The sequence below is a fragment of the Alkalithermobacter paradoxus genome (assembly GCA_002029295.1).
Taxonomy (GTDB): Bacteria; Bacillota; Clostridia; order Peptostreptococcales; family Peptostreptococcaceae; genus Alkalithermobacter; species Alkalithermobacter paradoxus.
Genome location: MZGW01000005.1, coordinates 1 through 57,671 on the forward strand (window position 1 = coordinate 1; position 57,671 = coordinate 57,671).

A 57,671-nucleotide genomic window follows, 5' to 3' on the forward strand; every position below is an offset into this window, starting at 1 on the left:
TCACCCTCTCAGGTCGGCTACCCATCGTCGCCTTGGTAGGCCATTACCCCACCAACTAGCTAATGGGACGCGGGTCCATCCTGTACCGCAAAAGCTTTGATCAAAAGAAGATGCCTTCCTTTGATATTATCTTGTATTAGCACACCTTTCGGTGTGTTATCCAAGTGTACAGGGCAGGTTACCCACGCGTTACTCACCCGTCCGCCGCTGAGGCAATACTTAACACTCAATACTCATCATGTATTATTCATAATTTGCGTGAAGCTCACTTCGTTCGCTTGACGCTGGCTACTTAGTAGCCTCGTAGATAAATACTCAGTGTTAAGCATTGCCTCCGCTCGACTTGCATGTGTTAGGCACGCCGCCAGCGTTCATCCTGAGCCAGGATCAAACTCTCAAAAATAATTTGGCTCATATGAGCTGACTTTATGGTTAATTGAATTACTATTCGTCTGCTGTTTAATTTTCAATGTTCATTTTGCTTGTCTTAGCGACAAGTAATACTATATCAGGTTATTCTACATGAGTCAACACTTTTTTATTTATTTTTTCTTTTACCACTCTAAAAATATAATTTCCTGCTTAATATGTAAATATACTACAAATCAAAAACTGTGCTAGATGAATATTTTTCCTTCCTATTTATCCATTGTAAATGATATAATTTTTATAGGAAATTATAATGTCTTAATTAATAAGGAATGATGCAATAATGTATAACATAGCTATATTAATTTTGTTATCTATAGTATTTATTTTGTATTCTAAAAATAAACGTTTGTCATATTCTATTAAAAAATTAAATCAAATTAAGAACATCATGTATAATGTAAATGATATAATATACAATGCAGATTCTATAGACGATATGTATAAGTCAGTTCTAGAACATTTAATAGATTTAATAGACGATGCATCTAAAGGATCTATACTTGTGTACAATTCAGAGCAAAACTATATGGAATTCAAGTCATGTGTAGGATACGATTTAGATAAGCTAAAAAATATAAATCTACAAGTAGAAGAGCTTTTTTTATACAAAGAAAATGGATTAAAAAAAGCATCAATAATAAGGAATCCTGAAAAATATGATGAGCTTAATATGTCTATTCACAACTACAATAAATTCAAACAAATACGTGCACTAGATATTAAGTCCACAATATCAATACCCCTGTATATAGATTCTTCTTTATTTGGAATTGTAAATATAGATTCTTGTATTTCTTATACATCTTTTTCTGATGAAGATCTAAAGCTATGTGTTCATATCAAAAATGAGCTCGAAATGGCACTAAAAAATATAATTTATATGAATAAGCTTAAAGAGTATGCTAATTTTGATTCTCTTACAGGTATAATGAATAGAAGATATTTTTATGAGAAATTCAAGGATATAGATGAAAAAGTAGTTTATACACTAGTTTACATTGATTTAAATAAATTCAAATATATCAATGATACCTATGGGCACCTTGAGGGTGACGAAATCCTAAAAAAGTTTTGTTTCATTGTAAGTAAAAATATAAGAAGCGATGATTTATTTGCAAGAATAGGTGGAGATGAGTTTGTAATACTATTTAAAAACATGAGTGAAAAGAATGGAAAGTCTAAAATAGACGATATAAGAAAAGAACTAAAACATATAATAGACTTTAGCGTAGGTATAAAAGAGTTTAGATACAATGATAAAATGTCTTTAGATGAACTTTTAAGGATAGTAGATACACAGATGTATATTGAAAAGAAACACAGGGTGCAATAAGCACCCTTGTTTTTTTGAAAAAAAGAGACTTCTATTGGGGGATAGAAGTCTAACGGGGGAGATTGATTAAATATTTGTTTCTTATTTATATAATTCCCACTTTTTCATTTCTTATACATTTATTTTTTTATTTACCACAACATTTTTTGTATTTCTTTCCACTTCCGCATGTGCAAGGGTTATTTCTTCCTATTTTGTCTTCTTTTACTATTGTTTTTGAAGACTTATATTCTTTTTCAATTTCTTTTCTTCTTTCTTTACTTAATATACCTTCCCATCCTGGCAAGTTATATAACCAATGAGCTTCAACCTTAACCATATTATAATATAACTTTTCAAAATCTATTTCTATTTTTATTTCGCTGTTTTCCTCTATTTCTTCTAATTTTATTTCGTGTTTTAAGCTCTCACTTATCCCATCTAAAAATCCCATAAATTCTTCACTGCTTACATTGTGAGAAGAAGCAAGGTCTGATACTTTACCTTCTATTACTTCTATTTTTTTATCTAATAATTCTCTATATATAGCAGTTTCTTTTTTGAAATAATCTTCCCAGAACTTCATCTCCATTTCTTCATTTATATGATTTTCGCAAAGTGCTCTCCAAGATTCAAATAAGCTCATATTAATCCTCCTTTGTTATAGTGACTAATGATATATTATATCAAAGAAAGCCTTTATTTCAAGAAAATATTTCTTTTAGTACAGATATAGCATACTCTTGATTTATAAAAAATGGACTTGTTGCTATAGTTACTAATGACGCTTTATCTATTAGGTCTTTTATTTTATTCATCTTTATATCGTAACTTATATAATCCATATCCCTTGAGAATATATCTAAATCTATGTCTAATACAAATTCTCCATCTATTTCTAAGCTAAAAGCATGAGAACTATCTATTATTATAACCTTAGAGAACATTCCTAAGTTTAAAGCAGGCTTTATAAAGTTTCCCACATTTAGATTGTAATTAGTATACTTAAATACTTCTTCTAGATTATCTATATTTGATATATAATTATCCGGCTCTCTCATGTCTTTATGTTGGTCTATATGAATTAGTTTTATTCCTTTTTTGAATCTATTACATTTCAAACTCTTAGCCCAAAAGTAGAATGCATGATTATGATTGTCAAATATATATACATCTTTTTCATTAAATTTATATTCTATAAAATACTCTAATCCCTTAGCACTTATTTCTTTTCCATTGTCAACTTCACAAAATGCTATATTATTTGATAACTTTACATCATTTAAGTTCCCTTCTTTTAATGGTGGTACATATATGCTTTTTATTTTTCTTTCTTCATAAGAAAATACATTATTTCCTACAGGTTCATCTATAAAAAATCCTTTATAGTATTCCAAATTTATCACTCCAAATTCTTACAACTATTGTATAATTATAATATTAATACTACTATATTTATGTATTTTTATAAAGAATGTATTAAATGATTGTATTGTATCTACAATATATGTTGTAAATAATTTTAAGGAGGAACTTATTTTGAGAGAATTAATAACTTCTTTTTCACTAGTTGCTCTAGCAGAGATGGGAGATAAAACTCAACTTTTAGCCTTAGCTTTTGCATCTAAGTTTCCACCTATGAGTGTTCTTATAGGTATATTTGTAGGGTCTTTTATAAATCACGGTATAGCTATTGCTATAGGAAGTTACATAAGTAGGATTATTCCTATAGATGCTATACAAATTATTGCATCTATTTTATTTATATTCTTTGGACTTTGGTCGTTAAAGATAGATAACGAAGATGAAGAAGATGAAGAAAATACTAAATCTAACTACGGACCTATTGTAACAGTAGCTTTAGCTTTTTTTATTGGAGAACTTGGGGACAAGACTCAACTTACAGCAATGACCCTAGGAGCTAACTCATCTTTTCCTATATTAGTGCTAATAGGAACTGTTTGTGCTATGGTATTTACTGGTGGACTTGGAATAGTTGCAGGAAAAGTGCTCGGCAAGAAAATACCTGAAGTTACAATGAAAATTATAGCTGCATTTGTATTTTTATTTTTCGGTAGCGTAGGACTTTACACTAGACTTCCAAATGAATATATAAATCCTGTAAACATCATATTTTACATAGTAATACTTTCATTTTTAGTTGTTCTTGTTCTTAGATACAACACAATTCAAAGAAATAAATACTACGAAGAAAGACTTAGCGAAATTCTTCTTCAGTGTAAAAACTGTGGACAAGGACATGTTGAACACTGTGATGTAAATATAAAAAGGCGTGAATTTGAAAAAGAATATCTAGGAGAAAATATACCTTATCTAGGAGATGTAATTTCATATCTAGAGAGTTTGAAAGTTAAAGATTTAAAACTTTCTTTAAAAGTATGTGAAACTTATCAATATAAAGCTGACACTAAGAAAGATAAATAGGTTGACCTATTTATCTTTCTTATTTATTTTGTAATTTTTTTGATAATTGAATAATATAAATTAATCAATATCACTTAGTTATTTTATAAATTTTCAGAAAATTTCACTTTGTATTGTTGAAAATTTCTGAAGATTGTGATATCATTTTGAAAAATATATTTTATAAATATATTTTTAAAAATTTTATGGGGGTGAGATTTTATGGCTCAATTAGTAGATGCTCTAAATGGTATCATTTGGAGTGACGCACTTGTTTATCTTTGCTTAGGAGTTGGTCTTTATTTCTCTTTAAAGATGCGCTTCTTCCAAGTACGCCATATAAAAGATATGGTGAAGTTATTATTTGGTGGATCTGATTCTGAAAAAGGTGTATCTTCTTTCCAAGCTTTCGCTCTTTCAGTTTCTGGTCGTGTTGGTACAGGTAACATAGCTGGGGTTGCTACAGCTATAGCTATGGGTGGACCTGGTGCACTTTTCTGGATGTGGGCAATCGCTTTCCTGGGTGCTGGTTCTGCCTATGTTGAATCTGCTTTAGCCCAAGTTTACAAAGTGGAAAAAGATGGAGAATATCGTGGAGGTCCTGCATACTATATCGAAAAAGGATTAGGTATGAAGTGGTACGCTGTTACATTTGCTGTTGCAACTGTAGTTGCTATGGGATTCTTTTTACCAGGAGTTCAATCTAACAGCATCGCAGCTGGTATAAACAACGCATTTGGAATTAGTCCTGTTGTTACAGCTAGTGCACTTGTTGCATTCTTAGGTCTAATAATATTCGGTGGAGTTAAACGTATAAGTAAGGCTGCTGAAATTATAGTTCCTTTCATGGCTATTGGATATATAATAGTTGCACTTATAATAATAATTGTTAATATAACTAGATTACCAGAAGTTATAGGTATGGTATTTAAGAGTGCATTCGCATTCGAACCAGCTTTTGCAGGTATAATAGGTATGGCTATATCTTGGGGAGTAAAACGTGGAATATACTCAAACGAAGCAGGTCAAGGTACAGGGCCTCAAGCTGCTGCTGCTGCTGAAGTTTCTCATCCTGCTAAACAAGGTTTAGTTCAAGCATTCTCTGTATATATAGATACATTATTTGTTTGCTCTGCAACAGGATTTATGATATTAATTACAGGTATGTACAATATAATGGGTCCAAATGGTACATTCTTAGTTGAGAATATGCCTGGCGTTTCTGTAGGGCCAGCTTATACTCAAAAAGCTGTTGAAACTTTATTCCCATCATTTGGTGGGGCATTCGTTGCTATAGCATTGTTCTTCTTTGCATTTACTACTTTAATGGCTTACTACTATATAGCTGAGACAAATGTTGCTTACCTAATTAAGAAAGCTAACAGCAAAGTTTTAATAAATGTATTAAGAGTTGCTTTACTAATTTCTACTTTCTATGGAGCTGTTAGAACTGCTGAACTTGCTTGGGGATTAGGGGATATAGGTGTTGGTTTAATGGCATGGTTAAACATAATAGCTATAATCCTTCTTAGAAAACCAGCCTTTGCTACTCTTAAAGATTATGAAGAGCAAAGAGCTGCTGGTAAAGACCCAGTATTTGATCCAGTTAAACTTGGAATTAAAAACGCTGACTTCTGGTCAAAATATAATGTAAAGAAAACTAACTAATTAAAGCAGGCACTTGCCTGCTTTTTTATTTTTCCCATCTTCCATATATCCCACATGGTAAAACAAGATTAGTCTTTGTAACTGGAAGTCCTATCTCTCCTGAGTATATTTTTCCCTTGTATTTTTTTCCAACTGATAACTTTAATATATTCTCTATTACACTAGGTGAAAATCCTGATGTGTATGAATTTACAAGAACGAATAATGGATCATCAGATAAAACATCCATGCAAAGTTCTATAAATTTATATAATTCATCTTCTATCTTCCATACTTCTCCACTTGGTCCTCTCCCATAAGAAGGTGGATCCATTATTATAGCATCGTATTTTCTTCCCCTTCTTATTTCTCTATTAACGAATTTTATAACATCATCTACTATAAATCTAACTTTCTTATGTGAAAGATTAGATAATTCTATATTTTCTTTAGCCCAAGTTACCATTCCTTTAGAAGCATCTACGTGACACACTTCTTCTGCTCCACCATAAGCTGATGCTACTGTAGCTCCTCCTGTATATGCAAACAAGTTAAGTACTTTTATTGGTCTATTCGCTTTTTGTATTTTTTCAATTATCCAATCCCAGTTGGCTGCTTGTTCTGGAAAAAGTCCTGTATGCTTAAATCCAGTGGGTTTTATATAAAACGATAGGTCCTTATACTTTATAGTCCATTTTTGTGGCATTTTCTTTTTGTTTTCCCAATGTCCACCACCTTCACTACTTCTATGATAGTGTGCATGAGGGTTTTTCCATAAAGACCATTCATTAAGAAGTGGCCATATAGCCTGAGGATCTGGTCTTCTAAGGGTGTAATCTCCCCATCTTTCTAACTTTTCTCCATTCCCAGTATCTATAAGTTCATAATCTTTCCACTTATCAGCAATTAACATATGTATTTTCCTCCAAACTTTTAATTAATCAAGTCATTATATACCATATATTATACCCTTTTCAAGGTATTAAAATTAAAACTAGAATATTTTGAAAAATATTGACAGTTATTTTTGTATGTGATAATGTCTATTTAATAATATAACATAATATCCTTCAGGGCAGGGTGAAATTCCCTACCGGCGGTATAGCCCGCGAGCTACTAATGTGTAGCAGACTTGGTGTAATTCCAAGGCCGACAGTATAGTCTGGATGAAAGAAGGAGTAAATATTTTTTATATTTATTTATATCTGTGAACCTAAGCCCTGAGAATACGTATTCTCAGGGCTATTTTTGTTAATACTTTACATGAGGTGATACGGTGGATATTAAGTATATGAAAAGAGCTTTAGATATTGCTAGATTAGGTGAAGGTCATGTAAACCCAAACCCCCTAGTTGGTGCAGTTATAGTTAAAAATGACAAAATAATAGGTGAAGGTTATCACGAGTACTACGGAGGACATCATGCAGAGATAAATGCTTTCAAAAATGCTATTTGTGATGTTTCTGGAGCTACTATGTATGTAACTCTTGAACCTTGTTCACACTTTGGAAAAACTCCACCATGTGCTAATGAAATCGTGAGAAAAGGAATATCTAAGGTTGTAATTGCTACGCTTGATCCAAACCCTTTAGTTTCAGGAAATGGAGTTAAAGTGCTTAAAGATAATAATATTAAAGTCGTTACAGGAGTTCTCGAAAATGAGGCTAGAAAGCTTAACGAAGTATTTATTAAATACATAACTACAAATCTTCCATTTTGTATTCTAAAAACTGCTATGACATTAGATGGAAAGATAGCTACAAGAATTGGAGATTCTAAGTGGATAACTAATGAATTTTCTAGAAACTATGTTCATCATATAAGAAATAAAGTATCTTCTATTATGGTTGGAGTTGGTACTGTACTTGCTGATAACCCACATCTTACAACAAGGCTTGATATCCCAAATCCTAAAAGCCCAATTAGAATAATAGTAGATACTTATGCTAAAACACCACTTGATAGCAATGTTTTATCTTGCGACTCTAAAACTATAATAGCTACAACAAGCTTAGCTTGTGATGAAAAGTTAAATAAACTTAGAAATAAAGGTGCACAAATTATAGTAACCCCTACTAAAGATGATAAAGTTGACCTTACTTTTCTTATGAAAGAGCTTGGAAGAATGAATATAGATAGCGTTCTTTTAGAGGGGGGTTCTACACTAAACTATACTGCAATAAATGAAAATTTAGTAGATAAAGTAATATCATTTGTATCTCCTAAAATAATAGGAGGATATAATGCCAAAACACCAGTAGGTGGATATGGTAAGGACTATATTAAAGATGCAGTAAAGCTTAACAATATAGATGTCCTAAGATTTGGCGATGATATCATGATAGAAGGCTACGTTAGAAAGGACGATTAATATATGTTTACAGGCTTAGTAGAAGAAGTAGGAAGTATACATTCTATAACAAAGCTTCAAAACTCTTCAAGGATAGTTATAAATTGCAGTAAGGTTCTTCAAGATCTAAGACTTGGCGACAGTATTAGTACAAATGGAGTTTGTCTTACTGTAACAAAGTTTGATGATAGTAGTTTTACTGCTGATGTTATGACTGAAACTATGAGAAAAACTAATTTAAAAGATTTATCCGTAAAGGATAAAGTTAATCTTGAGAGAGCATTAAGAGTTGGAGATAGATTAGGAGGCCATTTAGTAAGCGGACATATAGATGGAGTTGGAACTATAGAAGGCTTCAAAAAAGAAGATATTGCTGTATGGATATCGATAAAGGCTCCACAAGATATACTAAAGTACATAGTTTATAAAGGCTCTGTAGCTATAGATGGAGTTAGTCTAACTGTAGCGTATGTAGATGAAAGTATATTCAAGGTATCTATAATTCCTCATACAAAAGACTTGACTACCCTTCTTGATAAAAATGTAGGAGATAGTGTAAATCTTGAATGCGATATGATAGGAAAATACGTTGAAAAGCTTATGAACTTTAATAGTTCATACAAACCTAAACAAGATATAAGTGTAGATTTTCTAAAAGAGAATGGATTTTTGTAGGAGGTGATTTTGTGTATAAGTTTAATACTATTGAAGAAGCTATAGAGGATATAAGAAATGGAAAGATGATAGTAGTTGTTGACGATGAAGATAGAGAAAATGAGGGAGACCTTGTTATGGCAGCAGAAAAAGTAACTCCAGAAAGTATAAACTTTATGACAAAATATGGAAGAGGTCTTATATGTATGCCTCTTAAAGAAGATACTTTAAATAGACTCAATCTTCCTCAGATGGTTATAGATAATACAGATCTTCATAAGACTGCGTTCACAGTTTCAATAGATGCTGTAGATACAACAACTGGAATATCAGCTCATGAAAGAGCCTTGACAATACTAAAGGCAATAGATTCAAATTCTAAACCTGAAGATTTCAAAAGACCTGGTCATATCTTCCCTCTTAGATCTATCGAAGGAGGAGTTTTAAAAAGAGCTGGTCATACTGAAGCTTCTGTTGATCTTGCTCAAATGGCCGGTCTTTATCCTGCTGGAGTTATATGCGAGATAATGAACGAAGACGGAACTATGGCAAGAGTTCCAGATCTTATGGAATATGTTAAAGATCACAACCTAAAAATAATTACTATAGCTGATTTGATAGCATATAGAAGAAAAAATGAATCATTAATAGAAAGAGTAACAGTTGCAGATATGCCTACAAAACATGGTCATTTCAAGGCTTTTGGATACATAAATAAGCTAAATGGTGAGCATCATATAGCTTTAGTTAAAGGAGATGTTTGTACTGACGAACCTGTTCTCGTTAGAGTTCACTCTGAATGTCTAACAGGCGATGCTTTTGGATCTTTAAGGTGTGACTGTGGTGATCAGTTCGCCTCTGCTATGAACAAAATAGAAAGTGAAGGTAAAGGAATTCTCCTTTATATGAGACAAGAAGGTCGAGGTATAGGTCTTATAAACAAGTTAAAAGCCTACTCTCTTCAAGATAAAGGAATGGATACAGTTGAAGCTAATCTAGCTCTAGGATTTCCGGAGGATATGCGCGACTATGGTATAGGAGCTCAAATACTTCTTGATCTTGGAGTAAAAAGAATAAAGCTTATGACTAATAATCCAAAGAAATTGTTTGGTCTTTCTGGATATGGACTAGAAATAGTTGATAGAGTTCCTATTCAAATGAATCACAATGAAAAAAATGCTTACTATCTTAGAACTAAAAAGAAAAAATTAGGGCATATGCTAGAAATTTAAGGAGGACTAAAGATGAAGATTTATGAGGGAAATTTAGTTTCAAAAGGATTAAAGTTCGGTATTATAGTTGGAAGATTTAATGAGTTTATAGGAGGAAAGTTGTTATCTGGAGCTATAGACGGATTAAAGCGTCACGGTGCTAATGAAGAAGATATTGAAGTAACTTGGGTTCCTGGAGCATTCGAAATTCCTTTAATAGCTAAAAAAATGGCAAAATCTAAAAAATACGATGCTATAATTTGTCTTGGTGCCGTTATAAGAGGAGCTACTCCTCACTTTGATTATGTATCTAGTGAAGTTTCTAAGGGGGTTGCTTCTGTATCTTTAGAAACAGATGTACCTGTTATATTTGGGGTTTTAACTACTGATACAATAGAACAAGCTATAGAAAGAGCTGGAACTAAAGCTGGAAACAAAGGATACGAAGCAGCTGTTACAGCAATAGAAATGGCAAATTTGATAAATGTATTATAATATTAAAAGATTAAAGCTTCATTTATCGGGTATATTATATTCGTGAGATAATATATTAATATGCGTTATTAAAAAGGAGGCTATTACTATGGCGAGTGAAAAAATGATTAAAGCTTTAAATGAGCAACTTTTCAAAGAACTTCATTCTGAATATTTTTATATTTCTATGGAAGCTTATTTCTCATCACAAAACTTAGATGGATTTGCTAACTTCTTCAATGTTCAGGCTCAAGAAGAAAAGGCTCACGCATACAAAATATTTAACTATATACACAGAATAGGTGGAAAAGTAGAGCTTCAGGCTATACCTCAACCAAAAATTAATTTTGAAAGTCCACAAGAAGTTATACAGCTTGCACTAGAGCATGAAAAGTTTATAACTAAGTCAATTCATGATATACTTGCTCTTGCTATAGATGAAAGAGATTATACAACTAGTGCTTTTCTTCAGTGGTATATAAACGAGCAAGCTGAAGAAGAAGAGAGCATGGACAAAATACTAAATAAAATAAAGATCCTAAAGGGAGATCCTGCAGGAATGTTAATGCTAGATGCAGAGCTTGCTAAGAGAGTATTCGTTCCTATCCCAGCAGAATAGATTTTTAAAGGCTATGAACATCATAGCCTTTTTATTTTTATACAAGTTAATCACAAATAGTCCACAATTTGTATAAGATATATTGAACAACAAATAAAGGAGGTAACCATTAATGAATTGTCAACCTTACCCAAGACCTATTAATATGGGTCTTTATGGAAAAAAACTTGCTAGGGCTTATGTTCCTAATCAACCTTATGTTGGTATGGTTCCATTAGATGAGGCTTTAAGAAGAGGTAGTCTTTTCCCTAATCTATATCAACCATATACTAAAAAAGGAGTGAAAAAAAAATAGGAGGATTGAGCTATGAAGAATATATGTAAAGAAGATTTATTAAGAAAAATTCAAGAGCTTGAATTTGCAGCAGTAGATCTTAACTTATATTTAGATACTCATCCATGTAATCAGATGGCTCTTAGAGATTATAATTGTATAACTCAAGAACTTATGAATATGAAAAGATTGTATGAAATGAATTTTGGACCTCTTAGCAACTTTGGAACTGCTTTCAATCAATATCCTTTCTCTTGGGTAAATGACCCATGGCCATGGGAAACTGAATAGGGAGGTAAGTTTATGTGGATATACGAAAAAAAACTACAATATCCAGTTAAAATAAAAAATAAAGATTTGAAGATGGCAAAATATATAATCACTCAATTCGGAGGTCCTGATGGAGAATTGGGAGCTGCTATAAGATATTTAAGTCAAAGATACACTATGCCAACTAGAAAAAGTGCTGCACTATTAACAGATATCGGTACAGAAGAACTTGCACATCTTGAAATGATAAATGTGATGTTTTATCAGTTAATAAAAGATGCTACTCCTCAGGAACTTGAAAGAGCTGGTTTAGGGGGACAATATGTTCAACATGGTCATGCAGTTTATCCACAAGATGCTAATGGAATACCTTGGACCGCAGCTTATCTTCAATCAACTTCAGACCCTATAACAGATTTGCACGAGGACATGGCAGCTGAACAAAAAGCTAGAGCAACTTACGAAAATCTTATAAACTTAACTGACGATGTCGATTTAATAGACGCTCTTAATTTCTTAAGACAAAGAGAAGTTATCCATTATCAGAGATTTGGAGAAGCACTAAGAGATGCTTATGAATATCTAGACTCTAAGAAGATTTATTAAAAATAAGGCATAGGATTTTCATCCTATGCTTTATTGTATTAGATTAAGTATGATATTATACCACTTTTGTAGTCCAATCCTCTACATTCCAAACATCTGTTATCCATCCTTCATAGAATTCTGGTTCATGTGAAACTAAAACAACTGTCCCTTTGAATTCTTTCAGTGCTTTCTTTAATTCTTCTTTAGCGTCTACGTCTAAGTGGTTTGTAGGCTCATCAAGTACTATCCAGTTTATATCTTTTATCATAAGCTTACAAAGTCTTACTTTAGCATTTTCTCCACCACTTAGTACCATCATTTGACTTGTTATATGTTCATTAGTAAGTCCACATTTTGCTAGAGCTTGTCTTACTTCATAGTTGCTAAGTCCAGGGAACTCTTCCCATATTTCTTCCATAGCTGTATTTCTATTATCTCTGCTACTCTCCTGTTCAAAATATCCAGGAATTACATTCTCTCCTAATGTAACCTGACCACTAACCGGCTTTAGTATTCCTAGTAGTGTCTTTAAGAGTGTAGATTTACCAAGACCATTTACACCTTTTATAGCTACCTTCTTTCCTCTTTCTAATCTTACATTAAGAGGCTGAGTTAAAGGTTCGTTGTATCCTATAACAAGATCTTTAGCCTCAAATATAACCTTACCTGGTGTTTTTGCTTCATTAAATTTGAATGTAGGTTTTATCTTTTCTTTAGGTTTTTCTATTTTTTCCATTTTATCTAATTGCTTTTGTCTACTCTTTGCTCTTCCAGTGGTTGAAATTCTAGCTTTGTTTCTAGCAATAAAGTCTTCAAGCTTTTCTATTTCCTTTTGTTGTCTTTCATAAGCTTGTTCATGCTGTCTCTTTTTTAGTTCATATAATCTAAGGAAATCATCATAGTTTCCTGCATATCTAGAAAGTGCTCCATTTTCAACATGATATATTACATTAACAACATCATTCAAAAATGGTATATCATGCGAAACTAATATAAAACTGTTCTCATAATTTTGAAGATATCTTTTTAGCCAGTTTATATGATCTTCATCTAGGTAGTTTGTAGGCTCATCAAGTATTAATATAGTTGGGTTTTCTAAAAGAAGTTTAGTTAATAAAACCTTAGTTCTTTGTCCTCCACTTAAATCAGCCACATCTCTATCAAGACCGATATCTCCAAGCCCTAGTCCATTAGCTACCTCTTCTATTTTAGAATCTATTATATAAAATCCACTAGCCTCTAATATATTCTGTATTTCTCCTACATCTTCCATCATCTTAGAAACTTCATCATCACTCGCTTGGGCCATTTTTTCATATATATTTAGCATTTCACTTTCAAGTTCGAACATATTTTTGAAAGCTTCTCTTAATACATCTCTTATACTTTTTCCTTTTGTCAATACCGTATGTTGATCTAAATATCCAACTGTAACTCTATTTGACCACTCTACCTTTCCTTCATCAGGCATTAGACTTCCAGTTATAATGTTTAAAAATGTAGATTTTCCTTCTCCATTAGCTCCTATAAGACCAACGTGCTCTCCCTTTAATAACCTAAATGAAACGTCTTCTAGTATAGTTCTAGATCCAAATCCATGGCTTACATTTTCTACATTTAATACGCTCATCTTTATCTCCTTTTCTAATTCATCTTTAATTCTAATAATAATTTTATCTTCTCAAAACATAAAAGTCAAAGTAAACAAATTCCTAATATAGACATAAAAGTTTTTTTTATGTTATCATAACAGAAATACATATTTTAAAAAGGAGATTACATTATGGAAAATTTGGTTTTGGCTAAAGTGGGAAATAAAGAGATTACTAAATCTGATCTTGAATTCTTCAAGAAAGGCCTTAATCCTCAAGTATTAATGCAATTCAACTCTGAAGAAGGTCAGAAAAGACTACTTCAAGAACTTATCAATCAAGAAATGTTCTACTTAGATGCTATCGAAAGTGGACTTGATAAAGATGAAGAATACGTTCGTGAAGTTGAAAGAATAAAAGCTGGTTTCTTAAAGCAATATGCTATAAACAAAGTTTTAATGAACATAGAAATAACTGATGAAGAGTTACTAAATTACTACAACGAAAATAAAGATTTATTTAAATCTCCAGAAATGACAAAAGCAAGCCATATACTTGTAGATAGCGAAGATAAAGCTAAACAGGTAATAGATGAGATAAATAATGGACTTTCATTTGAAGAAGCTGCTCAAAAATACTCAAGCTGTCCTTCAAATGCTCAAGGTGGAGATCTTGGAGTATTCCCAAGAGGAAGAATGGTTCCTGAATTTGAAGAAGCTGCATTTGCTATGAATGTAGGAGAAATAAGCACTCCTGTTCAAACTCAATTCGGATACCACATAATAAAAGTACTTGATAAAAAAGAAGCTGGCACTAAGTCTTTTGACGAAGTAAAAGATCAAATAGCTCAACAATTAACAGCTCAAAAACAAGAAGAAGCTTACTTAGGTAAAATTAACGACCTTAAAGGAAAATATGAAATAAGCATAAATGAGTAATAAAAAAGATGTGCCCTTGGCACATCTTTTTAGTACATCTTTGTTACATTCGCAGCCTGAGGTCCTTTAACGCCTTTTACTACGTCGTAAGATACATTTTGACCTTCTTCTAAATCTTTCTTTTCTCCTTTTTCTTTTATTGCAGATACATGTACAAATATATCTTCTCCTTCATCTGATGTTATAAATCCAAATCCTTTCTCTGGATTGAACCATTTAACTACACCTGTTTTCATATATAATCCTCCAAATCATCGTTTTGTAATTATTATTTGCTATATTAAAATTTTTATAAAATCCATATATTTCATATTTCACTACCTTGCGTTTTTTTGTTTTTTATTATTGAAATTATAAGTAGTATTATAGGTATTATTATTTGAAAAGGCATTGCATAATAAAGATGAATCTCTGCAGCAATAGTTGTTAGTTCAGTATAACTTGTATACAGCCAACTAGCTAAAGATATCACCATTAATGATATAGGTAAAACTAAAATTTTATAATCACTTAAATTAAATACTTGAGCTATTCCAGTTACTACAGCGTACATACATATTATAATAGCACCTCCACCACCAAATAATAAGTTAATAGAAATTATTGGTTCAAGCACAACCCTTGGAATTAAGCTAGAGCTAGTATGTGGAGGAAAGATATGTATCCCAAGGACATCAGGACCTAAAACCATAAGATCCCTAAGCATTATAGCTAACATTACTAAACTAACTATAAATATTCCTGAGTACGTTGATTTAAATATACTTTCTTTTTTATTTAGACTTGGAAATATCATAAGAAATACTATAGCTTCTCCAAACGGAAATGTCACGCTTGAATAAAATGTGTTAATAACAGGCTGTATTCCATCTCCTAGAATTGGCTGAAGATTTTTTATATCAAATTCTACTATAAGTAGTCCAATTGTTAATATAACAAGTGTTATAAGTGTTGGGACGAATATTTGACTAGCTCTTGCTATAACTTCTATCCCTTTTCTTAATCCGTATGCAAGTACTAATATAAATAAAATATTTATAAAACTAATTGGTGTTTCTGGATAATTAACTGTTACCATATATTCTGAAGCTGTTCTAGTTATAAGTGCTGCTAAATGCATAAAATACCATATGTAACATAACCCTATAATGCTTCCTATTACTTTTCCAAAGTGTTCTTTTAGAATTTCTATAAGAGTCTTTCCTGGATTGAGTACAGATATATATAAATATATTGTTATTAAAATAGTCCCAACTATAGCTGCAATAATAAAAGATATCCACATATCTTGTCCTGCAGCTCTAGATGGCATTACGATTGTGTAATCTCCAAATAAAAAAGCAATAACCAAAAACATCAATTGACTAGGTGAGAGTTTTGTATCTCTTATCACATTATACCTCCCATTATACTCCTTACCATGTTTTCTATAAGTATAGATGGACTAGTAGGAGCTTTTCCTATAATCTGCAAATAACTAATCGTAAATCCTATTATAACTAAAGAAAAATAAATGGAAATTACTTTCATTTTTTCTTTAGATTTTAGTAAATCAGATATATCTATCAATATAATTACCAAATAAGCTACAACTAACCCTATAACCATACTTACCTCCTAAAGAGATTCTATAGTTTTTCCTATAAGACCTGTTCTTCTTATATTAACATTTACTCTTATCTTAACAGGTACGTTACTAAACTCTTCTTCCCATTGCAATCTATGCTCCTCTGCTAATTTTGGATATTTTCTTCTCAGTGCTTTATAAAATCCAACTACATCACTTTGATATTCTTTCTGAACTTTATACATCATACTTCTTATATAATTTTCTATTGCTTTCTCCGCTTCTTTTTCTAGTATTTCTGAATTTTCTCTTGTTGTTAAATCTCCTCTTCCATGTTGTTCTGCTAGATTTACATCAGTTTTTATATCTATAAAAAATATATGCCTATAACCATTACTTTCTACATCTATATTAGTTTTGGACCTTAGAACTTCTAGTGCTACTTTTTCACTTTTATCAATTGGATTTTCAATCTCTATTATCATGCTTTTTATTTTATCCTTAACAAATAAAAGCCCTTTAGTTTCCTGCTCATTCAGGTAACCTGTTAATTTATCTTCTTTGAACACAGCAGCTCCACCTATTTCCATATCCTCTATATACTCAACTTTTCCTGTATTAGATTCTATAAGACCTATAGAAGGACTATTCTCTGGATAATTAAGTTCTTTTATTACATCTCCTAGTGTCATAGTTTTTATCTTTGCTACATTTTCGTAGTTTTCCATTATACCCTTTATATATATAGCTGGTATATTTTCAAATGCACTTTTACTTTCAAGGACTTTTCTTGCAGTAATACCCTTACTTACAAGTACATATGGCTTAAGCCCTGGCTCGTGATCTCTTGCAAAGAAATCCAAATAATCTTCTATTCCCTCTTTGGCTAATTCCTCTCCAATAACTATTATTTGATAATGTCCATAATAAGGCTTTTTATCTATCATCTTTAGGGCATTTCTTGCAGCTTCAAATACTGTATTTCCTTTAAACGAAACTACCTTAACAGCATTCTGAACAGTTGGTTGATTAGCTTTAAGTAAACCTGGCTTTGCAATTTGTAGTGTAAGTTCTATTTCTCCATCATAGCCTTTATCAAGTCCTACCCCTATTACTATAGACCTTTCTCTTAAACTATTATTACTCCAGCAACCCGTCAAATTTATGGAAACTAATATAATAATTATTATAAGTAGTATTTTTTTTATCATATTAATCCTCTTTCTTCATTGCTTTTATTTTCATTCTTTGTACGTTTTTGTGATTAAATATAAGTGGTCTACTTATCATCATCCACAAAGGAGCTCTTATTATTGCGTCTTTCATATCCATTATATTAAGTGGAGAAAATGGATACAAATAAGGAACACCAAATGACCTTAAAGAAACTAAATGCAAAACTACTACCATTAATACAAAAAATACTCCCAAAAGCCCCAATATATTTGCAGCTATTAAGCATACTATTCTAAGTAGTGTTACAACCTCATTCATAGAAGGAACAACAAAGCTTGATATAGCAGTTAAAGATACTATAATAACCATAGAGCTACTAACAAGCCCTGCTGCAACTGCAGATTCTCCTATAACTAATGCTCCGACAATACTAACAGCTTGTCCTACAGGTCTTGGCATTCTTATTCCAGCCTCTCTTAATATTTCAAATACTACCATCATAGCTATTGATTCAATGAATGGTGAAAATGGTATACCTTCAGCTGCTGATGCCATAGAAAGAAGTAGCTCAAGTGGAATTATATTTACATGAAAACTACTTACAGCTACATATAATGCTGGAAGTAATGTGGTTGTGAGCAGAGCTAAAAATCTAATTGCCCTAGTATAAGACATAAAATAAGGCTTTGAATAATAATCTTCGCTTACATGTATAGATTCTATAAATAAATAAGGAACAGTAACAACAAATGGGCTTCCATCACAAATTATAGCAACTCTTCCTTCTAATAATCTAGAAGCTACTCTATCAGGTCTTTCGCTACTTCCAACTGTTGGAAATATAGAACTTGGTCCATCTTCTATTAACTGTTCTATCATTCCAGAGTCTAATACAGCATCTACATCTATATTACTTAGTCTTCTTCTCAAAGTACTTATAATGTCTTCATCAGCTATACCCTCTATATATGCTATACATACATCAGTTTTACTTTCTCTTCCTATTTTCATAGATTCAAACTTTAATTTTGTGCTTTTTATTCTTCTTCTTATAAGTGCTACATTTGTACTCAATGTTTCTGTAAAAGCATCTCTAGGTCCTCTTATTACAGATTCAGTATCAGGCTGTTGAACACTCCTTGCTTCCCATCCCCTTGCATCACACTTTATTGCACTGTCTTGTCCATCTACATATATAATAGTATCCCCAGACAATATAGAATCTAGTGTATTATTAAAATCATTTACTTCTTTTGCCTGACATATGTTAAGTATGCTTTCTTTTATAAATTTTATAGAGCACTTATCTTCTCCCTTGTACAGTATTAAGGGCCTTATTATACTTTCATTTACATTTTGATTATTGACAAGTCCATCTATAAAAGCTACGATAATCCTTACATCTTTATCTAAAGCTATTTCTCTTAAAACAAAGTCACTGCAATTTTCAAATGCTTTGTTTAGCTTTTCTTTTACTTCTACTATTTTATTTGGTATAAGTTCACTTCCTAAATGCTCATTACTTTTCTTTGAGCCTAGGTGATTGTAAATTTTTTTAAATTTTTTTATCAATTTATCACCTCTTTTCAAATTAGTTCAATTAGCAGTATTGACATATTTATTTAAACTAAAACAAAAAGCTTTGGGATTTTTCCCAAAGCTTTTAAGTTGCTAAGCTATTCTTTTGTGAATTTAACCATTCATTCATTTCTTCTTCTGGCATAGGTCTACTAAAGTAATATCCTTGAGCAAAGTCAGCCTCCATCTTATACATATTTGCTAATATATCTTCATTTTCTACTCCTTCAACTACAACCTTCATATCAAGATCATGAGAAAGAGTAATTATATGTTCTATTATTTTTGTCTTCTTTACATTTCTCAAAGATTCTTTTGCAAATTTATGATCTACTTTTATATAGTCTACAGGAAGTAAATTAAGATAATTCAGTGATGAATATCCTGTTCCAAAGTCATCTATAGCTACCTTTATACCTTTGCTTCTTACATTGTTCAAGAAACTAAGAGCAGTATCAAAATCTTTTATTACAGCACTTTCTGTTATTTCTATCTGAAAATTATCTATATCTATATCATATTTTTTAAGAAGGTTTTCTATATGTAAAATTATTGAGTCATCTTCCATATTGTTTGAAGATATATTTACAGCTATACTTTTATCTATACCTTCACATTTCCATATAGATAATTTTTTAAATGCTTCTTCTATTACAAATTTTGTTAGGTCTTGTATTAGTGTTGTGTTTTCAATTAGAGGTATAAATACCATAGGAGATATATATCCTTTTTCTGGATGTTTCCATCTCGTCAAAGCTTCAAATCCTTCGCATTCTGATGTTTTGAGATTAATCTTTGGTTGATAATGTATTTGTAACTCTTTTCTTTCTAGAGCTTTCTGAAAGTCCCATAATATCTTGAAATTTTCCTTATGGAATGTGTCTTGGTTATTACTATATATAATATAGTCTTTTCCCTTTTCCATGGCCTTTTCAGATGCTATAGTAGCTTTTCTTGATATATCAAGGGCATCTTCATCATCTAAATGATATGCAATTCCTATATGAGGATGAAATGATATAGGTATATCCTCTATTACAATTGCAGCTTTTAGATTACATATTAATGTGTTTATTATAGATATTATAATTTCTTCATCTACAGTTTCACACAGCATATAAAATCTATTTGAATAAAATCTATATACATGAACATTTTCTGGTGTATTTCTTTTCATAACAATTGCAGCTTGATTTATGAATTCATTGCTTTTTTCAAAGCCAAACGTTAGTGCGACTGAAGTATGATTATGTAGCGTTACAGACATAACTGTAAAGTGCTTTTTTTTATGGCTTAGTTCTTTTATTTTATCGGACATAGAATTGAAGTTTAAAAGACCTGTTATGTCATCTTTGTACGATACATTTCTTAGCTTGTCTATGTAATTATTAACCACGCTTGAATATAAACCTATTATTCCTCCGAATAAAATAAACGATATTTTTATAATAATTTCAGAGGTCTTGATATTTATATCTAAAGGAATAACTAAATTAATTATTATTGATGCTACTACAGAAGTTATTATTCCACCTAGATGTCCAAATTTAAGAGCTGATATCATTATTGGAAAATACATTAAATACACATATACTTGAGATTTTTCCCTTGTGTAATAAATAACCAATGAATTCACAAGCAGTAATATAAATACTCCTACAATAACTTTAATTTTATCTTTTGAATTATTACTTTTGCTTACTAGAGTTGATATTAATGTATTTCTTAATATGAATTCTCTCATCAACCCTCCTCCTCAATTTTCCGTCAATTTTTAATTCTATAAATATATTTTAGCATCAATTATTATATATATAAACCACTAATATTTCTACCAAATTATTTATATTAACGCAGAATTTACAAAAGAGAACTTTCCTTTTAGAAAGTTCTCTTTTTTCCTGAGTCTGACATACTTATAAGTTCCTTCGGATATGGATTAAAAAATGTTTGACTAGCTTCTAAATCCCTGTTATATGAAAGCATGTAGCCTTTTAGTATGTATAATGGTACGCTAAGTGGTACTTCATTATTTTTATAACTTTCTATAACAGAATAAAAAAACTTCTTTCTTTAGATGTAATATCTTTGAGTATATATTCTATACTATACTTGAGCGTGTTTATATTTGATGCTTTAGTCCTACTTCTTTCAAAGAGTTTATATAGTGTATTCTTGTACTTATCAAAAATTTTATCCTTAGGTATATCTCTTGAGTAAATTATTTTATCTAGATCGCTAAATCTTGATTGATCTATAGATAAAAATAAAAGATGATTATTTCTATGATATTCTATAAGACTTTCTAAGGATTTGGATTTATATATATTCTTAAAATTCGATAGTCCAAATAACTTTGTTAGAAAATTTTCTCTTATGCTAAAGTTTTTTAGTCTTCCTTCATCTTCTAGTGGAAGGTGAGGGTATTTATTTATAACCTGGCTTGCAAACATACCTATTCCCTTTGATGCTAGTGATGATTCTTCACTGTATATCTTTACATCTTTTATTCCACAAGAAGGTGATTTGCTTTTGAATATGAACCCATCTGCTTCACTTATCTCATTAATATAATTCTGTGAAAATCCATTCATTTTTTCTGTTAAGTCTATATTAGTTGATGGTTGTATTAGTCTTACGTTTTCTTTAGATTTGACTATTCTTATAGGACTTCTAGGTGTTGATAGTCCTATCTCAACCTCTGGGCATACAGGAATAAAGTTTACATGGTTACTTAACTTATTTATGAAGTTATCTTGTATCTTTTGGCCATTATATCTGCAGTTATCAAAGCCTAGGCATTTACTTACAACTACATTTGGTTTGTTATTTATCATTATTTCATCAATCCTTTTTTATTTCATTTTTTAATTTGTTATTCAATATTTATAGTTCCCCAAGATTTAAAACATATTACCTGCATACACTTTCCAAAGACAAATCATTCAAAAAGTGCTATAATATTTCTTTGAGAAGTGAGGTGATAAGCATGAGTAATATTGCTGGAAGTGGTTGCGATATACTAATTCCTTTTAATGAAAGAAAACCACTTAAAGAAATAGAAAAGAGTCTAATTAAACGTTATAGAAAAGAATTATGGTCAAGATTTGTTAAGGCAATAAAGGATTTTGAATTAGTAAAAAACGGGGATAAAATAGCACTTGGTATATCTGGTGGAAAAGACAGTCTTGTTATGGCCAAGCTATTTCAGGAATTAAAAAGACATGGTCAAATAAACTTTGAGCTTGAATTTTTGGCTATGGATCCTGGCTATCATCCAAATATAAAAGAATTGCTGATAGATAACTGTAATCATTTAAATATACCTATTCACCTTTTTGATTCAGGTATATTCGAAATAATAGATAATATAGCTAGTGATTATCCTTGTTATATGTGTGCCAAAATGCGTAGAGGTGCGTTATACTCTAAGGCTCAGGAGCTAGGCTGCAACAAATTAGCTTTAGGTCATCACTTCAATGATGTTATAGAAACTACTATGCTTAATATGCTTTATGCTGGAAGTTTCAAAACTATGCTACCAAAGCTAAAGTCTTCAAACTTTGATGGACTTGAGCTTATAAGACCTCTTTATTATGTTCGCGAACAAGATATTGAGCGTTTCACGCAAAACAGTGGTATTTGGCCTCTTAACTGTGCTTGTATGGTTGCTGCTAAAAAGACTGGAAGTAAGCGTCATGAAATAAAACAAATGATAAAAGATTTAAAGAAAAACTTCAGCGAAGTTGATAAATCTATATTTAAGGCATCTCAGAATGTAAATATGGATGCGATTTTGGGTTGGGAAAAAGATGGACAGAAGTATTCTTATTTAGATTTTTACGATGAAGATTAAGCCTTGGTGTAAGCCAAGGTTTTTTTAAGGGGGAATTTGCGTGGATCTTATTATTTCAATGGTTATTTCATTTCTTTCATTAATTTTTAGTATATATAGAGGAATTTTTATAGGATATCCTCTGATTTTAGTTTTTCTTATTTTCGCTTTTATGTCGTATAGGAGAGGTTTTTCCATTAAGGAAATAGTTACTATGTCGTATAGCGGTGGAAAGAAGGCTTTGATTGTTGTAAGAATATTTGTTTTGATAGGGGCTATAACTTCTATATGGATGGCATCAGGAACTGTTCCTTCTGTTGTATATTATGGAATAAAGCTTTTGAATCCTAATTTATTCATTTTGTATTCTTTCTTAATAAGCTGCCTTGTATCTTTTCTTCTTGGAACTTCATTTGGAACTGTAAGTACAGTAGGTATTTCTCTTATGATTATGGCTAGAAGTGGAAATATAAATGTAAATATTGTGGCTGGTGCTATAATGGCAGGTTCATACTTTGGAGATAGATGTTCTCCTATGTCATCAAGTGCTAATTTAGTTGCTCATATAACAGATACAAATCTTTATACAAATATAAAGAATATGTTTAGAACAGCTAGTATTCCATTTTTTATATCTGTTATTTTGTATTCTATAATTTCTATCAGAATGCCCCTTGATTTATCAAATAATAATACAAGTAGTGATATACTTAGTGTATTTAATATAAGCTTTATAACTTTGCTTCCTGCTACTATAATACTTTTGCTGTCTTTATTTAAAGTAGATGTTAAGCTATCTATGCTTATAAGTATATTAACGGCTTCTATTATAGCTATATTTGTTCAAGGTTACGATTTTGGTAGTGTTTTAAGGTATATTGTGTTTGGATACAAAATTGATATTGATACTCCACTTAGAGATATTATAAAAGGTGGGGGAGTTCTTTCTATGTGGAAAGTTATGCTAGTTGTATTTGTATCTTCGTGTATGGCAGGTATATTTGAAAAAACAGGTATTCTAAAAAATGTAGAAGATATATTAATGAAAACTAAGTCTAGAGCTAATATGTTTATCTTTACTGTAATAACTAGCATATTAACTGCAGGCTTTGGATGTAATCAAGCTATTGCAATAATTCTAACAAATCAACTTGTAAAGAAAGCCTATAGTGATAAGTATGAATTGTCAGTAGATATAGAAAATAGTGGTGTTGTAATAGCTCCCCTAATTCCTTGGAATATAGCTGGTTTAGTTCCTACTACTACTCTTATGGTTAGTAGCTTTGAATTCATACCGTATGCATTTTATTTATATCTAATTCCTATAGTAAATATAGTATATCTTAAATTTACTGAAACTCAAAAAAGGATTAAGCTAGCTTAATCCTTTTTTTATATTCTTTGCTATATCATTGGCAGCTTTCATACCAGTACTTAATGCCCCTTGCATCCAGCCGTGATTAGGAGATATATGTTCTCCTGCAAAAAATACTCTGTCATTGTACTCAGAAGATGCTGCGCTATAAGAGAATATTCTTTTTTGCTCAGGTGTAAATCTACAAAATGCACCTCTGAACCAAGGTTCTGTATCCCACTGTATAGTCTTGTAATCTTCAACTATATCATCTAAATATCCTCGTCTTTTTCCATTAACTTTTTCAACTTGCCTTTTTATTTCTTCAAATCGTATATTATCCTCTAAACTTCCTAATCTTGTTGACTCTAAATTGAAATTGTATGAAGCTAATAAAACTCCACGATCTTTATTAAAGTCTGAAGGATACCATATAGATGCTATAGGTAAATCAGTATATGACCCTCCTCCTTTTATGCCGTCTTCTTCCCAAAACCTTCTATTACAAAGAAATAGTGTCTTTTGGGAGTTTGAGTAATTAAGCTCTCTTATAGCCTGCATTTTTCTATTAGTAAATGAAGGATATATCTCTACAGCTCTGAGTGCAGAAAATGGAATAGCACATACTACATAATCAAATTCTTCTTGAAACTCTGATGATGTTTTGTCTTTGAACTTTAATATAACTTTATTGTGTTTATTTGATCTATAAATTCCGCTTACATAATTGCCGAGTTTGAATTTTACTTTTCCTATATTTTTAATAGAGTTATCATATTCCTTTGGATTTTGAGAACTTAAAGATTTATAAAAAGCATTAGGAAGATGTGAAAAACCTCCTATTATCTCATAAAGGTAGCTAAAGTATAGTGGATATTCCTCTTCTAGAACTTCCATATAATTAATATAATAAAATGATCCTGCCAAAGGCATAAGTCTTCCTAAAAGATCTATTGCTTCTTGACTTAGTCCCGATAATTCAAGGACTTGACGTATATTTAATTTATCCCAATATAAAATTTGAGGATTGTATTTTTCTCTTATCCTCAATATATCTTTTCTGTTTTGAGGATATATGCTATATAATGGCTTTACAAGACCATGCTCTGCAAGCTCCATCCAAGGAGTATTTCTTTCCCACTCTCTAAGATTAAATTGAGGATATATTTTTTCCATTACATTTTTACCTTTAGGGTCATTTTTTACTCTAGTATCTCTTACATATATATATGCATTTTCATTGTATTGTATAAACGGGCGTGTATTAAGATTAAATAAATTTATATAATGCCATGTAACATCATGACTTATAGGAATACGCATAGGGCCTAATTCTCCATAGTATTTTTTATCTTTATCAAAATAGTGAGTATATACCCTTCCCCCTACTCTATCTTCTATTGGATCAAATATAGTTATATCACATCCTAATTTTCTAAGCTCAAACGCAGAGGAAAGGCCAGCAAGACCTGCCCCTATTATTCCTATTTTTATATCCTTAAACTCACCTTCTTTTGCTATACTTGTAATGTCTTCAGGCACTCCTAATAATTTTATGATATTCTCATAATCTTCTAATCTATCCACTTCTTTAAGTGAGTTTCTGAGTAATTTATGCCTCTCATCTTTTGTTGGATTTAATGGTTGTAAATATTGTCTCATTATTTTCCAACTCCTCAATATTATCTTCAAATAATATATAATGCTTTCATGTTTTTTCTTTTCATAACTACCACCCCTCACGGTAACATGAAAAAAAATACACTTTTTTTAGTATACGCATGAAAAAGTGTATTTGTGAAATCACTTATTAAATTTTTACCAGCTACAACATATACCTATTCCTTTAGGTCCAAATTGCGCCCCTAGAACTGGCCCTACTTCATCTATGTTTATCACTGCGTTTGAAAATTTTTCTTTTAGTACTTCTTTTATTCTAAATGCTTCTTCAAAGCTAAGTATGTGACACACACTTATCTTCTTTACATTATCAGGTATATTATTTATCATAAATTCTATAGCTTTTTTCTTTCCTCTTGCTTTTCCTATTGGGAGTATATATCCATTTTCTACTCCTATAATAGGTTTTATATTCAATATAGAACCTATTACTACTTTAGACGGAGATAATCTTCCACCTTTTTTGAGATATTCTAAGGTTTCGAACGTCATTTGAACGCTCATATTCTTTTTTTCTTTATTTATTATATCTACTATATCTTTTCTACATTTTCCTAAATTTGATAGCTCTTTTGCTCTTTCTACTAATATTCTAAGATTTGGACCTGAAGTTTGAGAATCTATTACAGATATCTTGTCTTTATCAACCATACCAGCAGCAAGTATTGCATTATTATAAGTTCCACTTGCTTTTTCCGATACTACTATAGTTATTATTTCTTTTCCTTCTTTTATAGCTTTTTCAAAAGCATTAACAAAAGCTCCTGTTGAAGGTTGAGATGTCTTTGGAAATTCAGTTGACTCTTTGAGTTTTTTAAAGAAATCTTCAAACTCCCCTGGATATCCTTCTTCCATAACTTCATTATTAAACGATACCGTAAGTTGAACTACATCTATATCATGCTCTTTAGCGTACTCTTTTGGTATATAAGCTGTACTATCAGTTATTATTTTAATGGCCATACTAAGACCTCCTTCCTATATAATCTCATAGTAACAGAACGCTTCATCTCTTACAAGATTTTTGTCGTGTTTCATAAAAATACCTTTTAAAATGTCGAAGAATTATTGCTACTAATATTTAAGTATATTTCAATTAAGGTAAAGTATTCTAAAAAAGCTATAGAAATCTAGATTTCTATAGCTTAGGTAAATTGATTAAATATAGGTATTATATACGGTTTTCCAGTTGATGGATTTTTTATCATACTAACTTTCATGTTATATACGCTCTTTATATTCTCCTCAGTTAATACTTTTTCTGGAGTTCCTTTTGATACTATCTTTCCTTTGTTGAGTAATAATATTTCATCACTATAAGCACTAGCAAGATTAAGATCGTGAAGTATTGCTACAACTGTTAAATCATTTTCTTTATTTAATCTCTTTATTGTATCTAGTATTTCTACTTGATTGTGTATATCAAGATTAGAAATTGGTTCATCTAAAAGTATTATATCCGTACTTTGAGCTATAGCTCTTGCTATTATAGCCCTTTGCCTTTCTCCACCACTTATTTGATTTATCTTTTTATCTTTAAGATGCCATGTATTAGTCATTTCCATAGCTTTCTTAGCTATTTGTATATCTCCATTTGTTTCATCTTGAAATCTCCTAAGGTACGGAGTTCTTCCCATTAATACTACATCCATAACAGAAAAATCAAATTCAACTATTGTATTTTGAGGAACGCAAGATATTCTTTTAGATATATCTTTGCTGCTTAGCTTTGATATATCTTTATTTTCTATAAATATCGAATTTCTTGGAACTTCTAAAGCCTTTGATATATTTCTAAATAGTGTTGTCTTTCCCGATCCATTAGGCCCTATTATACTATAGAATTTTCCTTTTTCTATTTGTATATCTATGTTGTCTAATATTTTTTCATTTCCGAAACTCCAATTCAGGTTATTTACTTTTATTTTTGTAAGCATTTATATCACCTGCTTTTTACTTTTTATGAGAAGATATATAAAGTATGGTGCTCCAAATAAAGATGTTATTGCTCCTACAGGTATTTCTGTAGGTGGTATTAATGTTCTTGCTAGTGTGTCAGATATTATCATAAATATTGCTCCACCTAATGCACTAAAAGGTATTAACACTCTATGGTCTGGACCTAATAATAATCTTATTGTATGAGGTATTATAAGTCCAACAAATCCTATTACGCCACTAACAGACACTGTTGCTGCTACTATTATTGATGTTAAAAAAAGTAACGTCTTTTTTAATTTCTCAACTTCAACTCCTAAGCTTCTAGCACTTTCATCACCCATAAGGAATATATTCAAATCTCTAGCAAAGAACGCTATAATAAATGATCCTATTGTTACAAATGGAAACACAGTTATAACATGATTCCAACTAGCTGCCGATATACTTCCCATTATCCAAAATACTATTTTATCTACTTGCTGTCTATTAAATATCATTATTATAGATATTATAGATGAAAGCAAAAAGCTCAAGGTTACACCAGCAAGAAGTAATGTAACTACAGGTACTTTATTTCCTACTCTGGCTATGTTATAAACTATAAATCCTGCTGTAATAGCCCCTACAAATGCCATAATAGTTACGCCGCTAAGTCCTAATAATGAAGATTGTATCCCTAGTACTATAGCAATTGTTGCACCTAGTGCAGCTCCTGACGATATCCCAAGTACATATGGGTCTGCCATAGGGTTTTTGAACATTCCTTGAAATGCAGCTCCTGATACAGAAAGTCCTATACCTACTAGTGATGATAATATTATTCTAGGTAGCCTTATATTAAATATTATTGTTACATGATTACTTCTTATATTTTCTAGAGAAATAAAGTTCTCTATTATAGGTAATCTACTTCCCAGTATAGAAATAGCCTGCTTTAAAGATATATCTGCTACCCCTAGTGTGCTAGATGCTATTATTAAAAATAAAAGTATTGCTAGGCATATAGTGAATAATATTTTGTAGTATTTTTTTTTCTGTATGTAAGCCATATAATTTCCTCTTTTCTCTGAAAAAAGGAATCCTTAAGGATTCCTCTTATTTAAAATAAGTCTGGGTGAATAATTTTAGCTAGTTTATAAAGTCCATCTGCAAGTCTTGGTCCTTGTCTATCAAGTAAATTATTGTCTATTTCAAATAATCTATCTTCTTTAACTGCTGTAAGCTCTTTGTATCCGTTAGCTTCTTGTATTCCTTTTTTAGTATCAAAATGCTCTGAACATATTAACATATCTGGATCATGTTCTAAAAGCCTCTCTATACTATATTGCCATCCTTCAACGTCATTTGCAACATTTTCTCCACCAGCCATTTCTATTATCTGGCTTATAAACGTTCCTTTGCCAGCTGTATAATCTCCGTATTCTCCAAATCCTACTACATAATATACTCTTGGTTTTTCCTTATCTTTAACTTTATTTACTACATAATCAACAGTTTCTTTCATTGAATTTATTACTTCATTTGCTTTATCTTCTTTATTTAAAACAGTTCCTAATTTTGTTATAACTTCATATACTCCTTCAAAACTCTCTGGTCCATATAAAACTAAAACTTTAATATCAGCTTCTTCAAGCTTTTCTAAAACCTCTTTCTTAAAGTGAGTAGATGCTATAACTAAATCTGGATTTAGTTCTACTATTTTTTCTATGTTTGGCTCTGTAAGGCTTCCTATAGATTCTATATTACTTACATTCTCTGGATAATCACAAAAATCTGTTCTTCCTATCAACTTATCTTGTGCTTCAAGTGCAAATATAGTTTCTGTTATGCTTGGTGCTATAGATATTATAGTATTGGGCTCTGATTCTAATATAACTTCTCTTTCATATGAATCTACTATTGTCATTGGATATTTTGAAGATGATTCTTCTTTATTTTCATTTTTATCTTCTACTTGAGAACATCCCACTAACGCAAATATTATTAATATCGATAATATGCTACTTATAATTTTTTTCATTCTTTCTCCTCCTATCATTTGTGCATAAAAAAAATCACACCGAGAGTGTGAAAATGTAATGTTCCTTTATATTTTCTCATCCTCCCTCCGAAGATTTAAAGTTAATATACATATGGCAGGTTTCCTGACTTATGGATCATCTTACTCTCCAGCCTTCTCGGTTTCCCAATGGCTTTATTGGATTTCATTCCCATTTACAGTAGCGGGGGCTGTAGTGGATTCTAACCACTTTCCCTTTTAACCCTTTAGGGCACCACATGCTATACTATTAAATTTTTGAATGTTGTCAATTTTTATTATATCAGACTTTTATTTTTTTACCATATATTTTTAAATATTCGTTAAATTTTTGAGTATAATCTTTGTTTTTTCTTTCAATTTTTCATATTCATCATTATCTGGATTTTTTGTTCCGTACCTTATTTCTTCGTACAAGTTTGTAATCCATTTTATATCATTCATATTATCTGGAACTAACATATTAAGTGTTTCTTCTATCTTTTTAGTAGTGTAATTATCCTTTAATAACTCTTTCTTAGATAGTATTTTTATTATCTTAGAGTATTCATATCTAGATTTTTCTTTAGTACTTGCAGTAATAGGTATAAATATTTTATTTAATTTATGTTTTAAGTTATCTTTTACAGAGTTTATGTTTGAATTAACCTTTTCTTTTATATTTTCAATATCAAAACAAAGCTCCCTACTTTCTACAAACTCTACTTCTTCATCTTTGTATATATTCTGAATAAATTTCATTATATAATAAAAAATTACTAAAGCTAATATTATCAAAACTACGATAATTATGATGTTTAATATTAGCGTCCCCATTTGTGACTTTTCATAAATTATTATATTTTCACTATTATATATCTCCTGTGGTTCACTTCTCTGTATATCTGCTCTAAATTCTAGAAAGAAAAATATCTTCTCAGAGATGTATATTATTGCATCCATAAATAAATATTTAAGATATCCTAAAATAATCCTAAATATACCTACAAATAGATTGTATATTGATTTAAGCCCTTGACTTAGAGCTGATCTACTATAAAATGAAAGGATTATAACTGTAGATACAAATAATGCATCTATAATTTGATTATTTTTATTTGTTTTATATTTTCTATGTTTAAGTATACTTAATAAAATCAGCCCAGATACTATATATAACATACTTATATAATTTAAGTTATATACATTGCCTTTTCCAAACATATTTATAAAAATATTTATAATTATCAAAGCCACTGTGTGGGCATTTAATTTTGTAATTGAGTATATATGATCTATCTCAGTATAAAAGCTTTTAACAGATAAAAACCAAAGTATATAAAGTATAAAGGATAAAACTGTTCTTTGAGTTAAACTTGCTTCTACAAAGAAGAAACTAATAAATGCACTTAACATAAGTCCTATCAGAGGATTTATATATTTATTTTTATTGTTAATTTTTAATGTCCATATACTTACAAATGCCACAATAAAAAAATATATTATACCTACACGCTCTAAATTCATATTTAAAAATACATTTATAAATATAAATATTATGTAATAGATTAAGGTTTGATTAATAATAGACAAAGCTCTAGTAAATTTATCTGATTTCAATTTATTCATCCTCACCCCTGTACCAAAATAATTTAACATTATTAGGTATGTATTCAATTTCTTCTTTACCTACAGATATAATAGAGAATTGTAGATTATCAAATTGTAAAATATTATTTAACATACCTTCGCTTACTTTATTCGTTACTATTAATATTTCATACATAACATTCCCACTTTGTTTAACTCTTTCTAATATATCATTCAAAGGGTATTTCTTATATTCGCTTATCTTTGCACATTGTGTAAGTATCTGTGAAATTTGATTTTGACTTGCACTTGGCTCTACAAATGTGTATTCTTCATTGCCTTTGCAAAGTGCATTAGTAGTAAATCCAACTGGTATTCCTTCATTTATTAGATCTACACATATTGATGCTGCTAATTCTATTCCACTTTCAATATTTTTTATATCTTCATCAGTTATTAAGTACTCGTGAATGTCTAAATTATATATAAGCATTATTTTCTTGTCACATGTGTATTCATACGTATTAACTTTTAACTCTTGAGTTTTAGCTGTTGCTTTCCAATTTATCCTTTTTAGAGAGTCAGTATTAGTATAATCTCTTATTCCAGATATCATCATAGGATCATCTATTATCCATCTTTTAACTACACTATCCCCTTGAAGTGTATTAAGAGAAGCTATTTTATTTTTTATATCTATTATTTTAGGGTATACAGTTAATTTACCATGTGAATTTATCGTACTTGTATATTCTTCAGATCCAAATAAATCACTAGATGTTAATTTTACTCCTTGTGATAATTCGTAGTAACCCCTTTTAACAGATTGTATAGTATATTTTCTTTTTACATTTTCAAAAGGCATGATGGAAAATATATTTTCAAACTCTATATTCTCAAACAGTTTTTCTTCGCTTTTGATATATGTAATAGGAAGAATCTTATTATTTTTTATGCTAAATTCATACGTAACACATTCTCCCGCAAATACGGCATATTCTTTAAATTTCCTATCTATATGTACATTTTTGAATATATATTTCGAGTAGAGGTGTTTTTGTAGATATACAAATACGAATATAGCTATAACAAACCATATTTCAATCATTGTTATCACCTTAAATTCTTTCTAAGGGTATTTGTATTTTACTAACTATTTCTTGTATCAAAGAAAATGAATCTAGTCCCTTATACCTTACTGATGACTTTAGAGATATTCTATGAGAAAGAACGTATGGAGATAAATATATGATATCATCAGGAGTTACATACGTTCGCCCATTTATATATGCGTATGCTTTAGCACCCTTATACAAAGATATGCTTCCTCTAGGACTTACTCCTAAATCTATATATTCATTGTTTCTTGTAGAGTTTACTATATCTAAAATATAATTACTTACATCATCACTTAAAAATACATCTTCGTATTCAGATTGCATTTTTATTATTTCATCTTTAGTACATATAGGGTTTGTATTCTTATTTGATTTATTTCTAGATAGTTCTAAAATCTTAAATTCTTCATTTTTTTGTGGATATCCCATTCTTATTTTCATAAAAAATCTGTCCAGCTGTGCTTCTGGTAAAGGAAATGTTCCATGCGTTTCTATTGGATTTTGGGTTGCTATAACCATAAATAGCTTATCAAGATTATATGTATGTCCATCAACAGTAACTTGCTTTTCTTCCATACATTCTAAAAGACTTGATTGAGTCCTTGGTGTTGCTCTATTAAGTTCATCTGCTAATAATATATTAGTAAATACAGGTCCTTTTCTAAATTCAAAGTCGGATATTTTCTGATTATAGAAATTTATACCCGTCAGATCAGTTGGCAAAAGATCAGGAGTGAACTGTATTCTCTTAAAAGTACAATCTATTGAGTTGGATAGTGCTTTTGCTAAGCTTGTTTTTCCAACTCCAGGAACATCCTCAAGAAGAACATGTCCTCCATTTATTAAAGAAACTAATAATAGGTCAATTATTTCTTCTTTTCCTACTATTACTTCATTTATGCTACTTTTTATAGAATCTATTATTTCTTTGCTACTTTTCATAAATACTCCCCCTTAAATGATATACAATTTTATTATAATATTAAATTTCAGAAAATTGGTATATTTTTTAATTTATCTTACTTTCAATTAAATCTATATATTTTTTTGTTTCATCATTAATAGGGACATTACTATACCAATTTTTATCATGATTTACATTATTGAAGTATTTAGACTTTATTATAAGTTCTGGTCTATATTCAAAGTGAAGTATATCAAAATATCCCCATTTTCCTCCCCATATAAAGTTGTTTTTCTCAAATATCCTAACTATTTCTCTTGAATACGTATCTAGCCTACTTTGTCCTTGTTCTCTAGTAGCCCATTTCCAATAATCCCTATTATCTCTTGCAAGATCTATAGCTATTCCAAATGAGTGAGGACTTAATCTATTAGTTCCTGCTATATATCTATAATTGAATGTTCCACTTATAGGATATAGACAGGCTCTTACATTCTGAACATTTTGTGCAAGCAAAGAGGCTTCTTTCATAGCAGATTCTAGTGATTGTGCAGCTTTATTTTTGCTATTGAATGGATACGCTTTATATCCTGCTTTTGCATTTACAATATTTGATTCTATTTCAGCTTTAGAAGCTCCATATACTTCCTTTAATAAAGGATATACTCTTATTCTTCCTGGATTAACATTTTGAGGTAGCAACTGCTTTATATCAGAAAGCGGATAAATCTCCTCCATCATATCTTGAATGTCTGGGTTATTCAGCTTTTCTGACTCTCCTTTTTGTCTTTTATCATCATATATTATCTTGTTTCCGGATTTCATAACTAGATATACATTACCGTCCTTTACTTCTATATCTGTTACATACTCTGGATATGCCATCATTACTGAAAAAATATCTTGTTTCATGATAGTAGTGTACTTTTCATTATCTATAATATTATTCATAGTTTCTCTGGCAAAACACCCTGTAAATAAAAATAAGCAAATTATAAAAATACTGATTTTTTTCATATTTTCTCTCCTTTACTTATTCATGATTTGTTTTAGTTTTGCCACCCAAATAAGATTATATATTTTAAAAATATTGGAATTTTAATTATATGAAAGAATATACATTTATTAATAAATTTATGAAATGGGGGATTTTAAAGATGCTTTACTATTGTATGGATTGTAAAAGGGTATTTAATAACTCTAGTGAATGTACATACTGCAGTTGTAATAATGTTAAAAAATTAAATCAAAATGCTCCAGTGAATGTTATAGGAAGCAAAATCAAGGGAAGAATTTTGAAAGCTAAAAGCGATAATGTTAGACTTATTTATGTAGATTCACATAAAAACACAATTATCAAAGACTTTGATGTAGATAAAATCAGAAAAATATTATAAGCCATAGAAATTCTATGGCTTTACTTAAAGTATAAAAATTCATTTTCTTCTAGATATATTTTTCTAGAGTTTATTCCGTATGAACTTTTTATGTTTGATTGATTTATTATATCTTTTGATAATCCTTTAGATACCGAGCCATTTATAAACATTAAAGTTTCATCAGAATAGGATAGTGCTAAATTTGGATCATGCAAAGTCATTATGCACGTCTTATTTAGTGTCTTTTGCAAATTCTTTATGATTTTCATAACTATTATTTGATTTTTTATATCTAAATAAGATGTAGGTTCATCTAATACTATTATATCTGTCTCTTGACATAATGCTCTTGCTATAAATACTAATTGTCTTTGTCCTCCACTTATCTGAGTATAAGGAATATCCTCTAAATGAGAAATTCCAACTAATTCGATATATTTTTTTGAAATTTTATAATCTTCTTTGCTTGGGATATTGTTTATATGAGCTGTTCTTCCTCCTACAACTATATCTTTAACAGTGTATGGAAAAGATAAACTGTATATCTGTGGAACGAAAGCTATAATTTTTGCTAATTCTCTTATTTTGTACTTTCTTATATCTACTCCATTTATCAGTATTTGTCCTTTTATATCTACATTTCCTTGTAAAGACGATAGTAATGTTGTTTTTCCACATCCATTCGGTCCTAAAATAGACGTTATTTTTCCTCTTTCAATACAAAAATTTAGGTCTTTTAGTATCTCCTTTTTTCCGTAAGATAATTTTACATCTTTGAAAGTAATCATTGCCATCCACCTAGCTTTGTTTTTCTTAAAAGATATATAAAAAATGGTACCCCTATAAGGGTAGTAAATATTCCTACAGGTATTTCATATGATGCTATATTTCTAGATATTGTATCTACTAATACTAAAAATGCTCCTCCAAATGATATAACTGACGGAATAAGAAATCTATTATCAGGCCCAATTATCATTCTTACTATATGAGGTATCATAAGTCCAACTAGTCCTATTATACCACTTACAGATACTGCTGAAGATGCGAGCATTGTAGCTCCGATTATAACTATTAACTTTTCTTTTTGTGGATTTAGTCCGAGACTTTTACATTCTTTATCTCCAAGTGATAGTATATTTAGCTTCCATCTTTTGTTTAATAATATAGTTATCCCAATAATCATAAAAGGCAAAGATGAATATATTTTATCCCAGGTAGCTGTATGAAGACTTCCCATCATCCAATATACTATACTTTGTAATTTAAGTGGATCTGCAAAAATCTGAAGGACTGATAACATAGATGTAAAAAGAGCTGAAATCATTATTCCTGATAATATAAGAGATATATGAGATACTTCATTATCTTTATATGCTATAAAGTAGGCAGATCCAACTGCTATAAGTCCGAATATAAAGGCTGCTATTTGTGATGATATTGGAAGATAAATAAGAGCTAAAGCAGCCCCAAAGGCTGCTCCTGATCCTAATCCAAGTACATAAGAATCGACTAATGGATTATGGAATATAGCCTGAAAAGCTGCTCCAGAAGTTGAAAATGCCATTCCTGATAAAAATGCCAGTAAAATTCTAGGTAGTCTAACTTGAAACAAAATTATATGCCCCTGTATTTGAGTATCTGCTATATTATTAGTTATTTTAGACCAAAATAAATGAGTTATTTGATTAAATGTCAAAGAGTACGCCCCTAGCATAAGAGCTATTAGTATTATTGGAATCGGAGATATAATCAACAATAAATACTTAAATCTAGAAAATTTCAATTTATATCCTCCATCTAAAAATCAAAATTATAAAGTTTATTTAGCATTGTATCTTTTTCTACATCAAGATCTATATCTTTAAATAGATTTGGATATAGCCATTTTGCAGTAGCTTTAACTGAATATTGATATTTTACAGTCCAAAGATCACAGTAATAAAAGTTCGGTAGCATAAATACTCTATTATCCTTTACAGCATTTATAGACTTTAACTGAGGAGAATTTATTAAATCATCTGTAGATAAATTTTTAGAATACCACATTATTATACTATCTGGGTTCCAAGATATTAACTCTTCCATATTTGCTATTGGATGCTCTGCATTTATATCTTTTGCAACGTTTATTCCACCAGCTGAAACTATAATATCATTACCTGTGCTATCTCCTCCTGCTATATCTAAAACGGTAGGACCCCATACAAATAATCCAGTTTGCTTATCTTCTTCTTTTATATCTTTAACTATATTCTCTATCTCTTGTAATTCACTTCTAGTGTAATCTATAATTTCTTTTGCTCTTTCATCTTTTCCTGTAATTTTCCCTAGATCCTCAACCATCTTGAAAGTTTGATCAAATGAATTTATTTGAACTCCGTACACCTTTATACCAGCTTGCTCAAGTGGTTTTATATCTTCATGTTCTGCCCATATTATAACTATATCTGGGTTTAGAGAAATAATTTTTTCTATATTTCCAGTAACTGCTGGAACTTCTTCACTTTCAAATCTTGTATCTATTTTCTTTGTATATTCAAATCCTGGACTATCGTATGTCCATTTATCTACTGCTATAACTTCATCTTTAACTCCTAGCATATGTAATGTAGTAAGACCACTATCTAACATTGCAGCAATTCTTTGTGCAGGTTTTTCTAGCACTATTTCTTTTCCTCTAAAGTCTACAACCTTTATTTGATTTTCTGTATGTTCATCAGATTTAGATACTTGATTTTGGCAACCTGAAATGATAAGAATGCTCAATATGAGCATTAAAGCTATTATTCTCTTCATAGCATTTTCCTCCTATTTTCTCATTAGAATCATACCTATAACACTTAGTACAATTCCTATAATATTTTTTATAGATATACTTTCTTTAAATATAGTTATACCTATGAAAGTAAGTATTACAGCAGATATAATATTAGCAAATAACGCTGCGGTATTTATATTCCATCCACTTCTATAAACAAACAAAAAACCTATCTCCAATGTAAAAATTACAATTCCTAGTGTATAACTTGCCCAATTTAACTCTTTGAAAGAAGTTATAGCACTTTCTTTGCCAAATATAAATAGTGAAACAAGTGAAAAAAGTAGTGCAATTGCGTATGTTACGCTCATAGATGCCATTGGAATCACATTGGGATTTATTAACTTCTGTGAAACGTGATATAACACTGTTCCTAATATAACAACCAGCATGGATGTATAAAACATGTACTCCTCCTTGTTATGATTTAATTTTGTGAATACTATAATATTATAATATAAGTTTATATTATGTGTATATTAGAAAAAGCTCTATCCATAATGGATAGAGCCTTTTCTCCTGGCAAAATCTACAAATTTAAACTTATCAGGTCTATGTCTTGATTCACTATACTGAAATAAACTTGTATCATCTAAGTATGTGTAGCTCTTAACTACAGCTACCATACTATAATCTTTTAAATCTAAATATTTCTTGTCCTCATCTGTTGCTGCTTCTACTGTAATTTCTTTCTTTGCGAAACTTATCTTCAAATTTAGTTCATTTTCTATATATTCATATATAGATTTTTCACATATTTCTTTTGTTAGACATGGAACGAAATTATGAACTATATAGTCTTTGTCTAATATAATTCTTTTATTTCCTATTTTCCTTGATCTAACTACTTTCCATACTTTATCTTTTTTTGTTATATTCAATTGCTTACTTATAAACGCATCTGGCTGTATCAATTCTAATTCATTTACAATTGTTTCAGATTTTAAATTCATCCTTTGAGATAATTCCTTAAAGCTTATTATACCACTTATAGGGAAATCAAATTTATTTATATCCAGTACAAAAGATCCCTTTCCTTTTATTTTCTGAATATATCCATCTTGTTCTAGCAAATTTAGTGCTTTTCTTATTGTATCTCTAGATACATTGTACTCTTTCATATATTCATTTTCAGAAAGTAGTTTTGAATCTCGAGATAATTCACCATTTTCTATTTTTCTTACTATTTCATTATAAATACTTAAGTATTTTGAATTCATTCTTTATCACCTTAGAATATTTTAGCAACTAAAATATTATTTTTCAAGGTAATAAACTATAGATTCATAAGGTCTTAATTTTATTTTATCAAACTTAGCTGGTGAGTCAGTGTAATTTGATATTAAAATAGATGATTTATATTCATTTAGTTTTATCGTATTTGGAAGATTAAAGTCCACTTCTTCTCCATAAAAGTTATTTATAACTAGTAACTTTTCGTGGTTATATTCTCTTACATAAGCGAATATATTTTCATCTTCCTCAAGTATCATCTTAAAACTTCCATAAGCTATAATATCGTATTCTTTTCTAAGGTTGATAAGCTTTTTATAATGGTAAAAAATAGAATTTTTATCTTTAATTGCATCCTGTGCATTGATTGATTTATAGTTTTTGCATACTGATATCCAAGGTTTTCCTTGTGTAAATCCTCCATTTATTTCATCACTCCACTGCATAGGGGTTCTCGAGTTATCTCTAGACTTATCATTAAGTATCTTAAGTATTTCTTCTTCAGGTACATTATTTTCTTTTAATATATTGTAATAGTTTATTGATTCTACGTCTTTATATTTGTCTATTGTATCATAGTATGCATTCGTCATTCCAAATTCTTCACCTTGATAAATATAAGGTGTTCCCCTTAACATGTGTATGCATGTTGCAAGCATCTTTGCAGATTCTTTATGGTATTTCTTATCATCTCCAAAGCGAGATACAACTCTAGGTTGATCATGATTGCACCAAAATACTGCACTCCACCCATTCCCTTTCTCTATTTCAGTCTGCCAGTAACTAAAAATCTCCTTTAATTTCTTAAAATCAAAATTCATAAGGCTCCATTTATCACCATCTTTATAGTCTACTTTCAAGTGGTGGAAATTAAATACCATAGATAATTCTTTTTCATTTGGATTTGAATACTTTATGCAGTTATCTACAGTAGTTGATGACATTTCTCCAACAGTTATTATATCTTCATACTTTCCAAAAGTTTCTTTATTTAGCTTCTTTAAGTATTCATGAATACGAGGTCCGTCTGTATAAAATCTTCTTCCATCTCCATCATTGTCATCTTCATAAACATCTGGTTTAGATATTAAATTTATAACATCTAATCTGAATCCCTTAACTCCTTTTCCTATCCAGAAATTTACTATATCGTATATTTCCTTTCTTACACTTTCATTCTCCCAATTAAGATCAGCCTGTGTCTTATCAAATAAGTGTAGATAATATTCATCAAACTTCTCTACATACTGCCAAGCTGAACCTCCAAACTTTGAAATCCAGTTGGTTGGTTCTTTTCCATCCTTAGATTTTTTGAATATATAGTAGTTTTTATATTTTTCATCTTCATTTAATGCTTTTTTGAACCATTCATGCTCTGTAGATGTATGGTTAAATACCATATCTAGCATTACGTCAATTCCCAGTTTATTAGCTTTATTAACCATTTCTTCAAAATCTTCCATAGTTCCAAAACTAGGATCTATATTATAATAATCAGCAACATCATATCCATTATCTTTCTGAGGTGAAACATAAAATGGAGTAAGCCATATATAGTCTACTCCTAACTCTTTTATATATTCTAATTTTTGAGTTACACCTTTCAAATCTCCTAATCCATCTCCATTAGAATCATTAAATGATTTTGGATATATTTGATATACTACACTTTTCTTAAAGTCCTTCATAATATCTACTCCTTTTACTAAGATGTCAAAACTTAAATAAAGGAGATTAAAATCTCCTTTATTTAAATCATTTATGATAATGCCTTATTGTTTTCTTTTACACCTATTTTTTTCTTAGAAAATGCTATAGTAAGTATAAATGGTACAACTATAGCTATTGCCATAGCAACTCCAAACATCAACATATGCTGTGGCTGAATAGATAATATTCCTGGTAATCCACCAACCCCGATTGAATTTGCCATAACTCCTGATCCTACTGAAACTACACCCGCTATAGATGAACCAATCATAGCAGCTAAGAATGGATATACATATTTTAAGTTAATACCAAACATAGCTGGCTCTGTTACCCCTAAGTAGCAAGATATAGCTGCTGGTATAGATACTTGCTTTTCTTCTTCATTATTTCTGTTTAAATATATCATTCCTAAAACTGCAGATCCTTGAGCTATGTTTGATAATGCTATCATAGGCCAAAGATTTGTTCCACCGAATTCACCCATTAATTGAAGATCTATAGCATTAGTCATATGATGAAGTCCAGTTATAACAAGCGGTGCATATCCAAATCCAAATATAGAAGCAAATAACCATCCAAACGATGAAGTAAGTCCTGTATAAACTATATCTGATATATAAGAACCTATCGTCCAACCTACAGGACCTAATACTACGTGAGCTAATAATACAGTTGGTACTAATGATAAAAACGGAACTACTACCATTGATATATATGAAGGAACTCTATCTCTAATCTTAATCTCTAGATGAGCTAAAACAAATCCTGCAAGCATTGCTGGTATAACCTGAGCTTGATAACCAATCATTTTTATTTGAGTAAATCCAAAATCCCACACTGGTGGCTCAGCTCCACCTGCTACAGCATATGCATTTAGAAGTTGTGGAGAAACTAGTGTTATACCTAATATTATTCCTAGTATTTGAGTTGTTCCCATCTTTTTAGAAATAGACCATGTTATCCCTACAGGTAAGAAGAAGAATATTGCCTCTCCTATAAGCCAAAGAAAATGATGCATACCTGCCCAGAATTGAGAAGTTTCTGTTAAAGTCTTAGTCCCTTCTTCTAGTAATTTTATATCTCCTATTATGTTACGAAAACCTAGTATTAATCCCCCGACTACTATAGCTGGAATTAATGGTGCAAATATCTCACCTAGGTGTGCAATTAGTTTTTGTAATGGATTTAGGTGCTTTGATGCAGCTTTTTTAGCAGCTTCCTTATTAACACCTTCTACTCCTGCGTAATTTACAAATTCATTGTAGAATGTAGATACTTCATTTCCTATTATTATCTGAAATTGACCTGATTGTGTGAATGTCCCTTTAACAAGCTTGATTTCTTCTATTTTCTTTATATCTGCTTTTTTAGGATCATTAAGTACAAAACGCATTCTAGTCATACAATGTGATACTGCTGCTATATTGTCTTTTCCTCCAATGTAATCTAGTAATTGCTTTACTTCATTAGAAAACTTAGACATATCATAACCTCCTTTTAATAATTTGATATATTCAGTATCTGAAAACCTTTTCTCTTTAGCATTGTCTGTACGTACAAGTTTTTGTTGTATATAAATTATATCCTGTACGTACATCTTCGTCAAGCGTTTTCTTCATAATTTGTAATATAAAAAACTCAGGCATCAAATGCCTGAGCTTTTTAATTTATCTCTACTCTTTCTCCAGTTACCATATATATTATTCTTTCACCGATATTAGTTGCATGGTCTGCTATACGCTCTAAATATCTACCTATAAATAATAAATTAGTTGCTTGTTTTGTAGTTTCTGGGTTTTGTATCATCATGTTAATTAACTCTGTATATATACCTTCGTAAATTTCATCTACAGCTTCATCATCATGTGCAACTTCTTCTGCCATTTTTGTATCGGCATTAGTAAATGCATCTAGAACCTTTTTAACCATATCCTCTGTTAGCCTTGCCATTCTCGGTATATCTATTAGAGGCTTTATTAGCGGAGTATCTCCAATTTCTAAAGTAACTTTAGCTATATTTACTGCATGATCTCCCATTCTTTCTAAATCTGTTATTATCTTGATGATAGTTCCAATAGTTCTTAGATCTCTAGCCATAGGTTGTTGAAGTGCTAGTAATTTCATGCATTCATTTTCTATTTCTAGTTCTAGTTCATCTATTTTATCATCCATAACATATACTCTTTTAGCTGCTTCTAAATCTTGCTTTGCTAGAGCTTGTACAGATACTTCTATTATATCTTGTACCATTTCTCCCATCTTAATTAGCTTAATGTTTAGGTTTTTCATTTCTTTCTCAAATTGGCTTCTCATATGGATTCCCCCTATTCTTAACCGAATCTTCCTGTTACATAGTCTTCTGTACGTTGATCTCTTGGGGTAGTGAATATCTTTTGTGTTTGATCCATCTCTATTAATTCTCCCATTAGGAAAAATGCTGTTTCATCTGAAATTCTAGCTGCCTGTTGCATTGAGTGAGTAACAATTACTATAGTATAATCTTTCTTTAGCTCTGTTATCAATTCTTCAATCTTAGCAGTAGCTATTGGATCAAGTGCAGAAGTTGGCTCATCCATTAATAATACTTCTGGTTCCATGGCTAACGCTCTAGCTATACATAATCTTTGTTGCTGACCACCTGAAAGTCCTAATGCAGATTTATTTAATCTATCTTTAACCTCATCCCATAAAGCAGCTTTTCTTAAACTTTTTTCAACAATCTCATCTAATTCACTTTTATTCTTAACTCCATATCTTCTAGGCCCATAAGCCACGTTTTCATATATGGATTTTGGGAATGGATTTGCCTTTTGAAACACCATTCCTATTCTTCTTCTTAAAGCTACTACGTCTATATCTTTATGATAAATATTATCTTCTTCTAACTTTATTTCTCCTTCTATTCTAACACCATCTATTAAATCATTCATTCTATTTAGTGTTCTAAGAAAAGTAGATTTTCCACATCCTGAAGGTCCAATAAGTGCAGTTACCTTCTTTTCTTGTATATCTATATTTATATTTTTTAATGCCTTAAATTCACCATAGTATAAATCTAAGTTCTTTACAGAAATCTTTGCCATTAGCTTATCCTCCTCACTTACCTAAGCTCGGTTGCTTGTTTTGAATTTTATTCTTATTGTTGTTGCGATTATGAAGAAGATTCCTACTACTCCCAAAAGGACAAGAGCAGTTCCATACTTAATCTCCTCTGGCATATTTGGTACTTGTGTTGAAATAATATATAAATGATACGGCAATGCCATAGCCTGATCAAAAACCGTTCTTGGAAGTCTTGGCAAGAAGAACGCAGCTACTGTTAATAATATAGGTGCTGTTTCTCCTGCTGCTCTTCCTATACCTAATATAGCTCCTGTTAAAATACCAGGCATAGCATGAGGTAATACAACTTTGTATATTGTTTGCCACTTTGTAGCTCCTAATGCTAATGATGCCTCTCTGTAGCTTCTTGGAACACTCTTTAGCGCTTCCTCAGAAGCTGTAATAACAACTGGTAGTATTAAGCATGCAAGAGTTAAAGATCCTGCTAATATTGAAGATCCAAAACCTAAAAATAGTACAAATAATCCAAGTCCAAATAAACCATATACAACAGATGGTACACCTGCTAGATTTACTATAGCTAATCTAATCATACGAGAAAGCTTTCCTTGTTTTGCATATTCAGTTAAATATATAGCTGAACCAATTCCAAGGGGAAGTGCAAAAGCTATAGTACCCAGAACTAAATATAAAGTTCCTACGATAGCAGGATAAATCCCTCCTGCTCTCATACCCTGTCTAGGCATAGCAGTCAAAAACTCCCAATTAACCGTTCCTATACCTCTTACAAATATATATCCTATAATTAATACTGTAGGAATTACTACTATCATAGCTACTAAAGTTAATATAGTAAATGCTATTTTTTCTGTTATTTTTTTATTCATCTATCTTCCCTCCTTCTTAGCACGGGAAAGCACAGCGTCTGCAACTAAGTTTATGCAACTAGTCATGATAAGTAAAACAATTCCTACTGCAAATAATGCATTATAGTGAGTACCATTTCTAACAGTATCTCCCATCTCAGCTGCAATAGTAGCTGTCATAGTTCTTCCAGGTTGAAGTAATGAATCTGGTATTTGAGCAGCGTTTCCTGTTACCATCATAACTGTCATAGTTTCTCCAATAGCTCTTCCAACACCTAACATAACTGCCGCTATTATTCCTGATGAAGCAGCAGGTACAAGTACATGAATTATAGTTTCCCACTTTGAAGCTCCAAGAGCCAAAGACGCTTCTTTATACTCTTTTGGAAGTGCATTAATTGCATCATCAGATATACTTATTATAGTTGGTAGTGCCATAAAAGATACTAATATAGATCCTGTTAGTACTGTAAATCCTGAAGATAAATTAAAAGTTATTCTTACCCAGTTAGATAAGATTACAATTCCAAGAAATCCTAATACAACAGATGGAATTGCAGATAAAAACTCTATAATAATCTTTAAAACTGTCTTAAGTCTTGGTGGTGCTACTTCAGCGATGAAGATAGCACAACCAATACCTAGGGGAACAGAAATAAAGACAGCACCCGCAGTTACCATAACCGATCCTGCTACCAGTGGTAATATTCCGTATTGTGGGTTAACAGAAATCGGGAACCAGTTTTTTCCAAAGAAGAAGTCCATAGGGCTTACATCTTTGAACAGTTGTATTCCAGTACGGAATAAAAAAAGAAAAATTAAAGATATTATTAAAATAGATGTCATACCTAGTATAAAAATTAAATTTTCTATAATGAATTCTCCAATGCTATTTTTTACATTTTTCTTTAAATTCTTAGACCTTTGCTTCGTTCCCATTGTCATATTGGACATTTTAACACCTCTATCTATAATAACTTAATCTATATAAACTTTCGGAATGTAATTTAATAAGTAAATCATAAAATTTTTCCTATCTTTATTTTCCTATCCCCATAGAAAATTAAAGTAATTGCTTATCCCATAAGACGAATATAGGCGGATAGTAAATGTACTATCCGCTCATGTTATTTTTAAAACATTTATTTTTTTATATTACTATTTTACAGGTATGAATTTAAGGTCTTGTACAACTTTTTGTCCTTCAGGACCCATCATAAAGTCAACATACATTTTTACAACACCTGTTGGCTCGCCAGCAGTGTATATGAATAATTCTCTTGCTACTGGATATTGTCCAGATTTGATTGTTTCTAATGATGGTAAGAAAGCTTCGCTGTTGCTGTCTTTAGATACTTTAATAGCTTTTACTTCATCATTTAAGTATCCTAAACCAATGTATCCTATTCCATTAGCGTCTTGCTTTACTGCTTCAACTATAGCTTGAGTAGAAGGCATTAAGTTTGAGCTTTGAGCGTATTCTTCATCATTTAAAACGAATTCTTTAAAGAATGCGTAAGTTCCTGAGTTTGACTCTCTTGAATATAATGTTATTGGAGCATCTTTTCCACCGAAATCTTTCCAGTTAGTTTTTTCTCCAGTAAATATTGCTTTTAAGTCTTCCATAGTTAAAGTATCTACACCATTATCTTTATTAACAACTATAGCGATTCCATCAAGTCCTGGAACAAATTCCTTTAATTCAAATCCGTTAGCTTTAGCTTGCTCTAATTCTGAATCTTTCATTTTTCTTGAAGATTGAGCTATATCAGCAGTTCCATTTATTATAGCTGCTATTCCTGTACCAGATCCTCCACCTGTTACAGCTATTTGAGCTTCAGGATGTTCATCCATAAATTTCTCTGCCCATTGTTGTCCTAAGTTAACCATTGTGTCTGATCCTCTTACTTGAACTACCTTACTAAAATCTACACCTGCATTGTTCTCATCATTTTTTTGTTCTTGTGCTTGCTCTGGTCCGCATCCTACTAATCCTAGAGAAGCTACCATTACTAACACTAGTAATAAAGCTAATTTTTTCATTTTGTGAATCTCCTTTCACTTAAGAAAATTTTTTTAACTTGCCTTACAAAACAAATTATACTGTTTTTAGACAAGTTGTTGGTTAAGGAAAAGTTAATACAATGTTATGGTTTTGTTAAGTATACTATCTTGATGAATAAATTTTAGTTTTTTGGATATTCATTATATTCGGTGGTTATTGCTGCTTCACTTAATATATCTATTTCTTCTACATCATCTAACTCCTGTGCTTCTTCATCAATCCATTCAGTGTGAACAATTGTTTCTTCTTGGAGCTCCTGTATGTCCTTTATATCTTCTCCTTTTTCAACGTAATTTATTACATCTTCTTTATTATCAATTTTAAATTGTGATGCAGTTTCTTTAAGCTGAATTGCCATTAAGTTTAGTTCGCTAGCTGTACTACTTATATCTTCCATCATCTGAGCTTGACTTTGGGTTCCCTGTGCCATTTGCTTAGCCCCTTGAAGAGTATACTCTAGCATCTCATCAATTTTGATCATGTATTCTTGAACTTTCTTAGTGCTTATAACCTGGTCTTTAGCTGCTATACTCGTTTTTTCAATTAAATTACTAACTGCATGAATACATTTTAGTATATCGCTAAATTGATGCCTTACATCCTCAGAAGCTATTTTCCCTTCATTAGAATGCTTCTGTGCATTTTGTATTTTTTTATTTACTATATCTACTCTTTTTAATATGTTCTCAATGATATTTGATATTTTTTCAGATGCTTCATTGCTTTGTTGAGATAGTTTTCTAACTTCTTCTGCAACTACTCCAAATCCTCTTCCAGCTTCTCCCGCTCTTGCTGATTCAATTGCAGCGTTAAGTGCTAAGAGATTCGTCTGCTGTGCAATACCTTTAATATAATCTACAAATTCTCTAATTGTGTTTGAATCTTCTACTAAATGTTTTACGTCTTTTACTGTTTCTGATACAGATTTATCTATATGTTCCATTGTACTCATAGCTTTTTCTATAGCCTTTACCCCTACAGATGCAGCTACTTGAGCACTATTGCTTTCTTTAACTGCGTTTACGCTGATTTTTTCCACTTCATCTGATTTATGCATAACTGCATCTATAGATTCTTCTATTCCTATTACAACACCTTTGCTTTCTTGTGCAGATGCTAAAAACTGCTGAGCTGTTGCTGCAATTTCATCCATATATGCCTGTGCTTCATCACTACTTTGAGTCATATTTTCTCCTGCTTCTTTCAAGCTATTAGAGACTGCTATAAGCTCTGATAATACTTTACTTTGGGATCTTGTCATTTCATTTATACTATCTGATAATTCTTCAAATTCATCCCCAGAATTACATTCAGATACGACCGTAAAATCTCCTTTTGCTATTTTCTTCATAGTTGTAGCCATTTGTTCTATGTATCTTGTAAATTGCTTTTTAACAAAAACTATAGAAACTAATACAGCAATTAAAATACTTATAAATATAATTATTAATGTATTATTCCTTATCTGTGATGCAACTGTTAAATATTCTTTCTCAGGAATAGTAAATGCTATCACCCAATTTGTATTTGGAACTGCTCTATAAAAATAGCTCCATTTTTGTTTATTGTGTCTTATATGATTTACTCCACTTACTTCTCCACCCTGAACCTTTTCTAATATACTTAAACTTATAGGATCATCTGCTTTTTTTAGAAGTATAGTTCCATCAGGGTGACTTATTACTTCTCCACTTCTTCTTAGCATAAATCCATAACCACTTTGTCCTATATTTGTATTTCTTACTACTCTATCGAAATTACTAAAGTCGAATGTAATAACAATAGCCCCATAAACCTGTCCTGTTCCCTCTATTATAGGATACGCCATTGAAACAGTTGGCAAATCAACGCCTGTCTGACTTAATGCTGACATATATACATTACTCATAACAAATCCTCTAGTATTCATAGCATCTTTGACAAACTGTAAATCAGTAACACCTAGACTATACCCTGTTCTTCCTAAGCTGTCTGCCACTATATTTCCATCTAAACCAACTAAGAATACACTTTCATAATATCCCATAGAGTCTACATAAATTTTTCTTAGCATGTTGTTAGTTTCTCTTAAAGCTAAAGTGTTTTCTGTTTGTGCATTGTTATTATAAAGATTGAGAAGCTGTGTAAATGCTGCATTGTTTGCTAGGTTTTTAAGCAAAAATTCTGTATCGTTTAAAGTTGTTCTGGTATTTGAAACTATTCCTTCTAGTAAAATATTGTATTTCTCTACTTCTCCTCTTTGTAATTCCTTAAAAGTTCTACGATAAGCATAAAATCCCAGAATAACTGTCGGCAAAATACAAAGAATTAGAAACATCGCTGTCAGTTTGGTTCCTATCTTAACTCTAATCCTCATTTCAAGTCCCCTTTTCTACAATATTAGGATTTTTTCCTCATAATTAGACTATATACTGTATGCATTTCTCGTTAATTAAGTTTTGTTTAAGTTGTCGTTAAATTTATGTTAAAAATAGATTAAATATGTATGTATAAGTTTTGTCTATACAGTTTGAAATTTCTATAAAGTTTTTCTATGATTATTGAGTTAATTTCTATGTTAATCTATTGTTAAATACACTAAAGAAGAAAGGGAGTTTGAGAATGAAGAAATATTTATTGCTAATGCTCACAGTAGGATTGCTTGTTTTGTCTGCTTGCTCAAACGGACAAATCGAGAAAGTAAGTGATACAAATGAAGAATTTAAGACTATTTCTACAAATGATTTAAAAGAAAAACTAAATAATGATTCTTGGGTATTAGTTGATACTAGAAGCAGTGATGAGTTCAATGGTTGGAAGTTAAATGGAATAAAAAGAGGTGGGCATATATCAGGAGCAGTTGATTTTTCTGCTAATTGGCTTCGTGTAGATGTTGATAACAAGGAGAATTTGTTAAATGAAGCTCTTAAAAATAAGAATATAACACAAGATAAAAATATAGTATTGTATGATTCTAATAATAAGGATTCACTAGAGGTTGCTAAGTATTTAAGTGGCAAAGGATATAACAATATCTACATATATGATTTAAATGAGTGGGCTGAAGATGATAGTCTTCCTATGGAAAAATATAAAAACTATCACTTGATAGTTCCACCTAGTATAGTTAAAGATATTCTAGATGGTAAAACTCCAGAGACTTTTGAAAATGCTAATGAAATAAAGATTGTGGAAGCAAGTTGGGGTGATGAAGATGTTTCTTATTCTAAGGGGCATGTTCCAACGGCTTTTCATATTAATACTGATCTCGTAGAACCTCCTCCTTCTTGGATGCTAGGTACTAATGAAGAGTTAGAAAGTTTTGCACTTGAGTATGGATTCACTAAAGATGATACAGTTATAGTAACTAGTGAAAATCAAATGGCTGCTTACAGAGTTGCTGTTGTTCTTAGATATATAGGTGTGAAGGATGTAAGGGTATTAAATGGAGGATTATTAGCTTGGAAACTTGCAGGTTATGAAGTTGAAACTACATCTAATAAGCCTACTCCTGTAAATGATTTTGGTGCTACTATACCTGCTAATCCAGAGTTAATAACTACTATAGAGCAAGTGAAAGAGAATTTAACTAAAAATGAATTTACTTTAGTTGATAATCGTACTTGGGATGAGCATATAGGAAATTCTTCTGGGTATAGCTATCACGATAAAAAAGGTCGTATACCTGGTTCTTTATATGGTTATGCTGGTCTTTCCGATTCTAATTCTCTTGACTATTTTAGAAATATAGATAATACTATGCGTAACTTTAATGAAATATTGAGTTTATGGAATAAATCAGGAATAGATATAAACAATCATCTAGCATTTATGTGCGGAAGTGGATGGCGTGCAGCTGAAGTATTAACTTATGCACAAGTTATGGGACTTGAAAATACTTCTTTATATAGTGATGGATGGATTGGGTGGAGTAACGATACTAATAACCCTATAGAAGTGGGAGAACCTAAGTAATCTATGAATAATTTGGTAAGGAAAATATTTTATCTATTTACTTTATTAGTTCAAATTAGTATTTTAGTGTCTGTATTTTTCCTAGATAATTTATCTTCTAAGAAAGCAGGTGTTATGCGCCATATTCATTTTAGAAGAATGCAATATCAGCAGGGAATATATTCTCCTGATGGTTTATTTATACAAGGTATTATATCAATTGCTTTAGCTTTAATATTTGCTGTCCTTATTATATGGTCTATAAAAAATAATAAGTGTATATTTTTTAGGGTGCAGATATTTTTAGCATGTATATTAAGTCTTCTCGTTTACTTTGTTATAAATAATAGCTTTTTTATAGACAAGCTTTCTTATATATATTTTATTATGGCATCTAAACTGATTTTGTTAATTCAAATTATAGTCCTTATCACGACAAAACTCCTGTTGTAAATTCTTCAACAGGAGTTTTATCTGTATTATTCCTTCTTAATATTTTTAATCAAAATTTCTTAATTAATTTATATATCCCATAGCCTCTATATGTATGTACCTGTATGCCGCACTCTGTTTCTATTTATAACTTGGAGATACTACCCCAAAATATTCATCTAAGGTAAGGCCACTTTCTACAATTTTTGTTGACCACTCTACCCCTACATATCTAAAGTGCCATGGCTCATACATATAACCTGTTATGTGTTCTTTGCCTTGAGGATAACGAAGTACAAATCCATATTTGTGTGCATTCTCAACTAGCCATTTACCTTCTGGTGATTTTCCAAATTTCTGAGATAGCCAAACAGTTGTGTCTGCTCCTCCTATATCAAATGCAAGACCTGTTTGATGTTCACTATGCCCAGGTCTAGCAGAGAATTTGTCTGCTCTAGCCTGTCCATACTTTGAAACATAATTACTGTATATCATTCTTTGACGATCGTAGCTTCTGTACGTTGAAAAAGCGTGTAGTGTGATGCCTTCTAGCTTAGCATCAGATTGCATTTTGTTAAATGCAGCTCTTGCATTAGCATTTTCCCCTGGAGCATAGTTAGAAGGTAGACCATATCCTTTGTTTACAATTATAACTCCTTGCACATAATGTGGCTTAATATCTTCTACTATTGTAATACTCTCTAATTTCTTAGGCTTAACAACTGTTTTCTCATCTTCAATAACATCTATATTATCTAAAGATGCTTCTACTGTATAGTGTAATGTTTCTGTTGATTGATACCTTAGTATTGTCATGCTAAGTAGCATAAATATCATTATATAAATTACTCTTTTCATAGCTTTCCCCCTTTAAGTTGCTCAATGCTAGCTTAATATAGCCCATTACCCTTTATAGTATAATGTACACATATATTTTTTTAAAACGGTTTAGTAATAATTTTCTTATTTTTAACAAATAAGTATTTATCGCCTTATTATTGTCAAATATTATACTGTACTAATTCTTAGGGGGTATACTAAATGCAACTTACAGACTTAGCTATTAGGCTTATAATAGGATTTTTTTCTCTATTTATATTAGTTAAAATCATAGGAAAAAAGATAATATCCCAAATAACTCCGTTTCATTTTATTTGCTCTATTGTTTTAAGTGAGCTACTTGGAAATGCAGTTTATGATGATAGCATAGATATAATTCATATTTTATTTACAATATCTGTATGGGGAGGTCTAATTTTTTTAGTAGAGTATCTTGCTCAGAAGTCACCATTATTTAGACAAATCTTTGAAGGCAAACCTTCAATGGTTATTAGAGATGGTCAAATTGATTTCAAAGAGCTAAAAAGATGCCGAATGAATATAAGCCAACTACAGAGTGTACTTCGTCAAAGTGAGACTTTTTCTGTTCGTGAGGTAGCATTTGCATTTGTTGAATCAAATGGATCTATAAGCATACTTAAGAAAACACCTTATCAAAAAACCACTTTGCAAGATTTTAATATGCCAGATCAAAAGGTATATTTGCCTATAACTTTAATTAGGGACGGAAGTCTTGTAAAGGAAAATCTAGAAGAATTAGGTAAAGACATCCATTGGCTCATAAAACAATTATCATCAAATAACATAAGTAAAATTGAGGATGTACTACTTGCTGAATGGTTAGAAAATGATAAGCTATTTGTTATTCCATATAATATAGTTAAGTCTTAATAAGCTTCTTATTACATTGTTTATGGGAAAGCGTGCAATTGGAGAATTACCTGTGTTTGATTTTCTAATTATCATAATATTAGGTTTATTTATTCCACCTATAAAAAAGTCTTTCCTTGAAAGATTTTAAAGATAGGCTTTTTTGAAATTCATAACGGAAATTATAAATTATCCACAATTCAAAAAGTTTATAATTTCCTATTCATTATAAAACATTAAAAAGTAAGAAAGGTTCTACAAAGAACCTTTCTTACTTTTTATCTATAAACTTAAAACAGATTGTAACGACAACGAAACACTGATAACCATTCCATTTTTATATGGAATGTGTAAAAACTTATACATTTGATCATCATGACTTCTTTTTCTAATCGGAGTAGCTGTGTACCCTTCTTTTAATTTTGAAGCTTCGTAAGACGTAGGGTCTATCTTGAAAGAATCTAATCCTACCCCTTCTGGGTCTGAACATTTAACAATTATTCCTGATGTATCAACTAAATATATTTCGTCAATATTTAGCATATTAGTAAGTTTCTTTAAATCGTAATCATCTGATTTATCTAGATATTCTTTTACATCTAAAGCCTTTTGATACATATATTTATCCATTGTGTCTTTAGCAACAGTTTGTTGTAGATTATTTAGATGCTCTTTCAGATTATTCGATTCTTTTACTATTCCCTTGAAAGAATTATTCATATCCTCTATAGCTGCACTAAATTGCTGGCAATCTGCTGCATTTCCTTGAGAAATTTCTTGAATAGTTTCAACTGATTTAATTACACTTTCAGTGTACCCACCTATTTCCTCCATCTGTTTTCCGATTGTAGAAATTTGATATCTAGTTTCTACAGTACTTTCTGATATTTTTCTAAATGCTTCTTCTGTTTTTTCAGCTATTTGTACACTCTGCTCTATTCTATCTTTACCAGTTGACATTTCTTCTGTAAGTTTAGATATCTTCTTTTCCATATCCTGTATAACTGTGCTGATTTGCTGAGAAGCTGCCTGTGATTGATTTGATAATTTACCTATTTCATTTGCAACAACAGCAAATCCCTTTCCATGTTCACCCGCTCTAGCAGCTTCAATAGAAGAGTTTAGGGCAAGTAGATTTGTCTGTTCTGTAATATCTCTAATTATATCTGCAAATCTAGTTATTTGTGAGAAACTATCTGTAAAGTTGTGAAGACTATCTGTATACTCAATCATTGTATTTTTTATGATCTCAATAGATTCTTTTGTCTTCTGAACGTATTCATTTCCATCATCAGTAAGTTTAACAGATGCATCTGTTTTGATTTCAATTCTTTTTAGTTCTGATATTATATCTTCTATATTCTTTCCTACCTTTTCTATATTTCCAAATATGTTGTTTATAGTTTCCATTTGGTTCAGTGACCCCGCTGCTATCTCTTCACTCGCAGCAGCAATTTGCTCAGCTGATACTTCCATATCATTTACTTTGCTTGACACATTATCAGCTACCTTTGCTAAATCTACAGAAGATTTTAGAACATACTTTGATGCCTCTTTTGTATTATTAAATCCTTGTATAATTGAAAGCACTGATTCTTCATAATTGTTTTTTGTATCTTCATCTAAATTATAGTCATATCGACTTTTATTAACTATATCTAATACACTTTCTATCTTACTTATTTTTAATTTGTATAGACTAGTAAGTGTTACATATGCATAAACCATTGTAAGAATAATATTTGTGCTTGTAGCTGTGTAGTAATGTAAATCTTTCAAAACCATTGAATTTGTAACGGTAATAAGTATCAAGTATAATGCAGAGCTAACACCTATAACTAATTTGTTTCTCATTTTAGTCCTCTCCTTGATGTTTTTTCGGGATATTATTCTAATTTTCTTTATATTTCTCATTTATTTAAGTATATCAACTATAGCTGTAAAATACAATTATAATATATTTTTAATTTTTATATATTCTTCTAATATAAAAAAGTCTTTCTTCGAAAGATTTTAAAGGTAGACTTTTTTGAAATTCATAACGGAAATTATAAATTATCCACAATTCAAAGAGTTTATAATTTTCTATTCGTTATAAAAACCGCAGTTATAAAACTAACTGCGGTTTTTATATACTTCTTCTATTACGATGTAAAAGTGCTAGTGAAATTAAAATAACACTACTAAAAGATATGATAATAGCAGTCTTATTGCTAGGTGATTCTGTTTCTAATTCATCTATATTATTATCAGAAATATCAGTTTCTACAATGTCTTCTGAATATATTTCTTTAATACTTCCATCACTTTTTCTAATAAATACTTTTCCATTCTCGTAATAAAAGTCATTTTCTTTACATCCACTATTTATATAGTATTTAAATATAGCTCTATCTGGCCCTGATAAGCCATTTTGTATATCTAATGTTCTATAATCTAGTGAAGATACTTTGAAAATTCCCCATTTTAATATATAATTAGGCAGTTTTTTATCTAATGATGCTACTATATAATCCTCTTCTTTAAGTTCATGCAAATATACATTTTGTGTATCATTTATATATATTCTTATTTCTTTACCTACAGATTTTCCATTTAATATTTTTTCTACGTTCACATCAATTCCTTTTTGATCTACTTTCTTTACAGTTCCTAATATTAAAGAATATTGATCACCATGCGTTAATCTATGTATTAGGTCTGCTCCATAAGTATTTGTAGATATAAATATTAATATAGAACATAACGTAATTATAATTTTTTTCATACTCTATCCCCTTTATTATTTGTATTAGAGTTTTCCCCTTACTTATTATATTCTACTAGATTAACCTTTCTACCTTGTTTTTTGTTAATTTCTTAAAGTCTATATTACTTATGATATGGTTCACCCTTTATTATCCTAAAACTCCTGTATACCTGCTCTAATAATATGAGCCTCATAAGCTGATGAGGGAAAGTCATCTTAGAAAAAGATAGCTTAAAGTTTGCTCTCTCTAAAACCTCATTTGACAGTCCTAAAGATCCTCCTATTATAAATGTTACATTACTACTTCCTTGTATAGTCAAACTTTCAAGCTTCTTTGCAAGCTCTTCTGAAGATAAGTTCTTACCATCTATTGCTAGAGCAATTGCGTATGAATTATCCTTAACATGAGATAGGATTTTCTTACCCTCTTTATCTTTTATGATCTCCATTTCTTTGTCGCTAAGATTTTCTGGAGCTTTCTCATCATCAATTTCTACTATTTCAAGTTTGCAGTATTTAGAAAGCCTCTTTGAAAATTCGTCTATTCCTAGCTTTAAATACTTTTCTTTGATCTTACCTACGGAAACTATCTTTATATTCATTATTTATTTCCTTCCATTTTTATAATTCATTATTACAAATCCTTTTAGCTGGGCCATTTTAACCTTATTGTATCCAAGCTTTATAGATTTTTTTAGATTCTCAAATGCTTTCTCTTCGTTGTCTTTTATGAGCTCTACTATGGCTAGGTTATAATAAGGAATGCAAAAATCCTTATCTTCATCTAATGATTTTTTGAAATAGTCCTCTGCTTTATTAAATAGTCTAGATTCTAAATAGCAAATTCCTATATTGTTGTATGATTTTGCTTTAAGATTGTGAGTATATACTCCATAGTTAAAGAATCTAAGGTTATTTAGCCAAGGTTTCATTTCAAGATCTTTTAAAAAAGCTTCAAATTTGTCCGCTGCACTTTTGTACTGAAGCTTTGACATTAATCTCTTTCCTTGGTAAAAATTCTTCCAAAAGTATCTTTCAACTATAAACCATGCTAAAAGTGGTATTAATATTAAATAATATTTTTTCTCAAAAACTGCAAATATCATTATACTTACAATTATTAGATATATAAGTCTATTTATCAAAACTCTTTTCATTTTATCCTCCATAACTAGAACGTAACTTCTACATTCATTGTCTTTCCTTCTCTATTTATTTTTATAATTGCTTTATCTGAAGGTCTGTATTTATATAGTTCTCTTACTAAACTACTCATATTTTTTATTTGTTTTCCACCTACTTCTAAAATTACATCACCAGACCTAATTCCAGCTATATGTGCTGATGTTCCTCGAGAAACTTCAACTATATAAATTCCTTCATCTACAGAAAGTTTCGTTCCTGTTGCTTGTTCAAACACTCCTACGTCTACACCCTTTATACCAAGGTATACTCTTTGGAATTCTCCTTTAGCTATTATCTGGTCTACTATTGGTTTTGCTGTATTTATAGGTATAGCAAATCCAAGTCCTTCTCCACTTTGAATTTTAGCTGTATTTATACCTATTACTTGCCCAGATGAATTAAGTAGTGGTCCGCCACTATTTCCTGGGTTTATTGACGCATCTGTTTGCATAAGATCCTCTATTGATTCAGTTTGACTTATAGCTATGCTTCTATGTAATCCACTAATCACTCCTTGAGTTAAAGATCTTTCAAATTCAAGTCCTAAAGGATTTCCTATTGCTATTGCTATATCTCCAACTTCTACGCTATCACTATCTCCTAATTCTGCTACATCTAAATCTTTCTTGTTAACTTTTATTACTGCTAAATCTAATGTCTTATCATACCAAACAACATCTGCTTCTTCTTTAGATCCATCAAAGAATAAAACGCTAACAGTTTGAGCATTCCCATCTCCTATAACATGTGAGTTTGTAAGTATGTATCCTTTTTCATTTACTATTACTCCTGTACCAACTCCACTCGATCTTCTATTTCCAAAGAAAAAGTCTTTTTGAACTGTTACTGTTGTTATCCCTACTACCGATGGCATAGCTTTTTTAGCCACCGTCTTATATATACTTTCTTCTCTTATTTCATTTACTATTACAGTTTTTTGTTCACTGCCTTCATTAGTTGTATCAATATTATGTTCTTTT

At 30.6% G+C, this 57,671-nt stretch carries 55 protein-coding genes, 1 rRNA gene, 1 pseudogene and 2 riboswitches (1 of these 59 running past the window's edge); of the genes and pseudogenes, 17 read left to right on the top strand and 40 right to left on the bottom strand.

Features of this window, described 5'->3' with window-relative positions; translation table 11 throughout:
* A 16S ribosomal RNA gene (locus tag CLOTH_RS07030) occupies positions 1 to 403 on the bottom strand; the annotation flags it as partial.
* A gap of 309 nt (positions 404 to 712) precedes the next feature.
* Here CLOTH_RS07030 and CLOTH_RS07035 point away from each other — a divergent pair.
* A complete protein-coding gene (locus CLOTH_RS07035) occupies positions 713 to 1,765 on the top strand; it encodes a sensor domain-containing diguanylate cyclase (RefSeq protein ID WP_079412520.1) in 1,053 nt (350 codons plus the stop codon).
* 127 nt (positions 1,766 to 1,892) lie between these two features.
* Here CLOTH_RS07035 and CLOTH_RS07040 read toward each other — a convergent pair whose 3' ends face one another.
* Positions 1,893 to 2,390, bottom strand: a complete 498-nt coding sequence (locus CLOTH_RS07040; RefSeq protein ID WP_079412522.1) for an SEC-C metal-binding domain-containing protein — start codon at positions 2,388 to 2,390, stop codon at positions 1,893 to 1,895.
* Between the two features lie 58 nt (positions 2,391 to 2,448).
* Positions 2,449 to 3,141: a peptide arginase family protein gene (locus tag CLOTH_RS07045; protein ID WP_079412524.1), complete on the bottom strand. Its 693-nt coding sequence runs from the start codon at positions 3,139 to 3,141 to the stop codon at positions 2,449 to 2,451.
* Between the two features lie 142 nt (positions 3,142 to 3,283).
* Between CLOTH_RS07045 and CLOTH_RS07050 the strand changes: the two genes are divergently transcribed.
* Positions 3,284 to 4,189, top strand: a complete 906-nt coding sequence (locus tag CLOTH_RS07050) for a TMEM165/GDT1 family protein (RefSeq protein WP_079412526.1) — start codon at positions 3,284 to 3,286, stop codon at positions 4,187 to 4,189.
* 201 nt (positions 4,190 to 4,390) lie between these two features.
* The gene (locus CLOTH_RS07055) at positions 4,391 to 5,836 is read left to right on the top strand and encodes an alanine/glycine:cation symporter family protein (RefSeq protein ID WP_079412528.1); all 1,446 of its coding nucleotides are present in this window, start codon (positions 4,391 to 4,393) and stop codon (positions 5,834 to 5,836) included.
* Between the two features lie 25 nt (positions 5,837 to 5,861).
* On the opposite strand, the gene CLOTH_RS07060 is transcribed toward CLOTH_RS07055, so the two are convergent.
* Positions 5,862 to 6,728 carry a class I SAM-dependent methyltransferase gene (locus tag CLOTH_RS07060; protein ID WP_079412530.1) on the bottom strand — a complete coding sequence of 289 codons (867 nt, stop codon included), beginning with the start codon at positions 6,726 to 6,728 and terminating at the stop codon, positions 5,862 to 5,864.
* A gap of 149 nt (positions 6,729 to 6,877) precedes the next feature.
* A riboswitch (FMN riboswitch) is annotated at positions 6,878 to 6,997 on the top strand.
* Between the two features lie 94 nt (positions 6,998 to 7,091).
* Between CLOTH_RS07060 and ribD the strand changes: the two genes are divergently transcribed.
* The 8 genes from ribD (at position 7,092) to CLOTH_RS07100 (ending at position 12,273) form a co-directional block, all read left to right on the top strand.
* A complete protein-coding gene (gene ribD / locus CLOTH_RS07065; RefSeq protein ID WP_079412532.1) occupies positions 7,092 to 8,186 on the top strand; it encodes a bifunctional diaminohydroxyphosphoribosylaminopyrimidine deaminase/5-amino-6-(5-phosphoribosylamino)uracil reductase RibD in 1,095 nt (364 codons plus the stop codon).
* Between the two features lie 3 nt (positions 8,187 to 8,189).
* The gene (locus CLOTH_RS07070; RefSeq protein ID WP_079412534.1) at positions 8,190 to 8,840 is read left to right on the top strand and encodes a riboflavin synthase; all 651 of its coding nucleotides are present in this window, start codon (positions 8,190 to 8,192) and stop codon (positions 8,838 to 8,840) included.
* 11 nt (positions 8,841 to 8,851) lie between these two features.
* A complete protein-coding gene (locus CLOTH_RS07075; protein WP_079412536.1) occupies positions 8,852 to 10,051 on the top strand; it encodes a bifunctional 3,4-dihydroxy-2-butanone-4-phosphate synthase/GTP cyclohydrolase II in 1,200 nt (399 codons plus the stop codon).
* A gap of 12 nt (positions 10,052 to 10,063) precedes the next feature.
* Positions 10,064 to 10,525, top strand: coding sequence for a 6,7-dimethyl-8-ribityllumazine synthase (gene ribH / locus CLOTH_RS07080; protein WP_079412538.1), 462 nt, complete (start codon positions 10,064 to 10,066; stop codon positions 10,523 to 10,525).
* Between the two features lie 88 nt (positions 10,526 to 10,613).
* The gene (locus tag CLOTH_RS07085; protein WP_079412540.1) at positions 10,614 to 11,123 is read left to right on the top strand and encodes a ferritin; all 510 of its coding nucleotides are present in this window, start codon (positions 10,614 to 10,616) and stop codon (positions 11,121 to 11,123) included.
* Positions 11,124 to 11,235: 112 nt separating this feature from the next.
* Positions 11,236 to 11,418, top strand: a complete 183-nt coding sequence (locus tag CLOTH_RS07090; protein WP_079412542.1) for a spore coat associated protein CotJA — start codon at positions 11,236 to 11,238, stop codon at positions 11,416 to 11,418.
* 12 nt (positions 11,419 to 11,430) lie between these two features.
* Positions 11,431 to 11,688: a spore coat protein CotJB gene (locus CLOTH_RS07095; RefSeq protein ID WP_079412544.1), complete on the top strand. Its 258-nt coding sequence runs from the start codon at positions 11,431 to 11,433 to the stop codon at positions 11,686 to 11,688.
* Positions 11,689 to 11,700: 12 nt separating this feature from the next.
* Positions 11,701 to 12,273 (top strand): manganese catalase family protein, encoded by a 573-nt coding sequence (locus CLOTH_RS07100; protein WP_079412546.1) that lies wholly within the window; start codon positions 11,701 to 11,703, stop codon positions 12,271 to 12,273.
* A 55-nt stretch (positions 12,274 to 12,328) separates the two neighbouring features.
* Here the strand turns inward: CLOTH_RS07100 and CLOTH_RS07105 are convergent, their stop codons facing one another.
* Positions 12,329 to 13,885 (bottom strand): ABC-F family ATP-binding cassette domain-containing protein, encoded by a 1,557-nt coding sequence (locus tag CLOTH_RS07105; RefSeq protein ID WP_079412548.1) that lies wholly within the window; start codon positions 13,883 to 13,885, stop codon positions 12,329 to 12,331.
* Positions 13,886 to 14,038: 153 nt separating this feature from the next.
* On the opposite strand from CLOTH_RS07105, the gene CLOTH_RS07110 reads away from it, so the two are divergent.
* Positions 14,039 to 14,785, top strand: a complete 747-nt coding sequence (locus tag CLOTH_RS07110; RefSeq protein ID WP_079412550.1) for a peptidylprolyl isomerase — start codon at positions 14,039 to 14,041, stop codon at positions 14,783 to 14,785.
* Between the two features lie 29 nt (positions 14,786 to 14,814).
* Here the strand turns inward: CLOTH_RS07110 and CLOTH_RS07115 are convergent, their stop codons facing one another.
* From CLOTH_RS07115 to CLOTH_RS07150, 7 genes and pseudogenes are all read right to left on the bottom strand, one after another.
* Positions 14,815 to 15,021 carry a cold-shock protein gene (locus CLOTH_RS07115; RefSeq protein ID WP_079412552.1) on the bottom strand — a complete coding sequence of 69 codons (207 nt, stop codon included), beginning with the start codon at positions 15,019 to 15,021 and terminating at the stop codon, positions 14,815 to 14,817.
* Positions 15,022 to 15,092: 71 nt separating this feature from the next.
* Positions 15,093 to 16,178, bottom strand: a complete 1,086-nt coding sequence (locus CLOTH_RS07120) for a GerAB/ArcD/ProY family transporter (RefSeq protein WP_079412554.1) — start codon at positions 16,176 to 16,178, stop codon at positions 15,093 to 15,095.
* On the bottom strand, positions 16,175 to 16,393 hold the full coding sequence (locus CLOTH_RS07125) for a hypothetical protein (RefSeq protein ID WP_079412556.1): 219 nt from the start codon (positions 16,391 to 16,393) through the stop codon (positions 16,175 to 16,177). The genes CLOTH_RS07120 and CLOTH_RS07125 overlap by 4 nt, the downstream gene beginning before the upstream one ends.
* A gap of 9 nt (positions 16,394 to 16,402) precedes the next feature.
* On the bottom strand, positions 16,403 to 17,563 hold the full coding sequence (locus tag CLOTH_RS07130; protein WP_079412558.1) for a Ger(x)C family spore germination protein: 1,161 nt from the start codon (positions 17,561 to 17,563) through the stop codon (positions 16,403 to 16,405).
* 1 nt (position 17,564) lies between these two features.
* Positions 17,565 to 19,100 (bottom strand): spore germination protein, encoded by a 1,536-nt coding sequence (locus tag CLOTH_RS07135; RefSeq protein ID WP_079412560.1) that lies wholly within the window; start codon positions 19,098 to 19,100, stop codon positions 17,565 to 17,567.
* A gap of 91 nt (positions 19,101 to 19,191) precedes the next feature.
* Entirely contained in the window at positions 19,192 to 20,850 is a 1,659-nt protein-coding gene (locus tag CLOTH_RS07140; protein WP_079412562.1) for a bifunctional diguanylate cyclase/phosphodiesterase, read from the bottom strand.
* Between the two features lie 137 nt (positions 20,851 to 20,987).
* A pseudogene (locus CLOTH_RS07150) lies at positions 20,988 to 21,943 on the bottom strand (YbgA family protein).
* A gap of 152 nt (positions 21,944 to 22,095) precedes the next feature.
* Between CLOTH_RS07150 and CLOTH_RS07155 the strand changes: the two are divergent.
* A complete protein-coding gene (locus tag CLOTH_RS07155; RefSeq protein WP_079412568.1) occupies positions 22,096 to 22,962 on the top strand; it encodes a tRNA 2-thiocytidine biosynthesis TtcA family protein in 867 nt (288 codons plus the stop codon).
* A 58-nt stretch (positions 22,963 to 23,020) separates the two neighbouring features.
* A complete protein-coding gene (locus CLOTH_RS07160) occupies positions 23,021 to 24,325 on the top strand; it encodes a Na+/H+ antiporter NhaC family protein (protein ID WP_331722056.1) in 1,305 nt (434 codons plus the stop codon).
* Here the strand turns inward: CLOTH_RS07160 and CLOTH_RS07165 are convergent.
* The 9 genes from CLOTH_RS07165 to CLOTH_RS07205 form a co-directional block, all read right to left on the bottom strand.
* Positions 24,317 to 25,957 carry a flavin monoamine oxidase family protein gene (locus tag CLOTH_RS07165; protein WP_079412572.1) on the bottom strand — a complete coding sequence of 547 codons (1,641 nt, stop codon included), beginning with the start codon at positions 25,955 to 25,957 and terminating at the stop codon, positions 24,317 to 24,319. The genes CLOTH_RS07160 and CLOTH_RS07165 overlap by 9 nt on opposite strands.
* Before the next feature lie 156 nt (positions 25,958 to 26,113).
* Positions 26,114 to 26,938: a DegV family protein gene (locus CLOTH_RS07170; protein WP_079412574.1), complete on the bottom strand. Its 825-nt coding sequence runs from the start codon at positions 26,936 to 26,938 to the stop codon at positions 26,114 to 26,116.
* A 182-nt stretch (positions 26,939 to 27,120) separates the two neighbouring features.
* A complete protein-coding gene (locus CLOTH_RS07175) occupies positions 27,121 to 27,912 on the bottom strand; it encodes an ABC transporter ATP-binding protein (RefSeq protein ID WP_079412587.1) in 792 nt (263 codons plus the stop codon).
* Positions 27,913 to 28,965 (bottom strand): FecCD family ABC transporter permease, encoded by a 1,053-nt coding sequence (locus CLOTH_RS07180; RefSeq protein ID WP_079412589.1) that lies wholly within the window; start codon positions 28,963 to 28,965, stop codon positions 27,913 to 27,915.
* A 50-nt stretch (positions 28,966 to 29,015) separates the two neighbouring features.
* Positions 29,016 to 29,936 carry an ABC transporter substrate-binding protein gene (locus CLOTH_RS07185; protein WP_079412592.1) on the bottom strand — a complete coding sequence of 307 codons (921 nt, stop codon included), beginning with the start codon at positions 29,934 to 29,936 and terminating at the stop codon, positions 29,016 to 29,018.
* A gap of 98 nt (positions 29,937 to 30,034) precedes the next feature.
* Positions 30,035 to 30,209, bottom strand: a riboswitch (cobalamin riboswitch).
* Between the two features lie 57 nt (positions 30,210 to 30,266).
* Positions 30,267 to 31,562 carry a hypothetical protein gene (locus CLOTH_RS07190; protein ID WP_079412594.1) on the bottom strand — a complete coding sequence of 432 codons (1,296 nt, stop codon included), beginning with the start codon at positions 31,560 to 31,562 and terminating at the stop codon, positions 30,267 to 30,269.
* Positions 31,555 to 32,631, bottom strand: a complete 1,077-nt coding sequence (locus tag CLOTH_RS07195; protein ID WP_079412596.1) for a DUF58 domain-containing protein — start codon at positions 32,629 to 32,631, stop codon at positions 31,555 to 31,557. The genes CLOTH_RS07190 and CLOTH_RS07195 overlap by 8 nt, the downstream gene beginning before the upstream one ends.
* 10 nt (positions 32,632 to 32,641) lie before the next feature.
* Positions 32,642 to 33,583 carry an AAA family ATPase gene (locus tag CLOTH_RS07200; protein ID WP_079412598.1) on the bottom strand — a complete coding sequence of 314 codons (942 nt, stop codon included), beginning with the start codon at positions 33,581 to 33,583 and terminating at the stop codon, positions 32,642 to 32,644.
* Positions 33,584 to 33,650: 67 nt separating this feature from the next.
* Complete coding sequence (locus tag CLOTH_RS07205) at positions 33,651 to 34,562, bottom strand: M15 family metallopeptidase (protein ID WP_079412600.1); 912 nt, start codon at positions 34,560 to 34,562, stop codon at positions 33,651 to 33,653.
* Between the two features lie 140 nt (positions 34,563 to 34,702).
* On the opposite strand from CLOTH_RS07205, the gene CLOTH_RS07210 reads away from it, so the two are divergent.
* Positions 34,703 to 34,942 (top strand): hypothetical protein, encoded by a 240-nt coding sequence (locus tag CLOTH_RS07210; RefSeq protein WP_331722052.1) that lies wholly within the window; start codon positions 34,703 to 34,705, stop codon positions 34,940 to 34,942.
* A 20-nt stretch (positions 34,943 to 34,962) separates the two neighbouring features.
* On the opposite strand, the gene CLOTH_RS07215 is transcribed toward CLOTH_RS07210, so the two are convergent.
* The 13 genes from CLOTH_RS07215 to CLOTH_RS07275 form a co-directional block, all read right to left on the bottom strand.
* Positions 34,963 to 35,712 (bottom strand): ABC transporter ATP-binding protein, encoded by a 750-nt coding sequence (locus CLOTH_RS07215; RefSeq protein ID WP_158080484.1) that lies wholly within the window; start codon positions 35,710 to 35,712, stop codon positions 34,963 to 34,965.
* The gene (locus CLOTH_RS07220; protein ID WP_331722053.1) at positions 35,709 to 36,710 is read right to left on the bottom strand and encodes a FecCD family ABC transporter permease; all 1,002 of its coding nucleotides are present in this window, start codon (positions 36,708 to 36,710) and stop codon (positions 35,709 to 35,711) included. Before CLOTH_RS07220 ends, CLOTH_RS07215 begins: the two co-directional genes overlap by 4 nt.
* Before the next feature lie 14 nt (positions 36,711 to 36,724).
* A complete protein-coding gene (locus CLOTH_RS07225; RefSeq protein ID WP_079412604.1) occupies positions 36,725 to 37,723 on the bottom strand; it encodes an ABC transporter substrate-binding protein in 999 nt (332 codons plus the stop codon).
* 12 nt (positions 37,724 to 37,735) lie between these two features.
* The gene (locus CLOTH_RS07230) at positions 37,736 to 38,152 is read right to left on the bottom strand and encodes a hypothetical protein (protein ID WP_079412606.1); all 417 of its coding nucleotides are present in this window, start codon (positions 38,150 to 38,152) and stop codon (positions 37,736 to 37,738) included.
* An 84-nt stretch (positions 38,153 to 38,236) separates the two neighbouring features.
* The gene (gene treR, locus CLOTH_RS07235; protein WP_079412608.1) at positions 38,237 to 38,965 is read right to left on the bottom strand and encodes a trehalose operon repressor; all 729 of its coding nucleotides are present in this window, start codon (positions 38,963 to 38,965) and stop codon (positions 38,237 to 38,239) included.
* Between the two features lie 36 nt (positions 38,966 to 39,001).
* The gene (treC, locus tag CLOTH_RS07240; protein ID WP_079412610.1) at positions 39,002 to 40,666 is read right to left on the bottom strand and encodes an alpha,alpha-phosphotrehalase; all 1,665 of its coding nucleotides are present in this window, start codon (positions 40,664 to 40,666) and stop codon (positions 39,002 to 39,004) included.
* 71 nt (positions 40,667 to 40,737) lie between these two features.
* Positions 40,738 to 42,171: a PTS system trehalose-specific EIIBC component gene (treP, locus tag CLOTH_RS07245; protein ID WP_079412612.1), complete on the bottom strand. Its 1,434-nt coding sequence runs from the start codon at positions 42,169 to 42,171 to the stop codon at positions 40,738 to 40,740.
* Between the two features lie 179 nt (positions 42,172 to 42,350).
* On the bottom strand, positions 42,351 to 43,001 hold the full coding sequence (gene phoU, locus CLOTH_RS07250) for a phosphate signaling complex protein PhoU (protein ID WP_079412614.1): 651 nt from the start codon (positions 42,999 to 43,001) through the stop codon (positions 42,351 to 42,353).
* A gap of 17 nt (positions 43,002 to 43,018) precedes the next feature.
* Positions 43,019 to 43,771 carry a phosphate ABC transporter ATP-binding protein PstB gene (gene pstB / locus CLOTH_RS07255; RefSeq protein ID WP_079412616.1) on the bottom strand — a complete coding sequence of 251 codons (753 nt, stop codon included), beginning with the start codon at positions 43,769 to 43,771 and terminating at the stop codon, positions 43,019 to 43,021.
* A 21-nt stretch (positions 43,772 to 43,792) separates the two neighbouring features.
* The gene (pstA, locus tag CLOTH_RS07260; RefSeq protein WP_079412618.1) at positions 43,793 to 44,638 is read right to left on the bottom strand and encodes a phosphate ABC transporter permease PstA; all 846 of its coding nucleotides are present in this window, start codon (positions 44,636 to 44,638) and stop codon (positions 43,793 to 43,795) included.
* Positions 44,639 to 45,571 (bottom strand): phosphate ABC transporter permease subunit PstC, encoded by a 933-nt coding sequence (gene pstC, locus CLOTH_RS07265; RefSeq protein WP_079412620.1) that lies wholly within the window; start codon positions 45,569 to 45,571, stop codon positions 44,639 to 44,641.
* 204 nt (positions 45,572 to 45,775) lie between these two features.
* Positions 45,776 to 46,660, bottom strand: coding sequence for a phosphate ABC transporter substrate-binding protein (locus CLOTH_RS07270; protein WP_079412622.1), 885 nt, complete (start codon positions 46,658 to 46,660; stop codon positions 45,776 to 45,778).
* Positions 46,661 to 46,803: 143 nt separating this feature from the next.
* On the bottom strand, positions 46,804 to 49,038 hold the full coding sequence (locus CLOTH_RS07275; protein ID WP_079412624.1) for a methyl-accepting chemotaxis protein: 2,235 nt from the start codon (positions 49,036 to 49,038) through the stop codon (positions 46,804 to 46,806).
* Positions 49,039 to 49,283: 245 nt separating this feature from the next.
* Between CLOTH_RS07275 and CLOTH_RS07280 the strand changes: the two genes are divergently transcribed.
* Positions 49,284 to 50,636, top strand: a complete 1,353-nt coding sequence (locus CLOTH_RS07280; protein WP_079412626.1) for a rhodanese-like domain-containing protein — start codon at positions 49,284 to 49,286, stop codon at positions 50,634 to 50,636.
* A 552-nt stretch (positions 50,637 to 51,188) separates the two neighbouring features.
* Here the strand turns inward: CLOTH_RS07280 and CLOTH_RS07290 are convergent.
* Entirely contained in the window at positions 51,189 to 51,905 is a 717-nt protein-coding gene (locus CLOTH_RS07290; RefSeq protein ID WP_079412630.1) for a M15 family metallopeptidase, read from the bottom strand.
* Positions 51,906 to 52,088: 183 nt separating this feature from the next.
* Here CLOTH_RS07290 and CLOTH_RS07295 point away from each other — a divergent pair, with 183 nt between their 5' ends.
* Positions 52,089 to 52,778, top strand: a complete 690-nt coding sequence (locus CLOTH_RS07295; RefSeq protein ID WP_079412632.1) for a YetF domain-containing protein — start codon at positions 52,089 to 52,091, stop codon at positions 52,776 to 52,778.
* A 261-nt stretch (positions 52,779 to 53,039) separates the two neighbouring features.
* On the opposite strand, the gene CLOTH_RS07300 is transcribed toward CLOTH_RS07295, so the two are convergent.
* The 5 genes from CLOTH_RS07300 to htrA all read right to left on the bottom strand — a co-directional run.
* Positions 53,040 to 54,611 carry a methyl-accepting chemotaxis protein gene (locus CLOTH_RS07300; RefSeq protein ID WP_158080485.1) on the bottom strand — a complete coding sequence of 524 codons (1,572 nt, stop codon included), beginning with the start codon at positions 54,609 to 54,611 and terminating at the stop codon, positions 53,040 to 53,042.
* Positions 54,612 to 54,885: 274 nt separating this feature from the next.
* Positions 54,886 to 55,524 carry a hypothetical protein gene (locus CLOTH_RS07305; protein WP_079412636.1) on the bottom strand — a complete coding sequence of 213 codons (639 nt, stop codon included), beginning with the start codon at positions 55,522 to 55,524 and terminating at the stop codon, positions 54,886 to 54,888.
* A 104-nt stretch (positions 55,525 to 55,628) separates the two neighbouring features.
* Entirely contained in the window at positions 55,629 to 56,108 is a 480-nt protein-coding gene (gene rlmH, locus CLOTH_RS07310) for a 23S rRNA (pseudouridine(1915)-N(3))-methyltransferase RlmH (RefSeq protein WP_079412638.1), read from the bottom strand.
* Between the two features lie 3 nt (positions 56,109 to 56,111).
* A complete protein-coding gene (locus tag CLOTH_RS07315) occupies positions 56,112 to 56,663 on the bottom strand; it encodes a tetratricopeptide repeat protein (RefSeq protein ID WP_079412640.1) in 552 nt (183 codons plus the stop codon).
* A gap of 14 nt (positions 56,664 to 56,677) precedes the next feature.
* Positions 56,678 to 57,671 carry the 3' portion of a serine protease HtrA gene (gene htrA / locus CLOTH_RS07320; protein ID WP_079412642.1) on the bottom strand. 92 nt of this gene lie beyond the right edge of the window, so the window shows 994 of its 1,086 coding nt (coding positions 93–1,086); the start codon falls outside the window, past its right edge; it ends in the stop codon at positions 56,678 to 56,680.

Coding starts and splice junctions, on each gene's coding strand:
- CLOTH_RS07035 (WP_079412520.1), top strand. CDS start 713: ATGTATAACATAGCTATATTAATTTTGTTATCTATAGTATTTATTTTG.
- CLOTH_RS07040 (WP_079412522.1), bottom strand. CDS start 2,390: ATGAGCTTATTTGAATCTTGGAGAGCACTTTGCGAAAATCATATAAAT.
- CLOTH_RS07055 (WP_079412528.1), top strand. CDS start 4,391: ATGGCTCAATTAGTAGATGCTCTAAATGGTATCATTTGGAGTGACGCA.
- CLOTH_RS07060 (WP_079412530.1), bottom strand. CDS start 6,728: ATGTTAATTGCTGATAAGTGGAAAGATTATGAACTTATAGATACTGGG.
- CLOTH_RS07070 (WP_079412534.1), top strand. CDS start 8,190: ATGTTTACAGGCTTAGTAGAAGAAGTAGGAAGTATACATTCTATAACA.
- ribH (WP_079412538.1), top strand. CDS start 10,064: ATGAAGATTTATGAGGGAAATTTAGTTTCAAAAGGATTAAAGTTCGGT.
- CLOTH_RS07085 (WP_079412540.1), top strand. CDS start 10,614: ATGGCGAGTGAAAAAATGATTAAAGCTTTAAATGAGCAACTTTTCAAA.
- CLOTH_RS07090 (WP_079412542.1), top strand. CDS start 11,236: ATGAATTGTCAACCTTACCCAAGACCTATTAATATGGGTCTTTATGGA.
- CLOTH_RS07095 (WP_079412544.1), top strand. CDS start 11,431: ATGAAGAATATATGTAAAGAAGATTTATTAAGAAAAATTCAAGAGCTT.
- CLOTH_RS07100 (WP_079412546.1), top strand. CDS start 11,701: ATGTGGATATACGAAAAAAAACTACAATATCCAGTTAAAATAAAAAAT.
- CLOTH_RS07105 (WP_079412548.1), bottom strand. CDS start 13,885: ATGAGCGTATTAAATGTAGAAAATGTAAGCCATGGATTTGGATCTAGA.
- CLOTH_RS07110 (WP_079412550.1), top strand. CDS start 14,039: ATGGAAAATTTGGTTTTGGCTAAAGTGGGAAATAAAGAGATTACTAAA.
- CLOTH_RS07115 (WP_079412552.1), bottom strand. CDS start 15,021: ATGAAAACAGGTGTAGTTAAATGGTTCAATCCAGAGAAAGGATTTGGA.
- CLOTH_RS07125 (WP_079412556.1), bottom strand. CDS start 16,393: ATGGTTATAGGGTTAGTTGTAGCTTATTTGGTAATTATATTGATAGAT.
- CLOTH_RS07130 (WP_079412558.1), bottom strand. CDS start 17,563: ATGATAAAAAAAATACTACTTATAATAATTATTATATTAGTTTCCATA.
- CLOTH_RS07140 (WP_079412562.1), bottom strand. CDS start 20,850: ATGAGAGAATTCATATTAAGAAATACATTAATATCAACTCTAGTAAGC.
- CLOTH_RS07155 (WP_079412568.1), top strand. CDS start 22,096: ATGAGTAATATTGCTGGAAGTGGTTGCGATATACTAATTCCTTTTAAT.
- CLOTH_RS07160 (WP_331722056.1), top strand. CDS start 23,021: ATGGTTATTTCATTTCTTTCATTAATTTTTAGTATATATAGAGGAATT.
- CLOTH_RS07165 (WP_079412572.1), bottom strand. CDS start 25,957: ATGAGACAATATTTACAACCATTAAATCCAACAAAAGATGAGAGGCAT.
- CLOTH_RS07170 (WP_079412574.1), bottom strand. CDS start 26,938: ATGGCCATTAAAATAATAACTGATAGTACAGCTTATATACCAAAAGAG.
- CLOTH_RS07175 (WP_079412587.1), bottom strand. CDS start 27,912: ATGCTTACAAAAATAAAAGTAAATAACCTGAATTGGAGTTTCGGAAAT.
- CLOTH_RS07180 (WP_079412589.1), bottom strand. CDS start 28,965: ATGGCTTACATACAGAAAAAAAAATACTACAAAATATTATTCACTATA.
- CLOTH_RS07185 (WP_079412592.1), bottom strand. CDS start 29,936: ATGAAAAAAATTATAAGTAGCATATTATCGATATTAATAATATTTGCG.
- CLOTH_RS07190 (WP_079412594.1), bottom strand. CDS start 31,562: ATGAATAAATTGAAATCAGATAAATTTACTAGAGCTTTGTCTATTATT.
- CLOTH_RS07195 (WP_079412596.1), bottom strand. CDS start 32,631: ATGATTGAAATATGGTTTGTTATAGCTATATTCGTATTTGTATATCTA.
- CLOTH_RS07200 (WP_079412598.1), bottom strand. CDS start 33,583: ATGAAAAGTAGCAAAGAAATAATAGATTCTATAAAAAGTAGCATAAAT.
- CLOTH_RS07205 (WP_079412600.1), bottom strand. CDS start 34,562: ATGAAAAAAATCAGTATTTTTATAATTTGCTTATTTTTATTTACAGGG.
- CLOTH_RS07210 (WP_331722052.1), top strand. CDS start 34,703: ATGCTTTACTATTGTATGGATTGTAAAAGGGTATTTAATAACTCTAGT.
- CLOTH_RS07215 (WP_158080484.1), bottom strand. CDS start 35,712: ATGATTACTTTCAAAGATGTAAAATTATCTTACGGAAAAAAGGAGATA.
- CLOTH_RS07225 (WP_079412604.1), bottom strand. CDS start 37,723: ATGAAGAGAATAATAGCTTTAATGCTCATATTGAGCATTCTTATCATT.
- CLOTH_RS07230 (WP_079412606.1), bottom strand. CDS start 38,152: ATGTTTTATACATCCATGCTGGTTGTTATATTAGGAACAGTGTTATAT.
- treR (WP_079412608.1), bottom strand. CDS start 38,965: ATGAATTCAAAATACTTAAGTATTTATAATGAAATAGTAAGAAAAATA.
- treC (WP_079412610.1), bottom strand. CDS start 40,666: ATGAAGGACTTTAAGAAAAGTGTAGTATATCAAATATATCCAAAATCA.
- treP (WP_079412612.1), bottom strand. CDS start 42,171: ATGTCTAAGTTTTCTAATGAAGTAAAGCAATTACTAGATTACATTGGA.
- phoU (WP_079412614.1), bottom strand. CDS start 43,001: ATGAGAAGCCAATTTGAGAAAGAAATGAAAAACCTAAACATTAAGCTA.
- pstB (WP_079412616.1), bottom strand. CDS start 43,771: ATGGCAAAGATTTCTGTAAAGAACTTAGATTTATACTATGGTGAATTT.
- pstA (WP_079412618.1), bottom strand. CDS start 44,638: ATGAATAAAAAAATAACAGAAAAAATAGCATTTACTATATTAACTTTA.
- pstC (WP_079412620.1), bottom strand. CDS start 45,571: ATGTCCAATATGACAATGGGAACGAAGCAAAGGTCTAAGAATTTAAAG.
- CLOTH_RS07270 (WP_079412622.1), bottom strand. CDS start 46,660: ATGAAAAAATTAGCTTTATTACTAGTGTTAGTAATGGTAGCTTCTCTA.
- CLOTH_RS07275 (WP_079412624.1), bottom strand. CDS start 49,038: ATGAGGATTAGAGTTAAGATAGGAACCAAACTGACAGCGATGTTTCTA.
- CLOTH_RS07280 (WP_079412626.1), top strand. CDS start 49,284: ATGAAGAAATATTTATTGCTAATGCTCACAGTAGGATTGCTTGTTTTG.
- CLOTH_RS07290 (WP_079412630.1), bottom strand. CDS start 51,905: ATGAAAAGAGTAATTTATATAATGATATTTATGCTACTTAGCATGACA.
- CLOTH_RS07295 (WP_079412632.1), top strand. CDS start 52,089: ATGCAACTTACAGACTTAGCTATTAGGCTTATAATAGGATTTTTTTCT.
- CLOTH_RS07300 (WP_158080485.1), bottom strand. CDS start 54,611: ATGAGAAACAAATTAGTTATAGGTGTTAGCTCTGCATTATACTTGATA.
- CLOTH_RS07305 (WP_079412636.1), bottom strand. CDS start 55,524: ATGAAAAAAATTATAATTACGTTATGTTCTATATTAATATTTATATCT.
- rlmH (WP_079412638.1), bottom strand. CDS start 56,108: ATGAATATAAAGATAGTTTCCGTAGGTAAGATCAAAGAAAAGTATTTA.
- CLOTH_RS07315 (WP_079412640.1), bottom strand. CDS start 56,663: ATGAAAAGAGTTTTGATAAATAGACTTATATATCTAATAATTGTAAGT.